Genomic DNA, 56,108 nt, shown 5'->3' with positions numbered 1-56,108 from the left:
TTGGCTCAATGGAAACACCGATGTCATTGAACCAATTATAGAGGTAGAGTTCCCCCCCGATTATCTAAGATACTCACTTGTTTGAGCAGTTGGTGGTAATTCATTTTTAAAGTCCTTCCTTTTAGTGGCTTAACCCTAGCATAATTCTTTACTCAAAATCCTTAAGTTAGGGTTTAATATAGCCCAACTCTAAAAGCGCGTTTGCCATCTCTTTAAGAATGGGGCCGTTTTTGCTCCCCCCCTCGCCATGTTCGACTAAAATGGTGATGGCATATTGGGGGTTTTTGTAGGGCAAAAAGGCGGTGATCCACGCATGTGAGCGGTGGAAATATTCCATTTGACTCTCTTTGATGCGCACTTGGGTATTTTGATCGATCCCCACCACTTGGGCAGTACCCGTTTTGCATGCTAAAGCCACCTTCGTCCCACGCGTGCTTTTATAGGCTGTGCCCCCGGGGGTGCTACAAGCCCCATACATCCCCTCACGCAAGAAGGGGAGTTTGGATTTTTGTAACCCATCTAAAACATCCTGGGGCTTGGGATGTTCTTTAAGGGAAAAATGAGGGATGGGGAGTTTGCCCGAGGCAATTAGTGCAGTGTAGTTAGCCACCTGCATGGGCGTGGCTAGAAAAGAGCCCTGACCAATGGAGGTGATCAGCGTATCCCCCACATTCCACATCGCCCCAAAGCGTTTCATCTTCCAACTCGGATCGGGCAAGATTCCCACAAACTCATTGGGCAAATCCACCCCGGTTTTTTTCCCAAAGCCTAGTTTCCTGAAGGTTTTGGTGAGGTTGTCAATGGATATATCTAAAGAAAATTTATAAAAATAGACATCGACAGATTCTTTGATCGCCTTATAAAGATTGGTTTCGCCATGCCCCCCTGCTTTCCAATCCCTAAACTTGCGTTTCCCCACTTCAATATAACCGGGTGCAAAAACACTTGTTTTTTCCGTGATGGGTAGGTATTCTAAGAAACTCAAGGCTGAACCCATTTTCACCACCGAGCCGGGCGGGTAAAGCCCATTGATGAGGCGGTTTAACAAGGGGTTGTAGATATCATCTTGCAGATTTTTCCAATTAGCCACACTAATACCCCCAATAAATTCGTTCAAGTTATACTCCGGATAACTCCCAGCCACTAAAATCTCCCCAGTATGCACATCCATGACAATAATTGCGCCCCGTTTGTCGATAAACAGCGTGTCTGCCTTGTGTTGCAAGCGTTTATCGAGGCTTAAAATGAGATCATTATTGGTTTGAGGCTCCTTTTTCTCCAACACTTCCAATTCTTGATTGAGCGCATTCACGCTGACTAGCTTATAACCCATCTCACCTTGCAAAAAGTCGTTATATTCTTTTTCTAACCCGGTCTTGCCGATGGTGTGGGTGTATTGACTCTTGGGGTTTTCTTTGAGGTCTTGGGTGTTAGCCGCACTCAAATACCCGATCACATGTGCGGCTAGGGCGTTATTGGGGTAGTAGCGCTTGTTTGCCGCATTGATAATGATATGTGGGTTTTGGGTGAGCTTGGCATAGAGGGGTTGCATTTGGTCATAGGGGATAAAGTCCAAGATAATAATGGCATTGTGGTTGTAGCGGGAATTTTGTTTTTGGTAATCCTCGAGCGCGTCGGTGGGGTTTAAATCGGGGAAGTAGTGTTTTAAATACGCAAGCTGGGCTTGCAGTTGGGCTTTTTTTAAAGAGGGGGGGAGGGCGATGCTAAAACCTAGTTGGTTAATAGCGAGCAATTCGTGGTTGCGATCCATGATCAGTCCCCGGGTGGGCACTAAGATTTCTTTTTTGGTCATGTTGCGCAAAGCGAGTCGCTCAAAGTAGTCGTTGGTCTTGATTGTCAAAATAAAGATTTTGAGCAATAACAATGCCCAAACTAGGAATAAAAACCCTAAGACGAATTTATACCTGAGACTTAACATAAACCCTCCAGAGCACAAACTCAAAAAGGCTATAACCCACTAGATAGCGGAGCATTTCGACACTATTTTGATTCAAGAAAGACAGAATCACAAAGTAAATCGCATAGATTGCAAAAATATGGAGGGCATCACCTAGTGGGTTGTCTGCAAACATGTTCAAAAGCCAATGCACCACGATCTTATCGTACAGGATGAAGAGCAAAATCAAAACCCCCAAGGGTTCTAGGTGGATGGCTTCAATGCAGAGCAGACAAAAAAAGATGTAGAGCATCCACCCGTTTTGTTGGTCCTCTTGGGCACTGAGCATGCGGTAAAAGGCAAATAAAAACCCAATCATGGGGGGTAAAAACAAATAAAGGTCTTTTAAATTGCTATACAAGTAAAAGCCCAGCCCATAGGCGATCCAGCGGGTATAGTGCTTGAATTTAAGTATTTTCATCAGTTTTGATCCCAAAAAGTCCCTCGATGATCGCCATTTGGATCGCATCTAAAGAGCCAAATTTAGCAGAAATGTCAGTTGTTTTTAAGCAAGTGGCTAGGCAGTTGGGGGTTTTGTGCCAAAGGGCGTGTTGTTGGTTGGCATTGAGTTTATCAAATTTGGTGTAAATCCGGCGCACTTGTTGGGTGGGGGCAATTAACTGATCTAAAAAACACGCGACCTCTTGATCGAGGGCAAGGTTGGGGTGCCGTGCATCCACAAGGTGCAAGAAAAGCTTAATGCTACTACGTGTTTTTAACAAATTGCATAAAAAAACCCCCCATTCTTGTTGCAAACTCTTAGAAACTTTGGCATACCCAAAACCGGGTAAGTCGATACAATGAAATTTTAAGACTTGGTGTGTTAATTGCCATCTAGTGTCAAAAAAATTAGCTGTTTGGGTTTTACCCGGGGTGGCCGAGCTCTTGGCAATTTTTTGTTGCAACACCTTGTTAATTAGGGTGCTTTTACCCACATTGCTACGCCCCAGAAACACCACTTCGGGTAGGTGCATCGGCGGACAATGCTCTAGCTTACTGGCCGCACATAAAAATTGACTCTGCAGGACTTTAATGGGGGGCATGGGATTCCTTGGAGTGCTGGGCTTTTTGTTTGGCTTTTTTGGCCTTTTCTTGCTCGTTGGCTTTTTGGATGTCCTCCATATCAAAGATAAATTTAGCCGGCTTGTCTTTGCCCCCCACCACATCTGCATACCCGCTCACATTATTTAAGATGATCTCTTCGCCCTTAATGGAGTTGATCTTGCCCACTTCATTGACCACCGCATTTTGCAAGAGGCGGTATTCACGCTTGATTGCATCATAGATCAAGCGATCGGAGTGCCCCTCCACATGGCGGCCATCTTGGGTTACAATGTGGAATTTGACCGACCCGATCGCCTCGTATTTAATGGGTTTGCGTTTTTGGTTGGTGTAGATCACAACCTTATCAGCCGTGAGGGTGTCCTGCCCTTTTTTGATGAAAACATGCCCTTCAATGATGGTGGTTCTTTTCTTTTCATTGGCTAAAAATTTATCAGCAGTGATCTCCAAAGTCTCCTTGAGGGGCACAGCACCTAAGAGCCCCACTAACACCAGCAAATAGAATAATCTTAAAATGGCAAATCCCCTGTGGGTGATTTTCTTGAGGATTGTTGGGTATTTTCTAGGTTGATAACCGCGTGGATGTGTTTAGCCCGCAAGATTTTGGCCACATGGTTGTAGGTGATGTCATCGCCCTTCACATCTCCCTCTGGCGCACTCAAGTAAAAATACCCGTGCCCATCAAAAGTCTGTTTGCTGTGATCATAAGTGCCTTTTTGACTCCAAAAACTTTCGTTATTGCTGGTTGTGTAAAGAACGCCCTTAGGGAAGGTGTAAAGATCCTTTTTACGCACCACCACTTCTCCTTTAGCGTGCTCTTGGGTGTGGGTTTGGGGGTCAAACTTGCTGAGTGTAAAATCATAGAGCACCTCGTGATCGCTATATTGCAATGCTCTGCTCCCTTCAATCTTAAAATCGGTGCTGGCGGTGCTTGTTTGGAAAGCGTGGAATTTTTGCACCTCAATTTTAGCAAACTCGCCCCCTTTGGTTGAGAGACTAGGCTGGGGTTTTAAAAAAAGCAAAATCAAGCCCACCATCACCACGCTTAAAGAAATAAAAAAAATCCAAATTGAGTTGAGCCGTCCCACAAATTATTCACGCACCAAGATCGTGGGTTGGGACATGTGTTTGGCATAGTCATTTGCCTCTTCTTCGCTCTTAAAGCCGCTGATAAAAACGCGGTAGATGGGCTGGTTGTCTTTGATTCCTTCTACCATGCGGATTTTATGCCCCTTTTTTAATTTGGCTTGCCAATTGCGTTGTGCCTTGAGTGCCCCCTCTTTATTCCTAAAAGCCCCCATTTGCAACGAAAATTCCCCACCGCTGTAGCTTTGTTGGGTGGGACCGACTTTAAATTCTTTTTGGAGGGTGTGGTTTTGGGGGATGTTTAGAGTTTTAGCATATTGCTTGGAGACCACCCCCCCAAACCCTAGCACCTGCAGTTTGACAGGAGCAACCCCCTTGCCCACCATTTCAATATCCCTAGCGGCGATGTTGGAGAGATCGATGATGCGGTTAGGCACAAAGGGACCTCGATCATTGATCCGCACAATGGTGCTTTTGTTGTTATCCTTATTGGTAACCTTGACAATGGTATTCATGGGTAGGGTTTTATGGGCGGCGGTGTGGGCGTACATGTTATAAGTCTCGCCATTACTCGTTTTTCTAGCGTGGAAATTGGGGCCATACCAGCTAGCATACCCATCAAAGGTCTGCCCTACAGCGACTTTTGTTGGGTAGTAGGTCTTTCCACCCACCTTATAAGGGCGCATGGTGGCTCTTTGCATCGCCTCTGAATCAATCATGCCCCCCGTGAGCGATCGGGGTGTAACTTTAGCGGTTGTGGGCGGGAGAGGTGCGCTAGGGGAGGTTTTAGTGATGGGGGGTGTAGAACTGAGCGGAGGTTTGGGGCTGGGGGTGCTAGAGACACTAGGGGTGCTAGGCGTGTTTGGGGGGGTGGTGTGGAAACTGGGTTGGGGCTGGTAGGAGCGGCTAGGGGTTTGGCTAACAGGTGGGCTATAAGGCTCATTGGAGTAAGCAGGCGTGTTAGGGGAGTAAGAAGGGGCGTTGGATCGTGCCCCACCGAAGTTTCTAGCATCTTTATAAGCCCATAGACTTTCATGGGATTTGGCACTGGGGGGTGGTGTGCGGGGGGTGGAGGGGGTTTGTTTGCAACTGGCTAGAAACAACACACACACCAGTCCTAAGAGCCTATTGGATAAATTCATTTTGCGCCACTTTTCGACCACTTTTTTCAGAGGGTTGTTTTTTGAGGATCGGGATGATGAGGTGTTGGTTACGGCTCAAAAACGAGCCTTTTAAGTTGTTTGCCATTTTGAGCATCTCAATACTGATATGGAATTTTTTGGCAATGGAATAGAGGCTTTCTCTGGGCTTGACTTTGTGGCTAATGAAATTGCTGGCAATGTCTTTGCTGGGCGTGTAGTGTTGCCTAAAATAGGCCAAATTCTCATAGGGGATATAAACCATGCTTTTTTGCCCAATGGGGAGGAAATTATATTTAAACTGGTGGTTGTAAGATTTAAGTTCAATCAAAGAGAGTCTAGCTCCTTTGGCCACCTTTGCTAATAAAGTCCCCCCTTGAATTTCCAAACTGGCTAGTGCCACGCGTGATCCGCGATTCAGCAGATATTCTTTGTGTTCCAACGCATCGATATTGCTAAAGGCAACCGCCAAGCTCAAAATGGAACGGATATAGTTGCGAGTCTCTTTGGGCAAGAATTTTTTATCCTCGTCAAGTAAGATATTCAGATCATCGCTCCTAGCCTCTTTGATGGCTTGCAACACCCGACCCGGACCGCAATTATATGCCATCGCTACCAAATACCATTGCCCGGTTTGCTTGTAGAGCATTTGGAAGTAACTAATAGCTGCTTGGGTGCTTTTGATGGGATCACGTCTCTCATCGATATAACGATTAACCTTTAAGCCTAACATTTTGGCGGTTTCGGGAATGAATTGCCAAATCCCCACCGCCTTTTTATCGCTCTTGGCATCTGTAGCAAAATGCGACTCAGCCATCGCCAAAAACAAAAACTCTACGGGGATATTGGCTTGGATGAGCATGCTTTTAATCGTGGGGATAAAAACCCCATTGGCATCGTAATGTTTGATGAGTCCCTTCAAAGTTTGCTGGATATTTTGGTAGGTTTGGGTATTATCCACGCTCGCTAAAAACTCCCCATCGACCCCAAAGGCGTTTAAGGGCTTTAAATTCAATACATTATTAACTAAAGAGTGGGCACTAAGTGGGTTGCCCAGACAGAATGCCAAGAACAGGCTGATCAGGTTTAATTTTTTCATTTAGGACGCTCTTAAGCAACCAAAGAGGTTTTGGGCGTTTCGGGTGGTGATTTGCGCTAGGGTGTTAGGGTCTAGATCCAGCACATGGGCTATTTTTTGGGCAATTAGGGCAATATGCTTGGGTTCGTTGCGTTGTCCTCTAAAAGGATGGGGGGTTAGGTAGGGCGCATCGGTTTCTAGCAACAAGCGATCTAGGGGGATTTTAGGCAAAACCCCCACTAAATCTTTAGCATTTTTAAAAGTCGCCACGCCACCAATGCCAAAATAAAAACAAGAACTTAAATCCAGCAACACTTCATCGGCGTTGTAGCAATGCAAAACCCCCCTAAGATTGGGGTAACTTTTTAAAATGTGGTAGGCATCTAGGCTCGCCTCGCGGATATGCACGATCAAGGGCTTAGAATACTCTAGGGCTAATCCAATTTGTGCCCTAAAAATATCTTGTTGGGCTTGCTTGATGGAATCTGCTTGGCTCTCTTGGCGGTGGTAATCCAGCCCACACTCACCTACCGCCACACATTTAGGGTGCTGGATATGCTCTTTTAAAACACCCAAATCAAAACTTTGTTGATCTAATGGATGGACACCCACCGCAAAATAAAGTCCCGCATGCCTCTCGCTCAAGGCGATGGCGCGTTTTAAATCCTGTGGATCAGCCCCCGGGATAATGGCCACATTGACATGCACCTCCCTAGCACTCTCTAAGACCTCTTGTAAATCAGACTCATAGAGGGCGTGATCCAAATGGCAATGGGTATCAATCAACATATGTCTCCCTTACACAATCAAAAGCTCTATTATATTATAATCTCAAGCGATATAGCCTAAATTTTGCCACAAAAAAGGACACTTTAAGGAGATCACCATGTTTAGCGGGCTCATCTACCAAGTCGCCCAAGTAAAATCTCTTAAAGGCGATCTTTTAGAGATCAAGAGCGATTATATCCCCAAAATTGGGGATAGCATCGCCATTAATGGCGCATGCTTGAGTGTAGTTGCTTTAAACTCTCATGGCTTTAGTTTGCAACTCAGTCAATACACCCAAGAGAGCATCGCCCTAGAAAATTACCAACAAGGTGCGTTGGTGAATTTAGAACCTGCCTTGCTGGCTAATTCTAGACTGGATGGGCATTTAGTGCAAGGGCATGTCGATGGGATTGGGATCATTGAGCAAATTAAGTCTGTGGCTAATCAAATCAGCGTGCAAATCCAAGCCCCCCCCGATATTTTAAAACTCTGTATCCCCAAAGGCTCGATCGCCATTGATGGGGTGAGTCTCACTCTTGCAAGCGTGGGTGCTGAAAGCCTGGAGTTGGTGATCATCCCGCTCACCTTTAACAACACCCTTTTTAAAACCTGCCAAAAGGGGCGGCGGGTGAATATCGAAACCGATATGTTAGTTAGGAGCGTGGCACATCTCTTGGCCAAGCAAGCCCCTATGCCGACATGGCAAGTGCTAGACGCGCTCGCATTGGCTTACTAATGGGCATGCCCAAAGCGGCCGCACTGGCCTATAACATTGGCACAGACAACGCCCCTAAAGTAGTCGCCTCGGGTGTGGGACAGATTGCTAAAGCCATCATCGACAAAGCTAAAGCCTTCGATGTCCCGCTTTTTTGCAACGCTGCGCTGGTGGAATCCTTGTTAGATGTGCGTCTGGATAGCACGATCCCTCCCGAGCTTTACCAAAGTGTTGTAGAAGTCTTTGTTTGGCTACAAAATATTGAAAGCCACGCCCAAATGAGTTCTTAGAGTAGTTGCCAAATTAGCCTAAATAGGCTACAATCCGCACTGGATTTTACTTTGATAAGGACAGGGATGGAAAATAGGGACGATACAATCATCAGGTTCTCTGTGTCTTTACAGCAGAATTTATTAGATGAATTGGACAACCGCATCATCAAAAATGGCTACTCCTCACGCTCCGAACTGGTGCGCGACATGATCCGTGAGAGACTTGTTGAGGATAGTTGGTCTAAAGATGAAATGTTGCCAGAAATGGAAAATGGCTTGACCGTTGCGGTGCTGGTGATTATTTACGATCACCACCAACGCGAGCTCAACCAAAAGATCATTGACATCCAACATGAAAGCCATATCAGCATTTTATGCACCACCCATGTGCATTTAAACCAAAATAATTGTTTGGAAACCATCATCTTAAGGGGACGCCCCTCACAGATCATGCACTTGCACCTAGAGATTGGCGGGCTTAAGGGCGTGAAATTCTCCAAACTCACCAAAGCCTCTAGCTTCAAACAAAATAGCTAGGATTTTTGTGGATATTGCACTCTATGGTGGGAGTTTTGATCCCCCCCATATCGCCCATTTGGAGGTGATTAAACAGGCTTTAGAAAACCTCAAACCCGATAGACTCTTTGTGCTGGTGGCTTACCAAAACCCCTTTAAAACCCACCCTTGTTTTAGCCCCCAACAACGCTTAATGTGGATGCGCCAACTTTTAAAGGACTTAGACAAAGTGCAAGTGAGCGATTTTGAGATTTTACAAAACCGCCCCGTGCCCAGCATTGAAAGCGTGGAACATTTTTACCAAAAATTCCAACCCAACAAACTTTATTTTATCATTGGTGCAGATAATGTTGTTGGACTGGAACGTTGGGAAGGTTATTTGCAATTACAAAAATTGGTAGAATTAGTGGTTGTGCATCGGGAGGGGTACGCCCTACAACTCCCACAAGGCTTTAGGGCACAATCTCTGTTTTTGCCCCGCATCAAACGCCCGATCTCCTCAACCCAGATTAGAATTTGTTTAAAACAACACTGTATTAGCCAAGATATCCCCTATGCCCTGCAACCTTGTGCGATTCGAACTTTTAAGGAAAACTATGCCAAACCCAAGAATTACTAGGATCGTGGAACTCTTAGAGGATAAAAAGGCTACCGATATCGCCCTATTTGACTTGAGCAAGCAAGAATACATCACCGACCATGTGATTATCGCCACCGCCCTAGCAGGTAAACACGCTCTAGCCCTCTTAGATCACCTCAAAAGCACGCTCAAGCCTCTTGGTGAGGAATTTTATGCCATTGATGAGAGTAATGAAGAATGGCTTGTGATTGACTTGGGCGATGTGATGGTGCATCTTTTCACGCAGGCTTATCGCGAACGCTTCAACCTAGAGGGCTTTTTAAAAGATTACCACAACCCACGCGCGTGAATCCTACCCTCATTGCCATCATTGGGGCTAGTGGGAGTGGCAAGAGTGCCCTAGCCCTAGAGCTAGCCCAACGCTTAGATGCTGAGATTGTTTCACTAGACTCCTTGAGCATTTACAAAGAAATCAATATTGCCGCAGCCAAGCCCAGCCCCCAAGACCTGCAATGTGTGAAACATTACGGGATTAATGTTTTAGAAATCCATGAAAAAAACAACGCCCCCCTTTTTAAGCAAGAACTAGAAAAAGCGATCGCCACCACCCCTAAGAAAACCTTACTCATTGTGGGTGGGAGTGGTTTTTATCTTAAAGCTATCTTGGAGGGCTTAAGCCCCATGCCAAATTTAAGCCCTGAGCAACACTTAGAAATTCAAGAAAAAATCACAGCCCTGAATAATCCCCATGCTTTTTTGGCCCAAATCGATCCAGATTACGCCCAAATGTTCAAGCCCCAAGATACCTACCGCATCACTAAAGCCTTAGAAATTTATTTGGCAACTAAGACCCCCCCTACGCTCTATTTCCAAAAACACCCTAAAATCCCCTTTGATAGACCCATTAAACTCTATGCCCTACATGTGCTTAAAGAAAACCTGCACCAAAATATCGCCAAACGCACGGCACAGATGTTAAAATGCGGGATTGTGGAGGAAATTAGGGCACTTGTTGCCCAATATGGGAGCGATCACCAACCCTTTAGGGCAATTGGTCCTAAGGAGTGTTTGCAACACCTACAAGGCAAACTAAGTCTAAAAGAACTCTATGAAGCCATTTATACCCACACTTGCCAACTGGCTAAACGCCAGATGACCTTTAACCGCACGCAGTTTAAAGAGATTAGCTTGGTCGAACCACATGCGCTTTTAACAGATCTTGCGCCCTAATCGCGCACATGGGTCGTGCTTTTGATGATCACACTATTGTAGTCTTTTTGGAGCGGGCGGCGGTTGGGCTTGCTGTGCATGATGCGTTTGAGTTCCTCAAATTGTCTTTGAGAAATGCTGAGTGTTTCTTCGACAATAAACCAAGAGACACCCTCTGTGCAAGGAGGTGTGGTGAGTGAGCCATTAAAGTGGTAGTAATGGATGTCAGGGGGCAACAGAGTCTCTAGGGGTAAAATCTTGGGGGCTGACTTGTTTTTAAAGGAGCTAAATAAAGTGGTAAAAAGGGGATTGGCATCCCCAATATGGAAACCAATCCCCACGACCAACAAATGCCCATCATCATCTTGATGCACCAAGTGCATGCTTGTAGGCTCACGTTTGGAATGGATTGCAAATTCCATAGGAATATGGAAATGCAGGTTAATCAAGTAGTAGGGGTGATCGCGATAGAGAATAGTATTGGAGGGGGGTGCAAACTTAGCCACCAGAGTATGGTGATCGTAGCTAACAGAGGTGGGTCTGCGATCTTCATAGTCAAAAACGAGATTTTCTTTATCGGGTGTGTGGTAGTAGTGCTCGATGTTGATCGGGGATTGATTCTTGCCACTTTTGCAGGTGGCATAATCTTTGTGCAATTTATCCCAATGGTGGGCTCCCGTATGTTTGTCATAACTCCACTCACCAGCATTTAAGACACTAAGAGATAACAGACCGGCTAAAACCAACACATTTTTCATCAACATCCTTTTTGCTAGAAAGATACCTTGTTTATGCATGTATTTTTCTTTGAAAGTGACTTGTTTGTCTTAGTGGTAATCAAATCATGTAGTGAGGTAACAATCTGCCCAATCAAGTGTATTGGATGACACCCCTCTTGCCTCGTCTAAAAGCGCACCTTGAAACCCTTGCCAATGCTCCAAAAACAACACCCGATCAAAACTCTATATTGTCCGAATCAATATCGCTTGTGCCCGCACCCACGCCCTGTTGATAATTGCGCATTTGTTTGAAGACTTGCGCTTTGATGCGCTCAATGGCAGCACCTCTGTCGCGTTGATCCGCACTGAGCTGTTTGGAAAAGATAATTTGGCGTTGGCAATCTTTGATATTGATCTCCAAACCAATGTGGAATTGTCCATTGGCTTGACTCTCAAAGATTTTATTCTCAATGGTGTAAAAACCAGTCTGGTTAGTTTGTTGCACAAAGCGGGCATATTGTCCTGTGATCGCATCGGCAATTTCTTGATCGGAGTGGCTTGCAAAAATGATATTGGCTTTAGGCTTGGGGCTGTTGGCTTTGATAATGTCTTGATAAAACTGCGTGGATTGGGGCGTGCGTCCATAGGCACTCAAAATCTCATGCATAGGCTCCATCTTGTCCAAGAGGGCTTGGATTTGCTGTTTTTCTTTGATAAAAATGCCATGACAACCCGGGGTAGGCTGAAAGGGAGTGAGGGTGTTGTAAAGATTGGTGTAGCGTTTGGCTAAGAGGGACAAGAACATGTTCTTGTTGAGTTTAAGACGGGTATAGCATGTGTGGTGCGTGCATTCTTGTTTGTCTAATTGGACATTGACAAACTTGATGGAATCCACCACAAGTTGGATACGCTGACTCGATCGTTTGTCCAAGGTTTTATTTACCCTAGTGGTGTCGCTGGTGGTTTCAGAAGCCACATGCACCGCAATACTGCTAGCCAAGTCGCTTAAAGCTTTTTGCTTGGCAACTTCTTTACTCGATCCCGATCCGCTCCCATAAAAATAAGCCGGGTTAGTGGGTGTTTTTTCATACCAATGGGGGATGGCATTGAGGGCTAGGGGAGCACAGATAAAGATAAGGTACAATCGTTTTAACATAGCGATCCTTTGAATAAAGTTAGCAGATCATAGCATAAAAAAATGAGCACTACCACAACACTTTAACAATGTTGGTGTATTCAAAGCTCCTAATGTAAAGGATGTTGTGTTTATTGGAGCAGTAGGTATCAGGCAATAAAAGCATGTTGTGGGCGGGGCATTGTTGCAGGCTAAAGCTGTAGATGGGTTGCCCTTCAGATTGGATAGAAACCTGTTCATTAGGGGTATTGAGGATACGGGCGATATAAATTTTGCGTGGGAAAGTTACTGAGTTGCGGATATCCGCAGAGGCACTGGCCATGGCAAACAAAGAGGAGACTAACCCACCCATCACCCCTAAATAGTTATTAGACAGAGCTTCAATCCCTAACTTTAAAATCGTGGAAGTAATGGCCCTTGTGAGGATGTAGGGGAGTTGTTTTTTAAATTCGCTTGCAATGAGCCCATCTACATAGACAAGCTCCTCAAAGTCCTTATTTTGTCTAGGGGTGGTGATACTAAAAGAGTTATGAAAATCTGAGCCATCTAGGAACTGTGGGAGGGCTAGGCTGGCATCATAGACCCCGTTAGGCAGGGGCAGGGGGAGATCAATTTTAAACTCTTGCTTGGTCGCTTGTTTACCATCTTCAATAAAAATCCAAGTGAATTTTTCTTTTGTAGGGTTAGCAAAGAATAAAAGATCCTCGCCTGTGGTGATCGAATGGGTGATCCCATAGGCTTCTTTGATGTAATCCATGCCCTTAGATCGATCGTTGTTGAGGGCATAGAAAAGCCCGGAGAGATAGGATACGGCTGGATTGATCAGATCGCTGTAAGCTTGGAAGTGATCCAAATTGGAATAATCTTGAGCCAAAATGGCATTAACCTGTGCGGCCGAATCTTGTGCGCTGAGTTTAGACGATCCTTTCTCTCGCATCTTGCTAATTGCTTTTTTGATTTCTTTGTGGTAAAACTCCTTGGCCCGCCTTTGGCGATCGTTGGCGCGGTTAAACTCAACCCGCGCACCATTGATGTCTCCTAGAAGCAAATAATCCATAGCTTTGTAATAATTCAAAAACACGCTCTCATAAACACTCCCCGTGTAGGATTTGACATTGTCATTAATCAAGATCGCACCCAAGTCCCCCATAGACTTCCCAAAGAGATTTCTGTGGCGATCAAATCTGGCTTCTGCGGCATTGAAAGCTTGGATGGATTGTTTGTAATGCCCTAACATCAGAGCACTCATGCCATTATCTAAATGCCATAACAGCGCATTCTTATGGTCCTTTTTACCCCTTTTTTTAGAAAAAGCATAGGCATCTTGCATGCCAAGCGGGGAGTAATAGGCGTGATCAAAGCGGGCAAAGGCTGCACGCTCCCCGGTACAACCGTATAGAAATAAAAACAGGAGAGCGATCCAATAGATCGTATAGCTCCTCTTTTGTTTTGATGGCGTTTGTTGGGTTTTCGTTTGCATTATGTCGGTGTCTCCGTCATTTGAATTTGCCTGCATTTTATCAAAGTATAAGCAAGTTTTAACTACAATCGGCTCGCCTTTTCCTAGACCTATGCAATGGGGTGTTAGGATAACGCTTCAGGGTGGAAACACAGCAGAGTAGCTTGATATCTTGTGTGCCTTAGTCATCTGGGGGAAGGTAGTTGATCAAAGAATGGCCGTATGAAAATCCTCTTTATGGGTGCACCCTTGTTTGCTCAAGTAGTCTTAGAACATTTGATCCAGCAAGGTTTTTGTATTTTAGGGCTTGTAACCCAGCCTAGTAAGCCATTTGGGCGATCTAAACAGCTCAAAGATATGCCCACAAAAGCCTTTTTACAACAACACAACCCAGCTATTCCCATTTTTGAGCCCGCCAAAATCGATGCACCCTTCATAGACAAAATACGCACGCTCAAACCCGATGCGATCGTGGTGGTCGCCTATGGCAAGATTTTACCCCAAGCCTTTTTGGACATCGCCCCTTGTCTGAATTTGCATGGCTCGCTCTTGCCCCAATTTAGGGGGGCATCCCCCATGCAAGAGATGATTTTACACGATCTGCCTACCTTTGGCGTGAGCGTGATTGCAATGAGTGCTAAAATGGATGAGGGGGATATCTTAGGCACAGCCTCCTTTAAACCAGAGGGGTATTTAAATTTAGGGGAGTTGGGCGCGCGTTTAGCTCCGATGGGTGCTCAGTTGGTAGGCCATGTGCTCAATAATCTAGCCAACATCACGCCCCAACCCCAAGATCATGCCCAAGCCACCTATTGCAAGAAAATCAGCAAGACCGATGGTTTGGTCGTCTTTGGGTGTGCCAAGTCTCTTTTTTTAAAGTCTTTGGCCTATGATCCATGGCCGGGGGTGTTTTTAAAAAGTGGTTTAAAACTCTTTGGCGTGCAACTCTTGGAGTCTAGCCAAACCCACCAACCTGGGATCATTCTTGGCATGGAGAATCAAAGCGTCATCATTGGTTGCCAAAAAGGAAGTTTGAAAATCTCTGCCTTGCAAGCCCCGGGCAAGCAAAAAGTAGAGGCTAAAGCTTATTTGAGTGGCAAGCGTTTAAAAATCCATGATATTTTAGAGTGATGCGCTTTTGTTATTTTAAAACTCTACCCTCTACCCAGCTTTATTTGCTCCAACAAATCAAAGATGGAACACTGGATTTACCCGTCTGTGTAGTGGCTAGGCACCAAAGTTCTGGGATTGGTAGCCGCCATCAGGTATGGGAGAGTGTAGAAAAGGCCTTGACCTTCTCTTTTGCCTACCCTTTAGGCGATCTAAGCTCTGATGTGCCCCAACAGAGTTGGAGCGTGTATTTTGGGTATTTGTTTAAACAGAGTTTGCAAACACCCTGCGTGTGGCTCAAGTGGCCCAATGACCTTTATAAGGAAAAAGCCAAAATAGGGGGCGTGATGACCCAGATTTGCCACAATGTGGTGGTGTGCGGGATTGGTCTTAATTTGCAAGCCAGCCAGCATGGTGCCCTAGGAGAGGTCGATTCGACAGAGGTTTTAACGCGTTTTTTTGCCATGTTAGAGGCTAAACCCTCGTGGCTAAGTGTCCTAGAGCCCTATAGTTTAGAGTTTAAAACTAACCACTACGATTTGCACTTCAAGCAAGGCGATCAACAAATATTTTTTAAAGAGGCGCACTTGCTAGAAGATGGGGCTTTGCTCATCGCGGGCAAAAAATACTATAGCTACCGCTGATGTTTTAAGCCAAGCTTTGTTAAGATAACCCTTTAATCGTTAAGGAATAGGCATGAATATCTCTATCAATTTGTATTTAATGTTGGTCGTGTTTGTTACTTTTATCGTGCTGATGTGGCTCTTGCATCTATGGGTCTATCAGCCTCTGTTGGCTAACATGGACGGGCGGGAGGGTTCTATGCAAAAAGATCGGCAGTTTATCGACAACACCACCAAAGAGATCGTTGCTAGCAAACAAGAGGCCAAGAATCTACTAAGAGAGGCACGGTTGCAAGCGGATAAAATTTTGCAAGATGCCCTCCAGCAAGCCCGCTCTAACTATGAAGTGGTGTTGGCGCAAAAAGAGGAGGAGCTCAACAAAGACTATAAGCGTTTTGCCACGCAATTAAAGGAAAGTAAAAGTAATTTGAAATTACAATTGTTGCAGGATTTGCCTGCTTTGGAGGCATCGTTGAAATTAAAAATATCTCAAATGTAGGGTTACCTTTGATGGAGCGCGTGTTGGTCGGGGTGTTGGCTTTAGGGGCTTTGTGTTGGGCAAGTGGTGGGGAGGCAATGGACATTTCCCAAACAGATATTGTGGAACGGGTCTTGAATTTCATTTTGTTCATGGGAATTTTGTGGTATGCGATGGGGGGGGCTTTAAAAAAGATGTTGTTACAACGGCGGGCGCGCATCTCTGAGAAACTCAGCAGTTTACAGGAGGAACGCCAAGCCATCAAAGAGGAAAAGGAACAGGCATTGCGCTCTTTAGAGGAAGCCAAGCAAAAGGCCAGCCAAATTCTCTCCAATGCCAAACAAGAAGCCTATCTTTTGACCCAAAAACACGAGCAACTCTCTAAAATCGCCATAGAAAAGCTCATCAAAAACCACCAGAGTTTGATGGACAAAGAGGAAGTCAAGGTCCAACAAGAAGTGATCGATGAGGTGCTTGAAGAACTCTTTAAATCCAAACAAGCCCATTTTAATCTGCCCACTTATATGCACCTCCTCCACCAAAGGGTCATCCCATGATAGAACTGGTCGCTAAAAAATATGCCAAAGCGTTGCAAGATAGCTTTCAGGCTCAAGATCTCGAGCAAGTTGTGCAGACCCTAGAGGGTTTGGTAGCTTTCTATGATCATGCCGAGTTTGTGGAGATCATCCATTCGCCTTATTATCCTAGTTCTTTTAAAGAGGAGCTTTTGACCAGCGTTTTAGAAGAACAAGACAGCAGGGTGCGTAATTTGATCCGCCTTTTGGCAACACACAAGCGCCTAGGTTTGTTGCCCCATATCTACCAAGATTTGCTTAGCTGGATACAAGAAAAGAAAAGTATTTATAGGGGGTTTTTATACACTAACCAAGAGGTGTCTTTGGAACAACTCAAGCACTTGGAACACAAGGTATCCGATCGCTTGGAAGTTGGCCTGAGTTTAAAAGTCTTTGTGGATGAGGAAATGGAGGGGATTAAGCTGGATATTCCGGGTTTAGGGCTTGAGATCGCCTTTTATAGAGACAATTTTTTTGCCCAACTCAAGCACCATATCATGGAAGCGGTCTAAAAATAACAAGGAGATAAAGTGCCAAAGTTAAAAGCAGATGAGATTAGTGCCCTCATTAAGGAGAGAATTGAAAATTTTGAGTTAGATGTCAATATCACGCAGGTAGGGCGGGTAATCGCTTATGCTGATGGCGTGGCTAAGGTTTATGGGCTTAAAGATGTGATGTCTTATGAAGTGGTGGAATTTGACACCGGTGATCGTGGACTGGCTTCCAACCTAGAAGAGGGGAGTATTGGGGTGATCGTTTTGGGGGGTGGGAAGCACATTAAAGAAGGGACTTCTGTTAGACGTACCAAGCAATTAATGAAAGTGCCGGTAGGTGATGCTGTCGTGGGGAGGGTGATTAACACACTGGGCGAACCCTTAGATGGCAAAGGTGCATTGGGGGCAGACACCTTTAAGTTTGTGGAGCAAAAGGCCCCGGGGATTATGGATCGTAAATCCGTGCATGAGCCCTTGCAAACCGGCATTAAAGCAATCGATGCGCTTGTGCCCATTGGGCGCGGGCAAAGAGAGCTCATCATCGGGGACAAGCAAACCGGTAAAACCACCGTGGCAATCGACACAATCATTAACCAAAAAGATCAAAATGTGATCTGCATCTATGTGGCGATTGGGCAAAAAGAATCCACCGTGGCACAGGTGGTGCGCAAATTAGAGGAATATGGGGCAATGGAATATAGTGTTGTGGTCAATGCCCCCGCCTCTGCCTCCCCAGCGATGCAATATTTGGCCCCCTATGCTGGGGTGACTATTGGGGAATATTTCAGAGATCAAGGGCGGCACGCTTTGATTATTTATGATGATCTAAGCAAGCACGCTGTGGCTTATCGCGAAATCTCTTTGATTTTGCGCCGACCCCCCGGGCGCGAAGCCTTCCCCGGCGATGTGTTCTATATCCACTCCAGATTGCTCGAGCGTGCGGCTAAAATGAGTGATGAAAAGGGGGCAGGCTCGCTGACAGCCCTCCCCATCATTGAAACCCAAGCAGGCGATGTGTCGGCTTATATCCCCACGAATGTGATCTCCATCACAGACGGGCAGATTTTCTTAGAAACTGACTTGTTTTACTCCGGTATCCGCCCGGCGATCAATGTTGGCTTATCCGTGTCTCGTGTGGGTGGGGCGGCGCAAATTAAGGGCACCAAACAAGTTGCCGGCACTTTGCGCTTGGATTTAGCCCAGTATAGAGAATTGCAAGCTTTTTCGCAATTTGCTTCTGATTTAGACGAAGTGAGTCGCAAACAATTAGAACGGGGGCAACGCATGGTAGAAGTGCTCAAACAACCCCCCTACTCGCCCCTGCCCATTGAAAAGCAGATTGTGATTATCTATACCGGTGTCAAGGGCTTTTTAGATGGTATCCCGGCTAATAAGGTGGTGCAGTTTGAAGAGAGCCTTTATCCTTTCTTGGAGTCCAAGTATTCTAATATTTTAGAGGATATCCGCACCAAGAAAGCCTTAGACAAGGATTTAGAAGCCATGTTAAAAGTTGCGATTGAAGAATTTAAAATCGGGTTTGTGATTTAGGGGGGCACATGGGTGGGAGTTTAAAAGAAATTAGAAAAAAAATCGCCAGTGTTAAGAATACCCAAAAAACGACCCGTGCCATGAAACTCGTTTCCACTTCTAAGCTTAAAAAAACCGAAGAAGTGGCACGCCGCTCTAAGATTTTTGCCCGCAAGCTCAACGAAGTTTTTGCCGATATTTGTGCCAAGATCAAGACTAGGGGTTTAAAAAGTATTGAAAGCCAGTATTTTTTCCAATTAGAAAAAACCCAAATCCAAAAGATTGATATTATCTTTGTTACAGCTGATAAGGGGCTTTGTGGGGGCTTTAATGTTGCTACCATCAAAGAAGTGGTGCGTTTGATTAACCACTATAAAGAACAAGGGATTAAGGTGCGCTTAAGGGGGATTGGCAAAAAGGGTGTAGCGTATTTTGCTTACAACGGGATTAGCTTACTGGATAAGGCTTTAGATTTGAGCTCCTCACCTGATTATGATCGCGCAAGTGCCTTTATTGATAGGGCGGTGCAAGATTATTTGAATGGTTTGACCGATAGCGTGGTGATTATCCATAATGGGTTTAAAAACATGATCTCCCAGCAGATCAAAATCAAAAAGATACTTCCATTAGAATTTGATAGCACCCAACTAGAAGAAAATAGTCTCCATAGTGGAGAGACACAGGAGGGGATCATGGTCGAACCTGATGATGAAGAGGGTGTGATCTTAGATGCTTTAGCTAAAAAATTCATTGAGTTTAACATGTATTACGCTTTGCTCGATTCCCTAGCAGCCGAGCATAGCGCGCGCATGCAGGCGATGGACACAGCGACCAATAACGCTGCTGATTTGGTGCGTTCGCTCACAATCTCTTATAACAAGGCACGTCAAGAGGCGATCACCACTGAGCTTGTCGAGATTAATGCCGGCGTGGAAGCGATTAGATAGTTTAAGGAGAAGACATGGAAGATCAAAACATGCAAGTTGGCAAGGATAAAAAAGAGGGGCACATCATTCAGGTGATGGGTCCTGTGGTGGATGTGGATTTTGATTCCTATCTCCCCATGATTTATGAAGCCCTAGATGTGGTTTATGATTTTGATGGGGAGAGCAAACACTTGGTCTTAGAGGTGGCGGCACACTTGGGGGATAAACGCGTGCGCACCATTGCGATGGACATGACAGAGGGGCTCACACGGGGGCAAAAGGTAGTCGCAAGGGGCAAGATGATCGAAGTGCCCGTAGGGGAGGCGGTCTTGGGGCGTATCTTTAATGTTGTGGGCGAAGTGATTGATGACAAAGAATCCTTAAAAGAACCCACCCTTTGGCCTATCCACCGCGTCGCCCCTGCCTTTGAACAACAAAGTACCAAAACCGAAATGTTTGAAACCGGGATTAAGGTTGTGGATTTATTGGCCCCTTATTCTAAGGGCGGTAAAGTAGGCTTGTTTGGGGGTGCGGGTGTGGGTAAAACCGTGATCATCATGGAGCTCATCCACAATGTTGCCTATAAGCACAGCGGTTACTCTGTGTTTGCGGGCGTAGGCGAGCGCACTAGAGAGGGCAACGACCTTTACCACGAGATGAAAGAGGGGGGCGTTTTAGATAAAGTCGCGCTGTGCTATGGGCAGATGAATGAACCCCCGGGGGCAAGGAATCGCATTGCTTTTACGGGTTTGACTATGGCAGAATACTTTAGAGATGAAAAGGGCTTGGATATTCTCATGTTTATTGATAATATCTTTAGATACGCCCAATCAGGAGCAGAAATGTCGGCGTTATTGGGACGTATCCCCTCTGCTGTGGGTTACCAACCTACACTAGCCAGCGAAATGGGCAAACTCCAAGAGCGTATCACCTCCACCAAAAAAGGTTCGATAACTTCCGTGCAAGCGGTGTATGTGCCCGCCGATGACTTGACCGACCCCGCCCCAGCCTCTGTATTTGCCCACTTGGATGCCACCACGGTTTTAAACCGCAAAATTGCTGAGAAGGGCATTTATCCGGCTGTCGATCCGCTCGATTCCACTTCGCGCATCTTAGACCCCCAAGTGATCGGGGACTTGCACTATAAAGTCGCTACTGGGATTCAACAGATCTTGCAGAAATATAAAGATTTGCAAGACATCATTGCGATTTTGGGGATGGATGAACTCTCTGAGGAAGATAAGCGAATCGTGGAGCGCGCCCGTAAAGTGGAGAAATTTCTATCCCAGCCCTTTTTTGTAGCAGAGGTCTTTACGGGTAGCCCGGGCAAGTATGTAACCCTCAAAGAAACCCTAGAAGGTTTTGGGGGGATTTTGGAGGGCAAATACGATGATATTCCCGAGAACGCCTTCTACATGGTAGGGAGTATCCAAGAGGTCATCGAAAAACATGAGAAAATGAAAACTGAGGGGCGGGACAAAAAAGAAAAAAGCGCATAAGGCTAGGTGATGGGTGCGATGGACTTAATGGTTAGCATTGTGGTGCCACAAGGTGAGATTTTTGCCGGTCAAGTGGATCGCATCACTCTACCCGGAGCAGAGGGTGAATTTGGCGTGCTCAAAGGGCATAGCAACATGGTTTCTTTGCTCAAAAGTGGGGTGGTTGAAATTGAAAGGGAACAGCAAATTAGTTTGATTGCGATCAACTGGGGGTATGTTGAAGTCAAGCATGCGAGCGTGGATATTTTGGCCGATGGGGCAGTGTTTATCAAGGGTGACGATGAGGTCTATAAGGCTAAAAAGCTCCTAGAAGATGCCACTTCCGATCGCATCGCAATTTCTAGCGTGATCGCCAAAATTGAAGCACATGGTTTAAGGTAGCCGTCGTGATCGCTGACTTTTTTAATGAGAGTGGCTGGGTAACCATTGCGGTGATCGCTTTGCTTTCACTGTATTTTATTTTAACCTTGTGGATATTTTTTTACAAATATATTTCCATTAAAAGCAATATTATGCGTGAGAAGGATTCCCTAGAAGCCATTATTGATGGCCGCCAAGAGATGCCTAACTTCAAGTTATTTAAAGAAATTGGCGCACGGGTATCCCACGAGCTCTTGTCTGTGTGGAAGGGGCAGGTGCTCAAGCAAAATACCACCGGGTTAGTGGTGCTGAGTATCGTGGCTTCCACCGCACCCTTTGTGGGCTTGTTTGGAACAGTGGTGGAGATTTTGAATGCCTTTGGGCATTTGGGCACAGGTGGGCAAGTCTCTTTTGAGATCATCGCCCCGGTCATCTCAAAAGCCCTAGTAGCCACTGCAGCGGGCATTTTAACCGCTATTCCGGCTTATTCCTTCTTTTTGATCTTAAAGCGCAAAGTCTATGATCTGTCCGTGTTCGTGCAAATGCAAATTGATGTTTTGGTAGCCAAAGAGAAGTAATGTCTTATGTAGTAGATGATTGGGACAATGACAAACCAGAACTGAATATCACACCCTTAGTGGATATTATGTTGGTTTTGTTGGCGATCTTGATGATCACCACGCCCACCCTCACTTACCACGAATCGATAGAATTGCCCAAAGGTTCCAAAAACACCAACACCCCTAAGAACAAGATTTTGGAAATCCGCATGGACATTAAGGGCAATATTTACATCAATAAAGACACCTACCAACTTGCCTCCTTCCCCAAAGCATTTTTGCAAATTGCTACCCAATACCCTAAAAACACCCCCGTTTATATCCGAGCCGACAAAGGCTTGATCTACGATCACATCATTTTTTTACTCAAAAATATTAGAGAGGCGGGCTTTCATAAGGTTTCTCTAGTAACCAGTGCGTGATGAAAAACCAAGTTCTCTTTGTGGGATCGGGATTTTTGGCATGCATAACCTATGCGTTTTTATTAAGTCTGCTTTTAATACAAATCCAAACCCCTAAACCTACCCCTACGATTTTGCAAACTATGGATATTGATTTTTTAGTCGAAACTCCTGCTAAGTTGCCTGCACCCAAAGAGACCCCTAAACCCATCCCAACCCCTCCCAAAAACACCCCTCAACCCGACCAAAACCCCTTTAAACAAGACTTGGGCGTGCAAGATGTGTTTTCATCCATTCAGGGGTTTAAACATGCCCCACCCAGCCCTAAAAAAGCCACACCCCCGCCTCAGCCTAGCGTGAGCAAGGAGCAAATCCAGCAAATGCGGCAAGCTCAAGAGTTATTACAAGGGATTCAATTCAACCAACACCAGCAAGCCTTTAAGGATTTGCAGAGCAGTTTAAATAATTTTCAGGAGCATTTGCAGGTCATTAAAAATAAGGACATTGATTTCCAAGTGCCCCAAAAAGAAAACACATCGGATCAAGAATTTAAAGCTTGGGTGCAACAAATTTACAAAATCCTAGACGATCAATGGCATTTGCACTTTTACCAAAAAACCCAAGCAAGTGTGATAATTTACATTTCAGAGGAGGGCAAACTGCAGTTTAGCGTGGTCAAACCCTCTCCTTTTGCCGATTTTAACCAACAAGTGTTCACCTTCTTAAGTGCCCTAAAAAACAAAACCTTCCCCCCCTATCCGGGCAGACGGGCGATCACTCTCCAAGTTAATTTTAAAACAAAGGATTAATGATGCGGATTTTATGGCTTGTGCTGTGCGCCTCGTGCCTCTTTGCTGCCGATGCGGATTTAGATATTATCAAAACCATTCAAAAACTCTCTAAAGTTGAAGTGCGCTACACCAACCCCCAAAGCCCCTATCTCAAAAAAATTTACACCATGCTCTTAGCCGATTTGAAGATCAGTGGGCATTTTAAAGTCATTACGGGCGGGTTGCAACAACCTAACAACCCTAACTACAATGCGCTAGCTTCTCAGGGTGTGCGCCTATTGGTCGAATTAAGCATGGAAGAGCCCACTCAAGTTAATGTCCGTATCCATGATGTCCAAAACAAGAATATTCAGAGCATTAAGGATTATGCCTTTGAGGATAAAACCCTCTACCCCTTCATCGCCCACCATGTGGCAACAGATGCCCATGCTAGTCTAAACTTGCCCTCTGTGGCTTGGATGAATCGCCTAGTGGTCTTTGCGCGCTATATCGAACCCGGGGTTACCAATATTGCGGTGGCAGACTACACGCTGACCTACCAAAAGGACATCATCCAAAACAATTTGTTAAATCTCTTCCCCAAATGGGCCAATACCGAACAAACAGAGATCTATTATACGCAATATCTCCAAGAACCCACCATCGTTAAATACAATATCCAAGATGGCTCTAGTGAGGTCATTGCCCAAAGCGAGGGGATGGCTGCCGTTTCTAGTGTAAGTCCTGATGGAAAAAAATTGCTTTTAACCCTAGCACCCGAGGGGCAATCTGATATTTTTTTATACGACACGGCCAAAAAAACCCAAGAACGCTTGACCCAATACAGCGGGATTGATGTTTCTGGTATTTTTATCAACCATGCCAAGTCCATGGTTTTTGTCTCCGATCGATCTGGTCAGCCAAATATTTATATCAAAAAGCTTAACCCCAATGCTCCCGCCGAGCAGGTGGTCTATTATGCCCAAAATAACGATTCGGTGAGTGCTTTTGGAAATAAAATTGCCTTTGTGAGCCGTGAAGAACGCGATGAGAATGGACAAAGTGCTTTCAATCTCTACATGATCACGCTCAAAAGCAACCATGTCCGCCGTTTGACTGCTAGCGGAGTCAATCAAATGCCCCACTTCTCTGAAGATGGCAAGGCGATCATGTTTGTCAAAAAAGCAGCCCAACAAAGTGCGCTAGGTGTGATCTTGCTAGATTATAACCAAAGCTATCTTTTTCCGCTGAAGGGCATTAACATCCAATCCTTTGATTGGTGATCACTGGTTTTTTAAAGTTTTGTTATATAATCAAGAAAATTAGTTTCAAGGATGGTTATGAATGCAACGATGAAGGGAGTTCTTTTGCTTGGTTTGTTAGTTGTGGGCTGTGCTGGTCGCCATGTGCCCCCGGCAACTTTACCTCCTGAGCAACCCACACCAGCTCCACAGCCCGCCTTTAAGCAGGATCAGACCATGCAAAAAGAGCAGGTGCAACCCCAACCCACACCAGCTCCACAGCCCGCCCCACAGCCACAGCCAGAACCCCAACCCGCTCCAACCCCAGAACCCCCCAAGGCTACTTTCCCTAGTGGCACGATCATTGGAGAAATTTACTTTGACTTTGACAAATACAGCGTGCGCACAGACATGCAAGATGTGATCGATGAGAGTGTGCAAAAGATTAAAGATTCACACATGAAAGTCCTCTTAGAAGGCAATACGGACGAATTTGGCACGGGCGAATATAATTTTGCATTGGGCTTAAAACGTGCCTTGAGCGTCAAGCGGGCTTTGATTGTCAAGGGCATTCCCAAGGAGACGATTAAGATTGTCAGCTATGGAGAGACCAAGCCAGCATGCCAAGAAAAAGTCAAAGAGTGTTACCGCAAGAACAGAAGAGTGAATATTAAAGTGGTGGATTAGGTGGGTGTTGTGGTGTCCCGTTTTGGACTGTATGTAGGGCTTTTGGGGGTTCTTTGTGCCGAGCCCTCTGCTTTTGATTTGCAGAGTGGTGCGACCAAACAAGAGCTCAACACGCTCAAATCCAGTAACCGGAATTTAGAAAATATCCTCACCACTCTACAAAACCAAACCGATGCGCTTTCACAACACCAAGATGGGCTCAATAATCTTTTTAAAGGCCAAGCAGCCAAGTTGCATGACTTCTCCACAACGCTAGAGAGCCACGATCAAGCCCTCAAATCCTTGAAGGCAACCCAAGAGATGCAAGCAGACATGCTCAAAAGCCAAGCCAACTTGTTAGAAACCCTCAAAACCCAAGTGGAGAGCAATAAAAACGCCCTCCAACAACTCGATCAAAAAATTGCCGCTACCAACCAGCTCATCACGCAGATGAATACCGATTTTGCTAGTAAGTTGGCAACTATCCAAAAATCCATTGATGATCAAGCGCAGGCAAATGCCCAAAAACTCCAAGAGCTTGCCCGCATCCAAGAAAAGATAATCCAAGAAAAAACCACCCCCCCCCCAAGTCCCTACCCCACCATCCCAAGCTCCAGCTCCAGCAACTACCCCCTCCCCCCAAACCCCGCCCGTGATCGTCCCCACCTCCTCCTCCCCCTCCAAAGAGTCCGCTCCCCAAGTCCCGCAGTCCTTTATCAAAGATTATGGCAAGCGCAAAGAGATTTTTCAAGAGGCTTTGAAACTTTTCCGCCACAAGCAACACGAGCAAGCGGGCGCACGGTTTGAGTGGTTGGGCGAAATCAAGTACCGACCTGCCTATAGCTATTACATGGCTGGAGAATGCGCCTATGAACAAAAGCACTACACCCAAGCGATTAGCTTTTACAAGCATAGTGCCCTCATCAAGGATAAAACCACCTACATGCCCATTTTGCTTTGGCACACCGCTTGGTCTTTTGGGTTTTTGAAGGATCAGGCTAATTTTGAACGATTCATGCGCTCTTTAAGCCAACTCTACCCCCAAAGCGAGCAGGGCAAAAAAGCCACTGAGATTTTGCAAAAAAGGCAGAAAACAGAGTCCAAACACTAGGTTTATGCTACAATAGCCCACCTAAAAAGAAAGGACATCTAATGCAAGAACAAGCACAAGTTGCCATCATTGAATACCAAGTACGCGATCAAGCCACCCAAGAAATTTTAGATTCCAATGTGGGGCAAAAGCCCCTAGAGTTTTTGATGGGTGCTGGACAGGTGATTGTAGGGATTGAAAAGGCAGTTTTGCATGCCAAAGTGGGCGAGAGCTTTAGTGTTGCCATCCCCCCCCATGAAGCCTATGGCGAATACCGCACCGATTATCTCCAAGAAGTCCCCAGAGATCAGTTTGAGGGGATTGAGTTAGAGCGGGGCATGACCCTCTTTGGACAGGGCGAAAATAACCAGAGCGTGCAGGTGAGTGTGAAAGATTTTAGCGATAAAATGGTGATGTTGGATTATAACCACCCCTTAGCAGGCAAGGAACTGGTTTTTGATCTCAAGGTACTAGGCTTTAGAGAGGCCTCTGAACAAGAGATTTTGCGCGGGCATGGCGGGGGTACTAAAAAATGTTGCGGGGGTGGGTGTGGGTGCTCACACTAGAGTGCACCTAGTTTTTCTAGCAAGCTAGCCTCATCTAGGATTTCAATTCCTAGCTTACGCGCCTTTTCTAGCTTGTTCCCGGGGTTTTCTCCGCAAATTAAATAATCTGTCGTTTGGCTCACCCCTGTTTGGACATGCGCGCCGAGTTGCTCTAGGCGACTAACCACTTGTGCCCTAGGCTGGCTTAAAGTGCCCGTGATCACCACATTTTTACCCGCCAGAAAAGAAAAAGATGGTTGGGATTTTGGGGGGGTCCGTGGCTGGATGCGCTCTAAAAGTTCTTGGATCAAAGAAATATTTTGGTGGGCAAAATCCACAAAACAGTTCGCCATTTGACTCCCAAAACCCTCGATCGCTTGGATTTGCTCCACACTCTGCAAAAAAACCTCCAACCCGAAAGTTTGGGCTAATTTTTGACTGGCTGCTTTGCCGATATGCTCGATTCCTAGCGCATTGATAAAACGCCACAGCGGGGCGTGCTTGGTGTTGGCAATGCTCTCTATGAGATTTTGAGCCTTTTTGTGTTTCCAGCCAGGCAGAGCTAGCAAATCTTCTAATTTGAGATCGTAAAGACTGGCAATATTGGAAAGTAAGCCCCTTTGATAGAGTTGATCGACGCTTTTTTGCGCCAAGCCCTCTATCTCTAAGCCTTCTTTAGAGGCAAAATAAACGAGACTTTTTTTGATCCGTGCTGGGCAAGTGGTGTGCGTGCAGATCAAAAAAGGTTCTTGGCTAGCCAACTCGCTTTGGCACTCCGGGCAATGCGTGGGGGGGGTGATGGGGGTTTGTGTACCATCACGCAAGTGGGTTAAGGGCTTAATAATCTTGGGGATCACATCCCCGCTCCTAATCACCACTACGACATCATTTAGGCAAATATCTTTTTTTTGCACTTCGGTGTAATTGTGCAGAGTAGCCCTAGAAATAGTCGCACCCTCCAATTCTATAGGCTCTAAAAGCGCTACAGGTGTTACCACCCCGCTACGCCCCACTTGTGGCAATACCCCTAATAAGCGGGTGTGTTTCTCTAGGGCAGGGAATTTGTAAGCAATCGCAAAACGCGGGGCTTTGATCGTCCAACCCAATTCTTCTTGTAAGCCCCAATCATCAATCACAATCACCATCCCGTCCATTTCAAAGGGGGCTTGGGCACGCTTGGCTAATAACTGACTATAGGCTTGTTGGATTTGTCCAGCGTTTTGGCAGGCGATAAACTCTAGGTTCAAAAAACCCCAGCTAATCACTTGATCCATCATCGCCTTAAAACTTGGGTTACTAGAATCGATATGCCCTAATCCCCAAGGTAAAAAGCTGAGTTTACGTTTGGCAGCGATGCTGGAGTCTAATTGGCGTAAGCTCCCCACAGCAGCGTTCCTAGCGTTAGCAAATAAGGGTTCTTGTCGTTCTAGGCGTTGCTTGTTGAGGGTAAAAAAATCATTCTTTTTGAGCACTACCTCCCCGCGAATCTCGATAGGCTTTGTGTAGGGGATGTTGAGCGGGATAGATTGAATCGTTTTGGCATTATGGGTTACAAGCTCGCCCTCTGTGCCATTGCCGCGCATGGTAGCACTCTGCAATTGCCCGCCTTCATAGTAGAGATTGAGTGATGCGCCATCAAGTTTGGGCGAACAAGTGAAGGTGGCATTGGGATAGTCTTTGAAAACGCGGCTAAGCCATGTTTGCAACTCGGTGCCATTAAAGACATTGTCCAAGCTCCACATACGCACCAAATGCACTTTTTTTGGCAAGTGATCCAAAATAACCCCGCCCACACGCTGGGTGGGCGAGTGGGGCAAAATCTCTTGGGGGTGCTTGGCTTCATACTCTAGGGCTTGGCGGTAACACGCATCATACTGGGCATCGCTGACCAAAGGATCGGCCAAGACATAATAATGATGTGCCCACTTGACCAACTGGGAAACCAAGAGCTGGTAGCCCTTAAAAGTTTGTATCATTTGCTAGCTCTTGCTATAATGGCGTTAATTTAGGGTAAATTTTATCTCTTTTTAGGTTAAAATAGCTTGAGCGACTATATCGCCTAAAGGATAGTTTTGATTAGCGACATTGATAGCACCATTTCTTTACACCTCAATAACGAAGCGCAATTCTTGTGTTTCACGCTAACGAGCGATGGAAACAACGATGCCGAATTGTATGGCATTAATATTTTTAAGATCCGCGAGATCATCCATTATGATGGTGATGTAACTGAAACGGTGGGGGGCAATGAGGGCATGATGTTGGGTTTTTTGACTATTCGGGGTGAATCTGTGCCCTTAATTGATGTGGGGCGTTGGCTCTACTACGATGCGCGCATGCCCAATCGGGATTTGAGCACTTCTTCTGTGCAGAGTGATAAAAACTTGGTCATTGTGTGCGAGTTTTCGGGGTATGTGGTGGGTTTGAAGATTTTTGCAATCAAGCGGATTGTGCATAAGAGTTGGGGGGAGATCAGCGTGGGGGACAAGCAGGGTTTTGATGCGGGGGGGAAGGTGAGTGCAATCACGCGTTTTGAGCAAGAGCGGGTGATTCAGATTTTAGATGTCGAAAAGATGTTAGTAGAGACTTTCCCGGCGATCCAAGAATTAGACTTCCTCAAAACCCAGTTTGTTGAAGCGGTGCAGAGCGATAAAACGATCTTTATTGCTGAAGATTCGCAAGTGGCGATGAAAAATTTAGAAAAGATCGTGGAGAGTTTGCATTTAAAATACGAAACCTTTCCTAATGGGGATGAGCTCTTGAAACGGCTTTTTTCAGACAACATGATCGATGAGGTCGGGGCGGTGATCACGGATTTAGAAATGCCGGTTGTATCGGGCTTTGAGGTGCTCAAGCGCATTAAAGCCGACGCGCGCACCAAGCATTTACCCGTCATCGTCAATTCTTCCATGAGTAGCGAATCTAATAAACAACTTGCCGACTCGTTACACGCTGATGGGTTTGTGATCAAGTCCCATCCTCATGAGATCCAAGAACTCTTACAAGGATATTTAAAAAAATAATAAAGGCAACGCATGCTGAGGACGCAATTATGTGCAGAGGTGGGGGTAGAACATATCCAAAAAAAGGTGGAGTTATGTGGGTGGTGCAATAACTACCGCGACCATGGGGGTGTGGTTTTTATCGATCTGCGTGATAAAAGCGGGTTGGTGCAACTGGTCTGCGATCCTAGTTCGCCCGCCTACGAGCAAGCTAGCTTGGTTAGGCATGAAGACGTGTTGGTTATAGAAGGTGTAGTGCGCCCTAGGGGAGAGGGCTTAGAAAATCCCAAGCTCAAAACGGGCAAAATCGAGGTGGTGTTAGAATCTCTGCGACTTGAAAATAAAAGCCTAACCCCACCCATTGCCATAGGCGATCCAAGTGTGAATGAGGATCTGCGTCTGCAATACCGCTTTTTGGATTTGCGCGCCCCTAGGGCTTATGAGATTTTTAGAATGCGTAGCAAGGTGGCTAAAGCCGTGAGGGATTGTCTGGATCGCCTAGACTTCTTGGAGATTGAAACTCCCATGCTCTCTAAAACCACCCCCGAAGGGGCGCGCGACTTTTTAATTCCTAGCCGTGTGCATGACGGGGCATTTTTTGCCCTGCCCCAAAGCCCCCAACTCTTCAAGCAAATTTTAATGGTAGCGGGCATGGATCGCTATTACCAAATTGCCAAATGTTTTAGAGATGAAGACTTGCGCGCTGATCGCCAACCCGAGTTTACCCAAATTGATGTGGAGATGAGTTTTTGCACTCAAGAAGATGTCATTGGAGTTGCCGAAACGCTTTTAAAAGAAGTCTTTGCCAATGTGGGCATAGAGGTCAAACCCCCCTTTAAACGCCTAGATTACCATGAAGCGATGGAAACCTATGGGAGCGATAAGCCCGATTTGCGTTTTGGGTTGCCCTTAGTGGAGGTGGGCGATCTGTTTTTGGATTCTAGCAATGAGATTTTTAAAACAATCGCCAGCGATCCCAAAACTAACCGCTTTAAGGCTTTGAAAGTTCCCGGTGGCGATGGTCTGCTCACCCGCAAGGATTTAGGTCAAGCGGAGGAATTTGTGCGCCAGTTTGGGGCTAAGGGGCTAGCCTATATCCAAATCAAGCCCGAAGGGGCTAAGGGACCCTTGGTCAAATTTATGCCACCCCACTCTTTGCAAACGCTTTTGGATCGCTTGCAAGCTAAGAATGGGGATATTATTTTCTTTGGCGCAGGCGAGAAAAAGATCGTATTAGATTACATGGGGCGTTTGCGCTTGAAATTGGGTGGCGATCTCAACCTGATTGATTTAGATGCCTTTAATCTGCTTTGGGTCGTGGATTTTCCCATGTTTGAGCGCAACGAAGGGAAGTTAAGTGCCGCCCACCACCCCTTTAGCCTACCTAAAGACATTGACAACCCCAACCCTGAGGAAGTCCAGTCGGTAGCCTATGACATCGTGTTAAATGGCGTGGAACTGGGCGGGGGGAGCATGCGTATCCACAAAGAAGAAATCCAAAAAAAGGTCTTTGAAATCTTGGGCATTGGCGCGCAAGAGGCGCAAGAAAAATTTGGCTTTTTGCTGGATGCCCTGCGTTATGGCGCACCCCCCCATGGGGGCTTTGCGATTGGTTTTGATCGTTTAATCATGCTCTTAGCCAAGGTGCCCAGTATCCGTGATGTGATCGCCTTCCCCAAGACTCAAAAGGCAACTTGTCTATTAAGCCAAGCCCCTAGCCCCGCTAGCGAGGAACAATTAAGAGAATTGCATATCCGTTTAAGAAACCCCAAAAAAACCTAAAGGAGATCAATGAAATCTTTATTTTTAATCATCGGAGCCCCGGGTAGCGGGAAAACCACAGATGCACAACTAATCATGGAGCGCAATCCAGACACCATGGTGCATTATTCTACAGGTGATCTGTTGCGTGCTGAGATTGCTAGTCAAAGTGAGCGGGGGCAACACATCGCTCAATTTACCAGCAAGGGCGAATTAGTGCCCCTAGAAATTGTCGTGGATACCATTATCCATGCCATTAAAGGGGCTAACAAAGATGTGATCATCATCGATGGCTATCCGCGTAGTGTAGAGCAAATGCACGCTTTGGATCGCGTACTTAAAGCCCAAGAAGAAGTGAAATTAAAAGGCGTGTTTGAGGTCAAGGTCAGCGAAGCAGTGGCCAGAGAGCGTGTTTTAGGGCGTGCGCGGGGCGATGATGATAAAATTGAGGTTTTCAACAACCGCATGCAAGTTTATTTGAAACCCCTAGAACATTTGGTGGAGTTTTACAAAGTGCAGGAAGTGCATCAAGTTATCAATGGTGAGCGCGCCATTGAAGAAATTGTAGGCGATTTGCAAGCGCGTATCCAAGAAAACATTTAAGGAAAAACATGGACATCTCAAAAATCCCCACTGGGAACAACCCCAATAAAGTTAATGCGGTGATTGAAATCCCCTACAACTCCAATATCAAATATGAGGTCGATAAAGAGAGTGGTGCGGTTTTGGTGGATCGAATCATGTATGCCTCTATGGTCTATCCAGCCAATTATGGCTTTGTGCCCCACACCTTGAGTCTCGATGGCGATCCAGCCGATATTTTGGTGCTAGGTGAAGACCCTCTGCAAGCCGGGAGCGTGATCCCTTGTCGTTTGATTGGCGTGTTGGTGATGGAAGATGAAAGCGGGATGGATGAAAAACTCTTGGCTGTGCCCCTAGAAAAGATCGACCCGCGTTATGCCAAAATCCAAGATTTAGAGGATTTGCCCCCCATTGTGCTCCAAAAAATCAAACATTTTTTTGAAACCTACAAGGATTTAGAGCCCGAAAAATGGGTCAAGGTCAAGGACTTTGGCAATAAGAGTAAAGCCCAAGAAATTTTGCAAAAGGCGATTGAGAATTACCAAAAATAGGCTTTAGTTATGTAAAATCCGTGCAAGTCTTTTAGAAGGATTTGTCGTGGGCTTGCGCATTTTGGCGTGCTTTTTGGCTACTTTTGTAGCAAATGGCTTGGCGCGTTTTGGGTATGTGGTGTTGATCCCTTTGCTCATCCTCTCTGGGAAACTAAGCGAAAACCAAAGTATCCAGCTGGGCATTGCGGTGATGGTTGGTTACATCTTTGGAAGTGTGACTTTAAGTTTCTTGCAAAAGTATCTCTCTTTAGAAAGTATCGCTAAAATTAGTTTTTTAGTAATTGCCCTCAGCTTTTTTGCTTGCTTTTTTGATTATTTACCCTTTGCTTGGAGCTGGGCCTGGCGTTTTTTAGCTGGCGTGGCTTCATCGTGTTTGATCGTCTTATCCGCTCCTCTGTGTTTGCCCTTTGTGCCCGAATACAAGCGATCCATGGTCAGTGGGCTTGTTTTTAGCGGGATTGGGGTCGGGGCTGTCTTTAGTGGCTTCATTTTGCCCCATTTTGCCCATGCGATCCACTTTGCATGGATTTTCTTAGGTGCAATTAGTCTATTTGCCTTTGGTCTGGCTTGTTTTTCACTAAGGACCCTGCACCCTGCTAAAACGGCTACCAAACACGATCACCCTTTTAAAATCTCCTATTTTTTTGCTCTCTTGCTGGTTTCAGTCGTGTTAAACGCCATTGGTTACTTACCCCACACGCTTTTTTGGGTGGATTATTTGGTGCGTTTTTTGCACTTTAGCAAGGAGAGTGCGGGGACTTCGTGGGCATTTTTTGGCTTTGGCGCGGCTTTGGGGACAATATTAAGTGCCTGGCTAGCCCAACGGGTGGGCTTAAAAAACGCCTCCAGCATTATTTTAACCCTTAAAACCCTCTCTTGTGTCTTGGCAGCCTTTTCAACCAATCTCTACTGGCTCAATCTCTCCATTTTTCTCATGGGATTGGGCACAACGGGGAATTTGACCTTGACTAGCACCATGGCTTTTCACATCATGGGCAAAGAACATTTTGTCCAAGCCTCTAGCGTGATCACCTTGAGTTTTGCCATCTTCCAAGCCCTTTTTTCTTTTATCTTCACTTGGGCACTCGGGTCGGTGAGCTTTTTTGCTATGTTTGTGGTGTGTGGGCTTTGTTTGCTAGCCAGTCTGCTCGTGCTCTTGCCCCTCCCCCAACATTTATTTAAGTCTTAATCCATGACCATCATTTTTGCCAGCAACAACGCCAAAAAACTCCAAGAACTGCGCGCGATTTTGTCCGAATTTGAAGTCCAGAGTTACCGCGTCTTTTTGGAGCCTCTAGAGGTGGTTGAAACAGGGGCTAGTTTTAGTGAGAATGCCCACCTCAAGGCACGCGCCATTTATGATCGCCTCCCCCATAAAAACGATCTGTGTGTCTTGGCTGATGATAGCGGTTTATGTGTGGATGCTCTCAATGGAATGCCCGGAATTTTTAGCGCACGCTTTGCAAACATTTCTGAAAATGCCCACCAAATCGCCCAAGGGCATTTTGCGACCCCACAAAAAGACTCGGAGGATACAAGCAATAATCTCAAACTCCTGGCTTGTTTAAAAGAGTTGGGGATTAGCCAGTCTAAAGCTTCTTTTGTGTGTGTCATGGCGTTGTGTATGCGTGTGGGTGGGGTGTTGCAAGAAAAAAGTTTTAGGGGGGAGTGCAAGGGCAAAATTTGCCAAGCCCCCCTAAACCCAAAAGCCTTTGGCTACGATCCACTCTTTATCCCTAAGGGGCACACCCTAACTATGGATCAAATTCCAGAAAAAAACACCCTCTCGCATCGCTTTTTGGCTTTGCAACAATGCAAGGAGTTTTTAAAGCTCTATTCTTAACCCTTACTTGCACCAACGGCTTGAGTTTTTATTCTCCCCACGCCCAGCACAAAGAGTAAAAGTAGCAAGAGTAGGGCATATTGGCACAAAAGCCCGCCAAAATGCCCCAAAGAGAGCAAGAGATTGATTTTAGGATAGCTAGTGATCCAGTTAGAATAACGATCCCAACTGAGTGCCAACAAACCCGCCCCAATGATATTGCCCACTCCCACTAGCATAAAATGAATCTGCCCCTCCATGGCCCTAAAAAGCCATCCACATTCACATCCACCGGCTAGCACAATGCCAAAACCAAAGAACAAACCCCCAATCAAAATCCCCGGGGAAGCCCACATGATTTTTGCCGGAACGCCCAGTTGGATATAGCCAAACACCCCGATACTAGCGATCATCATGCCCACAACCAACGCGCAAGCCGGACCTGTCTTGCCCCACACAAATAAATTTCTAAAAGCACAAGTGAAGCAAAATTGTGCCCGGGCAATCACAAAGCCAAAAAACCAGCCAAAGCCTATCGCCCATGCCAGCGTGGCTAAGGGAGCGCGCCAAGCTAGAGCAATCACACCGACAAACACTCCTAAACCCAAGATGACCCCAACTTTAAGGGGCAAAACAACCCCTAGAGATTTGGGGCAACTTACAGGACGCACAATTTTAAGCCCCAAATAGATACCCGCTAAGCTAGCCCCCGTAAAAAACCACGCATGCAAGCTAAATTGGGGAATACCCGTCATAAAACTTGCCAAATTACAGCCCATCCCCAGTCTAGCCCCAAAGCCTGCTAAAACACCCCCCAGCAAGGCACGCATAAAATGTGGTGCATATCTGAGGCGCACACCCCCACGCCATAGAGCCGCACAAAAAGCCCCCCCAAACATCCCTAAAACCATCATCCCATCCACGCGTTCCAAAACACCACCCGATAAGCCAATGATTTTAAAATAGCCCAAGTGGGCTGTATCCACGCCCAACAAGTCTAAAATATGAGCACTCCAACGGGTCAATTCTCCCGTAAGTGCCCAGTAGGTACCGGTTAGACCAAAGTAAAAGACAGAAGCCACGCAGAGAGTCAAGGCACAAGGTAAAAACGCCCATTTCTGTGTGAAAAAACGCACGCAAAACCCTAAAATGAGAATACGCCCTAAAAGCGTGTCAGCCAAACTGGCCCATTAAGAAGAAAGCTATTCTAACAAAAATAGTTGAATATTGGGGTTAGCCAAGGGGCTTCTAAGTGAGTTAAAGAGTTATTGATCTTGCTCACCTATGTTCTTGAGCATACAACAAGCGCAAATCATTCAGGGGGGTTAGTTGCCCTTTGTGTTTTGTGTAAAAATAGTCCCAACCATTGTGGTTGATTTTGTTGAGAATCTTGGCACTCATTTTGTGGATGGAGAGCACCACCCCGCTACTATCTTGCACATGTCCGCTAGGCAAAACTTGGCATTGCTCCACCCCACTTGGGGAATATAAAGCCTGCCCCACTTGCAAATACCCTGAATTGACTAAGGTTTTCATCGCCACTTTGGGGGGCTTGCTCTCATGCTCTAAAGCACTGAAAGAGTCCATAGATACAGGTATTTTGGCTATCCGCTCTAAAGCAGCTTGGATGTAAATAGGGTCTTTTTCAATGCCCAAGAAGTTACGCCCCAATCTTTTAGCCACCGCCCCTGTGGTGCCCGTACCAAAAAAGGGGTCTAGGATTAAGTCCCCTGGTTTTGTTGCCATTAAAAGCAACTTTTCTAAGAGCTTTTCGGGCTTTTGGGTGGGGTGGAGCTTACACCCCTTGGTGTCTTTGAGTCTTTCAGCCCCCACACATAGGGGGATTTCCCAAATGGATTTTTCTTGCTTGCCCCCATTGAGGGCTTTTAAGGTTTTGTAATTAAAAGTGAAGGGGGTTTTTTTATCCCTAGCACACCAAAGCAAGCTCTCATGGGCATTGCATAGGCGATTGCCATTAAAATTGGGCACGGGATTAGATTTTGCCCAAATGATGTCATTAATCACCCAAAAGCCTAAATTTTGCATCAAAGCCCCTAAGCGATAGATGTTTTGGAACGAGCCAATGACACAAATACTCCCCCTTAAAACCCGTTTGCACTCTGTTAGCCATGCCCCACAAAAGCTATCATAGTGGGCAAAGTCTTTAAATTTGTCCCACTCTGCAACCACGCCACTAAACTTCGCCCCACCCACTCTTAAAAGCTCCCCTGAAGTTTGCATAAAATAGGGCGGGTCGGCAAAGATAAAATCCACACTGCTACTGGGCAAAGTCTTTAAAAGGGCGACACAATTACCCTTTAAAATGATATTGGTTTGCAAGGAGCTTTAGCGTTCGATCACTTCGTACTTGAGACCTTGTTTGGCGAGTTCTTCTAAGAAAGGATCGGGGTTGAGCTGTTCTAAATTAAAAACCCCCTTGGAGTTTTCCCCACCCCAAATATCTTTGCAAATCATCATCGCCCCCACTACAGCGGGCACGCCTGTGGTGTAGCTGATCGCTTGCGAGCCGACTTCTTCATAACATTTTTGGTGATCGCACACATTGTAAATATAGATCCGTTTTTCTTGCTTGTTTTTATTGCCATGGATATAGCAACCAATATTGGTCTTACCCGTGGTCTTGCCCGCCAAGCTTACTGGATCGGGCAAGAGTTGTTTTAAAACCTGAATGGGCACGATCTCAGCTTGCCCCCCATTTGTGGTAGGCACTTGCACGGGCGCAATATTGAGCATCCCCACATTGGCCAAACAACGCATGTGGTTAAGATAATTTTGCGAGAAAGTCATGAAAAAGCGGATGCGTTTTAAGCCTTTGATGTGTTTGACTAGAGATTCCAACTCTTCATGGTAGAGCAAATAAGAATCACGCTCTCCAATCTCGGGGTAAGCCCAAGTTTGCTTGATCTCTAAGGGCTTAGTTTCTATCCATGTCCCATTTTCATAGTAACGCCCGGGTGCGCTCACCTCTCTTAAGTTGATTTCAGGGTTAAAATTGGTCGCAAAGGGGTAGGGGTGGTTGCCTGCATTGCAGTCCAAAATATCAATGTTATAGATATCATCAAAATAATGTTTTTGGGCATAGGCGCAAAAGACATTGGTTACCCCCGGATCAAACCCACACCCTAGTAGGGCAAAAATCTGTGCATCCCTATAAGCTTGATCAAAAGCCCACTGTTCCTTGTATTCAAACTTGGCAACACTGGGGTGTTCATAATTAGCAGTGTCCAAGTAATTGGTTTTAGTTTGCAAACAAGCTTGCATGATGCTCAAATCTTGATAGGGCAAGGCGATATTGAGCACCACTTTAGGCTGGTATTTTTCAATTAAAGCCACCACTTCCTCTACGCTGTCGGCATCTACTTGCTCACAGACGATCTCTCCCAAACCTTTGGCTTTGACACTGGCGGCAATTTGTTCGCATTTAGAAAGGGTGCGGCTAGCCAACACCACCCTCTCAAACAAATGGCGGTTTTGGCAGAGCTTGTGGGCTACCACTCTCCCCACTCCCCCCGCTCCAATTTGCAAGACTGTGAGCATTCTATCCCTTTATCCAATAATAGGTCTTTGAGTGTGCTATTATATACGAAATATTTTACCCTTTAATTAAATGGAGGTCTTGATGCAGACAATCTCGCTAGATGTTTATGGAACCTTAGTCTGTATGGTGGGCGTGTTGTTATTGGGGCGTTACATCATCTCCAAGGTCAAATTCTTACGCGATTATGACATTCCTGAACCTGTAGTGGGCGGTGTATTGGTGGCATTTGGCATTATGGTTGCCCACCATTTTTATAACTTTAAGCTGGTTTTAGACTCCAGTCTAAAGGAACCCCTAATGCTCACCTTTTTTATCACCATTGGCTTGAGTGCCGATTTTGCCTCTTTAAAGAAAGGGGGCAAAATGCTAGGCATTTTCCTAGTGGCAGTTGCTATGTTTGTGGTGTTACAAAACATGGTAGGGATTGGGATTGCGCGTTTAATCGGAGTCGATCCGCTCATGGGCTTGCTAGGGGGCTCAATTTCCTTGGTGGGCGGGCATGGCACCAGTGCGGCGTGGTCTGAAGTGCTCTCCAAAGCCCCCTTTAATTTTTCCCAAAGCCTAGAGGTGTCGATTGTGTGCGCCACATTTGGGTTAGTCAGTGGCGGGATTATTGGCGGACCTGTGGCGCATTATTTAATTAAAAAGCACCGCCTAGAACCCAGTGTCCAAGAGAGAAAAGAGCGCACAGAAGGTCCTATGATGGCTTTTGAAACCCCCAAACAAGAACGCCTGATCACGGCCAATAGTTTCGTGCAGAGTTTGGCTTTGGTGAGTATTGCCCTCTTGTTGGGGACTTTTATTGCCAAGCACACCAAAGCCCTCACTTTAGGCTCGATGACCTTGCCCACTTTGCCTACTTTTGTATGGTGTTTGTTTGTGGGGGTGTTACTGCGTAATCTTTTATCTTATTCTAAAATCCATAATGTTTTTGATCGGGAGGTGAGTGTAATTGGGAATGTGAGTTTGAGTTTATTTCTAGCCTTTGCCTTGATGAGCATTAATTTAATGGAATTGGTGAATTTAGCCCTCCCCATGGCGGCGATCCTCACCTGCCAAGTGGTGTTGATGATTCTATATAGCATTTTTGTAACCTTCCGCATGTGTGGGAAAAATTATGATGCAGCGGTGCTGAGTGCTGGGCATTGTGGTTTTGGGTTGGGTGCGACCCCAACAGCGATGGTGAATATGCAAACGGTTACCAATCACTACGGAGCTAGTCACATGGCGTTCATTGTCGTGCCCTTGGTGGGGGCATTTTTTGTGGATATTATCAATGCTCTGGCTATCCAAGGCTCTTTGAGCATGATTTTGCAACTCTTCCACTAATGTTAGAGATTAACCAACTTTGTATGCGCGCCTGTGTGGCTCGGGCTTGGGAGGTCCAAACACTAGCCTTGCCTAATCCTAGCGTGGCGTGCATGGTGCTAAGTGGTAGTCATGAAGTATTAGCCTTGCAAGCCCACCAAAAGGCAAATACCCCCCATGCCGAAGTCTTAGCCCTAGCCCAAGCCTTTAATACACTCAGTCCCACACCCATGCCGACTAGCATAGACCCATTAGATTGTGAGGCGACCTACCATTTTTTAGCCCAAAACCACAGCGGGCTTTTCAAAGACTGCACTCTATTTGTTACTCTAGAGCCTTGCGGGCATTTTGGCAAAACCCCCCCTTGTGCGGAGCTACTCGCCACAATCCAGCCTAAGTGCGTGGTGATTGGGGCTTTAGAGGAGAGCCAAAAGGCTAGGGGCGGGGTGGTTTGTTTAGAGGGTGCGGGCATTGAGGTGATTCAAGGCGTGCTTAAAGCCGAGTGTGAGAACCTCTTAATCCCCTTCAAATGCTTACAATCTAAAGGTTTTTTCAATCTCTTTAAGATCGCTATGCGCCTTGATGGCTCTTATGAGGGCAAGATTTCAGGGACTCAAAGCCAAACTTTCACCCACAACCAACGTGGGGTAGCTAACACGCTCATTATTTCGGGTCAAAGTGTCCGCACCGATCGCCCCTTGCTTGATCACCGCTTGGCTGACCCGCTTTATCAAAATAGACTCTGTGATGTGGCGATTTTAACTAGAGATTTAGCCCCCTTAGATCAAAGTATCCCTCTTTTTGGCGTGTCGGGACGTTGTGCTTGGGTGTGCCACCACTTAGAGGACTTGCCCCTTGATCGTGGCTTTAATCTCATTGAGGGCGGACTAGGGCTTTTAGAGGTTCTGCACGATCAAATCGACATGCTTTTAATCCACACCAACACCGCCCTAAGCCCCACAAACACCCCCATCCAGCACACTATTAACAAAAATTTTACCCCCCGTTTCACCCAAATTTGGGATCACGATGTGTTACTATGGCTATCTTGAGGTTTTACCAGCCCCTGCATGGTTATGCCTACAATAGTGCTAGCCTCTTTCTCGCCCATTTTGCTAAGGACTTCATCAAAAAGGGAGACACCCTTTTAGAAGTGGGGGCGGGCTGTGGGATTGTGGGGCTACTTTGTGCTAGGGAATTTGCTAACCCCCTAGATTTGATCGAGATTGACTCTAATCTAGCCTTTTTTGCCACGCTCAATAGCCAAAAACACCCTAAAGCCCGTGTGATCTGTGCGGATTTTTTAGATCACCCCTTTAACAACCACTACCATGCCATTATTTCTAACCCCCCCTACTACTATAAAAACAGCTTAGAGAGTGCCAACACCCAAAAGGCGCGCGCCACCAACCAACGCTTCTTGCCCTTGCAAGCCCTTTGCCAAAAAGCTTTTAAATTACTAAGACATAGAGGGTATTTGATTATGTGCTACCATGCCAATTTGACCGACATGCTCTTAAATACCTTGCAACAAGTAGGCTTTAAGGCGTTGTGTCTGCGTTTTGTGCATCCCTTTAAGGATAAAAAGGCGGCTTTGGTGCTTTGCTGTGCGCGCAAAAACTCCAAGAGTTTATTAGAGATTCTCCCCCCCCTCATCACCCACAACTCTAAAGCCCAGCAAGACAACACCCCCGAAGTGGCGCGCATTTACCAACACTTCAAAACCCATAGTATCAAGGCTGCCCTTGAGTGAAATTTTATGCGCCCATTGCCACCTACCATGCCCGCCTAAGGGGGCGATCAAACTAGAACAACCCCAACCCCTTTATTTTTGTTGCCATGGTTGCCAACAAGTCTTTTTGTTATTGCACTCCCTAAACTTGCAAACCTTTTATGACAAACTAGACAAGGGCACTTTAAGCCCGGTTACACCTGCACCTAATTATGATGAGGCGCGTTACACCTCCAAGCCCTTTTTGCAAACCTTCACCACGCATCTAGAAAATGGGGATTTAGAAGTCGCTCTTTTATTAGAAAATATCCATTGCAGCGCGTGTATTTGGCTCATTGAGCGGGTATTATTAAAACAAGAGGGGATTCAATCCGTGCAGATCAACTACACCACGCACCGCGCGTATGTCATTTTTGATCCCAATGCCACCCATATCCCCCATATCCTCAACACCATTGCCTCGATTGGCTACCATGCCAGCATTTACGATCCCAACACCCAAGACAAACGCGCTAAAAAAGAGCATGAGAGCCACTATATCGCCCTTGTGGTGGGGATTTTCTCCACCATGAATGTCATGTGGATTGCCATCGCCTCCTATGCGGGCTATTTTTCGGGCATGGACTCTAGCATGGCTTTTAAGCTCCATATCGCCTCGTGGATTTTAAGTAGCCTGACCCTCTTTATCACGGGGGCGGGCTTTTTTAGAGGGGCTTTTTATGGCTTAAAACATGGCTTTTTGGGCATGGATTTGGGCGTGAGTTTGGGCGCGCTAGGGACTTATCTTTACTCCATCTATGCGCTATTTAAGGGGCTAGAACCTTATTTTGAATCGGTGAGCATGATCATCACCTTTGTTTTTATCTCTAAATTTTTAGAACTCAAGGCTAAGATACGGGCTAATAGCGTGCTGGATGGTTTGCAAAGTAGCTTACCTGTGCAGGTGCTTTTGCTTAAAGAAATAGAGGGGCAGATTCAAAGGGTGCTTGTGAGCCCTGAAGAGGTGGAGGTGGGCGCGCACATAGAGGTTTTGGCTGGGGAGAGTGTGGCTTTAGATGGCGTGCTAGAGAGCGAGAGCGCACAGGTGAGCACCCAAGCGATCAATGGCGAAAATACGCCCACCACCCTCCAAAAAGGCGATCATATTTTGGCGGGCTACACCAACCATGCTAACACCTTCATTTACCAAACCACCATGCCTTTTAAACGCTCGTTGTTAAGCCAAATGGTGCAATTAGTGCAAAAAAGCTTTATGAGCAAGCCCGCAATCCAAGAGGATACCAATAAGCTAGTGCGTTATTTTGGCGTGGTGGTTTTAGCCATTGCGTTCTTAAGTTTTTTGGCATGGTGGTTTTTTGCAGGGGCACAAAGGGGCTTGGTCGTGGCGATTAGCGTGGTGGTGGTGGCATGCCCTTGTGCTTTTGCCCTAGCCACCCCCATTGCCCTGATCTTAGGCACTAACCGCGCTTTTTTACAAGGCGTGCTCATCAAACAAGCCTCTAGCTTAGAAACTCTAGCCAAAGCCACCCAGGTTTTTTTAGATAAAACCGGCACACTTACAGATTCTCTAAGTGTGCGGGCCCAGCACACCCACGCTCCCTATGATCCTAATTTGCTCCTAGCCTTGATCTGGCACAACAACCACCCCATCTCCCTTGCTCTCAGCACCTTTTTACAAGCCCAGCATGCACGCGCGGGGCTAGCCCTAGAGTCCATCACCCAAGAGATAGGGGGCTTAGAGGGAATCTATCAAGGGCATATCTTGCATGGGGGGAGTTTGGCTTATTTGCAAAGCAAGGGCGTAGAACTTGGGAATGCAGAGGGGGATTTTTTTTATAGTTTGGATCACCAACTCTTGGCTAGCTTTAGCTTGCATGCCCCCCTTAAACCCGATGCCCCAGAATTGGTCAGCCAACTTAAAAAAATGGGTTTGGGGGTGGAGATTTTAAGCGGGGATGCCTCTAAAGAGGTCTTTAACATCGCCCAAAATTTGGGCATTGCTTGCCAAGCCCCCTTGAGCCCGCCAGAAAAATTAGCCATTGTAAATCAAGCCATTGGCAACCAACAAATAGTCGTCATGGTGGGCGATGGGATGAATGATGCGCCTAGCCTGGCACAAAGTCAAGTTTCTATCTGCATGCACGCGGGCAATGACTTGAGTTTGATTTATAGTGATGTGGTTGTGTTGAATAATCGCTTAAGCAGTGTCTTAAAAACATTTCAGATCGCTAGGCATGCTTATAAAATTGCCAAGCAAAACCTCATCATTAGTCTCGCTTATAATGCGCTTTTGATTCCGTGTGCGGTGTGTGGGCTCATCAATCCCCCCCTAGCAGCCCTGAGCATGAGCCTAAGCTCGCTCCTAGTGGTGGGGAATAGTTTTAGATTGCGTGGTTAAAGTTAAGGGTTAGCCGATCTCCACATGAAGCCATTTAAATTCGCCGTAAGTCCCACGAATCTTGTTTTCTAGGCAACTAAAATCCCAACATTCATTTTTAAAATTGCCCAGTAAGCATCCTACGCTGAATTTATGGCAATTTAGTTCAGAATTATCAATAGCAATCCACGCGTATTCTTTGCCTCTTGCTCTACTCCCTGCGCTTTCAACAGCTGTTCTAGCTCTTTGGGCTACTTTTTCTAAGCCAAGCGAATTACCATCTTTGCCACAGGCAATATAAATTTTCCCGCCCTCTTTAAGCTTGCCCGCTCTTTCATCCTCTAGGCGCGTTAAAAAGTGGCGGGGGTGGGCATATCTGATGTAAGCCTTGCCATCCTTGTCGGTTACTTCTGCGATGAGATTATCCCCAAGATAAATACCCGAATGTGCAACCCAAAAGCGTATATCACAATACAAAACGCTTCCGGGTTTAGCATACCCTTCTAAGCTTGTAATTTTTGCCATGAAAACTCCTTTTGCATATTTTTTATCCTCGATTGTTTCATTTTTTTTAAAACCTCCCCAAAATGTCCAGCAAGGTTCGGGCTGTGTGCTGGGCTAGGGCTAGGCTCATTTTTTGGTGGCAGGGCAAAGAAATTTGGGCCTTGTAGAAATTTTCAGCCTTTGGGAGGGTGGGCGTGCCTAAATTTTGGTAGAGCTTAAAGGTGTGGATGGGTTTATAATGCACCTGCACGCCAATTTGTGCCTTTAGCAGGGCTTGTAAAATGGCTTCTTTGTGCGCCCATAAAAAGGGCTTGAGCAAAATGGAATATAGGTGATTGGTGCTTTGGATATAAGCGGGCAAACTGGTATGTACACAACTAAAATAGGGATTGCCCCTAAAGAAATCATCATAAAAACAAGCGATCTTCTCACGCACAGCCAAGAAAGCATCGATCTTTTTAAGCTGGCTTAAACCCAAAGCAGCTTGTAATTCGTTCATACGGAAGTTATACCCCAAACTAGAAACTTCCACATCAAACCCGTTTTTTTGCACGCCATGGTTAGCCAAAAGCTGGAGTTTCTCATAAAGCATGCGATCATTGGTGGCGATCGCTCCTCCTTCTGCGGTGGTGATGGGCTTGATGGCATGCAAGCTAAAAATGCTCACATCAGCTAGCACCCCGATCTTTTGGTGATGGTAACTCCCCCCAAGCGCATGCGAGCTATCCGAGATAAAAAATAGATCATAAGCCCGACAAAAATCCGCAATCGCTCTAGCCTCCACACTCTTACCCCCAAAATCCACACTCACCACCGCCTTAATACGCTCCTTATGGGGGCAAGCCTGATAACAGCTCTCTAGCAAGTTTTCATCCATATTGCCGTCTTCTTTAATGTCGCAAAAAAATGGGGTGGCGTGGTTGGCAAGTAACATGTTGCTTGTCGCCACAAAGCTAATGGGTGTGGTGATGACTAGATGTTGGCTTAAGTCCAAAGCTTGGTAGGTTAAAAAAAGCGCACTGGTGGCATTGGGGCAGACTAAAACATACTTGACTCCCAGATAATCCGCCAAAGCGTGCTCAAATTGCCCCACCAAGGGACCTTGCGTGAGATAATCACTCTTTAAAGCCTGCACCACCGCTAAAATGTCCTCTTGATCGATGGATTGGGTGCTATAGGGGTTCATGTGTGTAGTAAATCCTGCACTTTTTGTGCCTTGAGTGCTTGGGGGTTGTGCGCCTTGTCTAGTCCTTTGAGCTGATCAGGATCGAGGGTGCTAAAATCCTCCTTTGGATTAGGGGGGGTCATTTTTTTGAGTGCATCGCTTAAGGCTATCTTTTGCTCTTCTAGGGTTTTGACAAATGCCTTAGAGGTGCTCGGATCGCCAACTAGCAAGCGATCGGGTTTGATGGATTTAAACTGTAAGTTTGGATTTTCATAGCTCTTTGTGAAGACATTTTCCCCTTGATAGAGGGCTTGATCGTAGATTTTTTGGATTTGCTCTTTCAGGGTGTTGCCTTGCGTATTCTTTGGGGTAGCAAGGTTAGCCAAATCTTGGGCTAAGGGTTGCATTTGATCGATGCTTTTTAAAGCCACTTGCAATGCCCCGATGGTGTGGTTGGTGTTTTTGGTGGCGGTGGCTAGTTGGTTGGTCTTAATTTCTACTTCTGTGGTGGTTGGCTTAAGCGGTGTGCTGGGTTTGGGCGGGACGGGCGTGATTTTGGGTGCGGACAAGGGGGCATGCTTAATTGATGATACACCTGCCATGAAAGTCCTTTTTTAATCTGATCAAGCATAAGTTGTTCCTATTGTGTTAAAATAGAGTCTGATGACACTCTAAAGGCAAGCCTTGATTAGTATCCAAGAAAACGCCCCCTATATTGCCCACCCGTTGGCTTTTTATGCGCCCCTATGCCAGCCAGATACGCTTTTATTAGAAAGCGCGCAGGCAGAAAACAAGCACCACACCCAATCATTGATCCTAACCCAAGCATGCGCTAAGATTGTTTGCCATCACGATCGTGTCAGCATGCATGCCTTAAATGCCAATGGGTTAGCCTTGTTGCAAGATTTGGCGGTTTGGTTAAATACACCCCTTATTGGGCAAAGCCTTCACTTGCATTACCCCAAAGATCACACCTATGCCGATGAATTTGCTAAATTGCAAAGACCCAGCCCCCTAGATGCTTTGAGGGCTATTTTTGCACCTTTTAAAAACCAGCATGATCACCCCTTTGCCCTCTTTTGTGCCGGGTTATTTTCCTTTGATTTTATCGCCTATTTTGAAAATCTGCCCCTTTTGGGCGTGCAGGATAACAGCGCGCCTGATTTTCTCTTCTATGTGGCACAAAATCTAGTCGTGATCAACCACCAAAGCAAGAGCACACAGATTTTAGGGACATGCTTTGATTCCCAGTTTCAAGCCCAAATCCAAACAGAGGTCGCGCATTTAAAATACCTAGCCACCCACGCTCCCACAGATTTTAACCCCCCCATACACGCGCCTAATAAAAGTGTCAGCACCGATTGTAACGATGGACTCTTTGGGCAAAGGGTGCTCAGACTCAAAGAGGAACTTAAAAGGGGCGAGATTTTCCAAGCCGTGATCGCGCGCAGTTTTTACTTAGAATGCGCCAATAGCCTCAATGCCTACCACCACCTCAAAGTGCAAAATCCAAGCCCCTATATGTTTTACATGCGCACACCTGAGTGGGTGCTCTTTGGGGCTAGCCCTGAGAGCGCGCTCAAATACGACTCACCCACCAACACCGCCCAAATTTACCCCATCGCCGGGACACGCCCTAGGGGCAAAAAGCCTGATGGATCGCTCGATTTGGATTTGGATAACCGCCTAGAGCTAGACTTGCAAAGCGATTCTAAAGAGCGCGCCGAGCATATTATGCTTTTGGATTTGGCGCGCAATGACATCGCAAGGGTGGCTAAACCCAATACCCGCTTTGTGAGCAAACTTTTAAAGGTAGAAAAATACGCCCATGTGATGCATTTATGCTCGGCGGTACAAGGGGAGCTTAAAAGTGGGCTAGACGCCCTACACGCCTACAGAAGTTTTATGAATGCGGGTACGCTCAGTGGTGCGCCCAAGATTGCCGCGCTCAAGCTCATCGCCACTTTGGAGGGCAAACGGCGTGGGTCTTATGGGGGCTCGATGGGGTATTTAGCTTTAGATGGTTCGATGGATACCTGTATTGTGATCCGATCGGCATTTGTGCAAGAGGGGCGCGCCATTGTCCAAGCGGGGGCGGGTATTGTGCTAGAAAGCGATATTCAAGCTGAGATCGCCGAGAGTTGGGCTAAGGCGCAATCGGTGATTGAGGCGATCCAAAGAAGTTAGCATGAAAATTTACTTGATTGATAATTTTGACTCTTTCACTTATAATTTGGTCTATGAACTGGAGAGCTTGGGGCATAGCGTGGTGGTTTATCGTAACGATTTGGCTGAGGGCTTGCTTTTTGAACGCATGGTAAAAGAAAAGCAAAAACCTTTGCTTTTGATCTCACCGGGTCCGGGTGATCCAGCACACTCGGGGCGACTCTTGCCCTTGATTGCCCAAGTGCGGGGGCACTTTGGCATTTTGGGCGTGTGTTTGGGTCTGCAAGCCCTAGCCCAAAGTTATGGTGCGGACATTGTCCAAAGCCCAGAGATCATGCATGGCAAGAGTGTGCGCATACTCTTAGAACCCTTTGAACCCTTTGAGGGCTTGGGGGAGAGCTTGCAAGTGGGGCGTTACCATTCTTTGGTGGCGAGCAACTTGCCCCCTTGCCTGAAGGTGATTGCGCATTATGAGGGCATGGTGATGGGGCTTTATTGCGCTAAGGATAATGCCCTAGCCTACCAGTTCCACCCAGAGAGCATTATGAGCACGCAGGGCACACGGCTTTTAAAACAAAGCTTGGAATTTTTGCAAAAAAATAGCCATGACTGAGATTTTAGCTACCCTCTGCCAGCACCAAGACTTAAGCCCCAAACAAATGCAAAGCTTCTTATCTGCCATTTTTGAGGGCAACATAAGTCCTGCCATGTTAGGTGCGATTTTGATCGCCTTGAAGATGAAACCAGAAAGCATTGAGGAGATCGCCAGTGCAACTCTTTTTTTAAAAACCAACTTGCCAGAGGTGGCGGGTGCTTTTGTGGATAATTGCGGGACGGGCGGGGATGGTGCTTCTAGTATTAATATCAGTACGATCAGCGCGTTATTGTGTGCGTCCATGGGCGTGAAAATGGCCAAACATGGCAATAAAAGCTCTTCGGGACGGGGGAGTGCGGATTTATTGGAGGTTTTGGGCGTGAATATCCAAATGCACCCCACACAGCTCAAAAACTGCCTAGAAAAAACCAACTTTGCTTTTTTATTTGCCCCCCTTTACTACCCTAGTTTTGCCCAAATTGCCCCCATCCGTAAAGAACTCAAAGTGCGCACCTTGTTTAATCTGCTAGGTCCTCTTCTTAATCCCCTACCTTTAAGCGCGCAACTCTTGGGGGTTTATGACAAGAGCCTATGCCTGCCCCTAGCTAGCGTGCTCCAAAAATTGGGCGTGCCTAGGGCGATGGTGGTGCATACGGCGGGTGTGGATGAAATTGCCTTGCATGGAGAAATCCATGTCTGTGAGTTACAAGGGAGTAAAATTTTAGAATACACCCTAAGCCCCCAAGATTTTGGGTTACAAGCCTATGCCTTGGAACAGATGATAAGCCCTAGTTTAGAATACAGCGCGCAGGTGTGTTTAGAGGTCTTGCAAGGCAGAGGGCAGGAGGCACACCGCGCAATCATTGCAGCTAATAGCGCGGCGTTGTTGGTTTTAAGCGGGTTGGCGCGCGATCTCAAAGAGGGCGCAGCTTTAAGCCTAGAGCAAATGCATAGCCAAAAAGCCTACCAGCATTTACAAAAGATCGTTACAATTAGCCATGCCTAATCACCTCCAACAAATTTTAGAACGCAAAAGGGATGAAATCCAAGCCCTCAAAATGCGCTTTTCTATCCCCACGACCCTAAAGCCCAGCATACGGGATTTTCATAAGGCACTACAAGAGCCACGCACCAGTTTTATTTTGGAGTGTAAAAAGGCCTCTCCCTCTAAGGGCTTGATTTGCAAGGACTTTAATCTGCCCAAAATTGTCAAAATTTATGACAAATTTGCCACTTGTCTGTCTATCCTCACCGATAAGGCGCATTTTCAAGGCTCTTATGAGAATCTAAGGCTCGCCTCTAAATTCACCACCAAGCCCCTTTTATGCAAGGATTTTATCTTGGAGCCCTTCCAAGTCTTGCTAGCCCGCCACATGGGAGCAGATGCGATCTTGTTAATGTTAAGCGTGCTGGAGGATTCTACTTACACCCAGCTAGCCAAACTAGCTAAATCGCTCAACATGGCGATCTTAACTGAAGTTAGTGATGAATCCCAAGTCAAGCGGGCTTTAAACCTAGGCGCGCCTATCATTGGGATTAACAACCGGGATTTAGCCACCTTGCAGGTGGATTTAAACACGACTTTAAGGTTACAACCCTTGATCCCCAAGGGCATAATAATCATTAGCGAATCGGGGATCAACACCCATAGCGATATTAAAAAGCTATGTTCGCATGTGCATGGGTTTTTGGTGGGGAGTTCTTTAATGGCACAAGCCAACTTAAAGAGGGCTTGCCAAAAACTCATCTTGGGGGAAAATAAAATCTGTGGACTTAGGCGGATCAAAGATGCCAAAAGGGCATACAGCTGTGGCTTTATTTATGGTGGACTCATCTTTGATCCCCACTCCCCACGCTACATTAGCCCCAAAAGAGCTAGAAAGCTGGTTAAAAAAGTGCCTAAACTGGACTTTGTGGGGGTATTTGTGCATGCTAACATCAAAACCATCATCAAAAGAGCCTACCAGCTCCATTTAAAAGCCGTGCAGTTGCATGGGGATTACAACGCCGAACAAATTGCACTGTTAAAACAAGCCTTAGAATGCCTGGTGTGGCAGGTGGTGCGCGTTAGTCCCAAAGCAAACGCGCTAGATGTGCCAAACTTAGGGGCGGATCTGATCTTGTATGATAGTCAGGGTGTGCGTGCAGGGGGGAATGGTGTTGCTTTTAGCTGGGAGATTTTAGCGCATGCCCCTAGTCCCTTTATGCTAGCCGGGGGTTTGCGCTTGGATAATCTCAAAGAAGCCCTGCGTGTGGGGGCTGTGGGGCTAGATATTAATTCGGGAGCAGAGAGCGCACCGGGTAAAAAAAGCCCCTCTAAAATCAAGCAACTAGCCCAAATCTTGCGGGAGTATTGATGGTCAAACAAAATAAAGAAGCGTATTTTGGTGCTTTTGGCGGACTCTTTGTGCCTGAAATTTTAATCCCCCCCTTAGCCCAGCTAGAGGAGGGATTTAAGGCGTGCTTAAATGATCGGGATTTTCAAGTGGAGTTTAGCACTCTTTTAGCTCACTTTCTAGGCCGTCCCACGCCTCTAACACGGGTTAAAAACCTCATCACAAACCCCAAAGTCAGGCTTTATCTCAAACGTGAGGATTTATTGCACGGGGGGGCACACAAGAGTAACCAAGCTCTGGGGCAAGCCCTCTTGGCTAAGAAAATGGGTAAAAAGCGCATCATTGCTGAAACGGGAGCGGGCCAGCACGGGGTTGCCACCGCTCTTGCTTGTGCACTTTTGAATCTAGAATGCGTGATCTATATGGGCACTAAGGATATAGAACGCCAAGCCCCTAACGTCTTCCGCATGGAATTAATGGGCGCACGGGTGATCCCGGTGAGCACCGGATCGGCTAGCCTCAAGGATGCGATCAATGAGGCCCTAAGGGATTGGGCAAGCTCTTACCCTTCGACCCATTATCTTTTGGGCACAGCCGCCGGTCCCCACCCTTATCCTAAAATGGTCAAACATTTCCAAAGTATGATCGGTACAGAGGCCAGAGCGCAAATCTTAGAGCAAGAAGGGTGTTTGCCTAATGTGGTGATCGCATGCGTGGGTGGAGGGAGCAATGCGATTGGGATGTTTTCTGCCTTTTTAGAGGATCACACGGTGCAGTTAGTGGGGGTTGAGCCTGCCGGATTGGGGCTAGAGACCAACAAACACGGCGCGGTGCTGTGTCAGGGCAGTGTGGGGATTTTGCATGGGAGCAAGACCTATATTTTACAAGATGAGGAGGGGCAAATACAAGAGAGTCATAGCATTTCAGCCGGGCTAGATTATCCGGGCGTGGGTCCGGAACATAGCTATTTGAAACAAAGTGGGCGGGCTAGTTATGTGGGCATTAGCGACCAAGAGGCATTAGAGGCGTTTGTGGCTTTAAGCAAACATGAGGGCATTATCCCCGCTTTGGAGAGCGCGCATGCTCTAGCCTATGCCTTAAATCTGGCTAAAGAGGATCAAGAACGCGTGATCTTAGTGAATTTGAGCGGGCGGGGGGATAAAGATTTGCAAAGCGTGCAAGATGCCCTAAAGGCTAGGTTATGAGATATGCCCAAACTTTCCAAGCCCTTAAAACCACCCACAAACCCGCGTTTGTGCCCTTTGTAACTCTGGGCGATCCTAGCTATGATCGGAGCTTTGAGATTCTCAAAACCCTCATTGATGCGGGCGTGAGCGCGCTTGAGTTGGGTTTTGCCTTTTCTGACCCAATAGCCGATGGACCTGTGATCCAAGAGGGCAATTTGAGGGCGTTGCGCTGTGCTAGCATGGAGGGCAACTTTAAACTCTTGGCACAGGTGCGCAGGCTTGCGCCCGATATCCCGATAGGCTTGTTAGTCTATGCTAATTTGATCATGCGCTTTGGGGTGGATCGCTTTTATGCCGCATGTGCTCAAAGTGGGGTGGATAGCGTTCTGGTTGCGGATGTGCCCTTGTGTGAGAGTGCAGAATTTGTCAAAGTAGCACACCAAAACGCCGTCGCCCCGGTTTTTTTGGCTACCCCCAATGCCAGCCCAAAGCATTTAGAGCACATCGCCAAGAATTGCCCTGCCTTTATTTATGTCCTTGCCCGTGCGGGGGTAACAGGCACACAAGAGCACCTAGCCACCACCCCCCAGCACATTTTACACACGCTTAAAAAGATCAGCCCCACCCCTTGTTTATTGGGCTTTGGGATTTCGCAACCATCCCATGTAAAAAGTGCTTTAAGCATGGGGGCTGATGGGGTGATCTGTGGTTCAGCCATTGTGCAGATCATCGCGCAAAATTTGGACCACCCCCCTAGCATGCTGGCACGCCTAAGCGAGTTTGTAGCGCAGATGATGGGGGAGAGTTAGTTTTAGTTTCTTGCCAAAGGATCGACATGCAAACCACAATCGGGCAATACCTCTTAGATCGTCTGAAAAGTTATGGAGTCCAACATCTCTTTGGAGTCCCCGGGGATTATAATTTGGCGTTTTTGGACTTGGTAGAAGATGACCCCCATTTGCAGTGGGTGGGGAATTGTAACGAGCTCAATGCCTCCTATGCTGCCGATGGCTATGCGCGTCTAAAATCAATGGGGGCATTGCTCACAACCTTTGGGGTGGGGGAACTCAGTGCCATTAATGGCATTGCGGGTTCTTATGCTGAAAGCGTGCCGGTGGTGAAAATCGTGGGGATGCCCTCTAGGGGGGTTGTCCATAGCCGTAAGCTGGTGCACCACACTTTGGGCGATGGGGAGTTTTTGAAGTTCTATAATATGTATGCAGAGGTGAGCGTTGCCCAAACAATTTTAAACAAGCAAAATGCCCAAAGTGAGATCGATCGGGTTTTGGGAGAGTGCTTTTTGCACAAAAAACCCGTTTATATTGGTCTACCTGTAGATGTGACACATATCCCCATTGAAACCTACACCTCCTCTCCCCTTGTTACGAGGAGCGATCCTAAGATTTTAAACGCCTTTTTAGAGGACGCTCAAGAATTATTGCGCAAATCCAAATCCCAAGTTGTGATGGCCGATTATGAGGTCAATCGCTACCACCTCAACCAAGAACTCAAACACTTTATCGAGGCGGTGAATTTGCCCCTCGTTTCATTGGCGATGGGTAAGGGGGTCTTTGATGAAACCCACCCTAATTTTATTGGTGTTTATAATGGCATTCTAAGCGATGCTAGGGTCTGTTCTTTGATGAGACATGCAGATTGCGCTCTTTTGATTGGGGTCAAGCTGACCGACTCGCTCACAGCGGGCTTTCATTATATCCGTGAGCACCACCTTTCTATCCAAATCCACCCCTTTTATAGCCAAATTGGGGAAAAAACCTACGATGATATTTTAATGCAAGATGTCCTCAAAGCCCTAGCCCGGCTCAAGTTCCAAGCCAGTTTCCCTAAAGAGACACACCCCAAGACTCCCCATTTAAATGGCAAGCTCACCCAAGATAAGTTTTTTAAAATCATTCAAGAATACTTACGCCCCCATGATGTGTTGATTGCCGAACAAGGGACTTCATTTTTTGGCGCAATCTCTATGGTTTTGCCCAGTGGGGTGAGTTTTATTGGCCAGCCTCTGTGGGGATCGATTGGCTATACTTTTGGGGCGTTGCTGGGCACTGCTTTAGCCAGCCCTGATCGGCGGCATATCTTGCTCATTGGCGATGGGTCCTTCCAGCTGGTCGCTCAAGAACTCTCCACCATGCTCAGAGAGAATATCACGCCCACTATTATTGTGATCAATAATGATGGCTACACGGTGGAGCGTTGTATCCATGGACCCACACGCCAATACAACCACATCAACATGTGGCATTATTCCAAGCTGGCAAGTTTTTTTGATGTCCATTTGGCTAGAGAGGTGGTGAGCTTTCAGGTTTCCAGTGTGGCTGGGCTAAGAGAGGCACTCTGTGTTGCCCAGCAGAGTTCTAAGCTCGCCCTGATTGAAGCATGCATGGACAAGGATGATGCACCCATTTTGCTAAAAAAATTGGGGGCGTTGTTTGGAGCCCAGATATAGTTTTGATTAAGAAAATATTAAGTAAAAAGTTGCGATTTTTTAGGCGACCGCCAGCAAAGAACTTGAGTCAAGTCATTAGCAATCTTAAAAATGAGATTGAGTCTTCAAAGGAACATCAAAAAACGCTAGGGAGTTGGATGGCGCATGGCAAGACCATAGAATCATGATGGGTATTGCCTTGGATTGGTCTCTAGCAGACACTAGATAGGGGGGATTTATATTTGATTTTTTGTGTTATAATTCTCTTTTTAAATCCATAGGGAGTTTTCCTTGCCTTTCATTAAACTTATCACCCCCCCCCCCCCCAATAAGTTAAGTTCTCACCCTAAGTTTCATTTTTCTATTGTTTTAGCCTCTGTGGGGTGCCTATGACTTGGCTCATCCTTGCAGGAATCGCCCTCGTTTGTGTTGTTGTAATCCAACGCTTCAAAGCACCACCCCATACCCCTAGCCCAACTCTCCAAAAACCACCCCCTAAACAACCCAGCGCGCCCAACCCCGCACCAAGTGATTTACACTTGTTTGAAAGAGAGAACCCCCATGGATTTTTTGATCAAAACACTAAAAAGGTGGATGAGAACATGAAAAAGGGTCAGGAATACGAAAATTTTATCGCCCAAAAATATGCCCAACAAGGCTATGAGCTTATTTTTCATCGCGATCTAGGCAAACAAGATCAAAAAATTGATCTCATCTTAGAGAGGGATAATGCGGTGATTTTTATCCAGTGTAAAAACTGGAATGAAAAAACGGGTCATCGTGTTGGTTTGGACGGTGTCAAAGCATTTTTGCACAGTTGCGATGCTAAGGAAAAAACAGAATATGCGGGCAAAAACTGCCAAAGACTTCTCATACTCTCTAGCCCTGTGCTGGAAAAAGAGGCGTGGCAATTTATCAAGGAACACACCCAAGACCTGCGGGTGGATTTTAAAATCATAGAACACAAAGAAGGAGTTAGTATGGATTACGCCAAAAAATACAGGGATTTGGTCGCCGGGCATTATGCAGCTCAAGGTTTTAATGTCAAACGATACGATGAGAGCAAAAGCCATCCAGAGAAACATTTAGCATTCACCCGCATCGATTTGATTTTGCGCAAAGACAAACAAATTATCTTTGCACAGTGTAGAAACTGGAATCCAGAGGGAGAACACAAGATGGATGCCAAGTATTTAGAGAAGTTCTTGGAGGATTGCCATGGATACCAAAGCCATTTATACCGCGATGATTTTGAGCATTACAAACAATGTTTCTTTAAAAATATCGTGGTGATCAATAGCCCTAAGTTGCTTGCCCCCGATGCCTTTGAGTTCATTAAGAGCCAAAGGGATAAAAAAGAGCATGAGCGGGTGTTTTATGAGGTGCTAGAACCCTCAGCCAACATGGACAAGGTGAGTAAGTGTGAGATCAGGAGGAAAAATGATTTTTAGATTGACTAGGGGTAACAAATTAATACGGATTGGTTTTATTGCGTTTGCAATGATGGGTTTTATGGCTACTAGCTTTTATGGTTGTAAAAGTAGTAAATCTGAAAGTCTTGATGATGCATTGAAGTTGTGCGAAGGGTATGCAACTGGCAGTGGATCGCTCAAGCAATCCCCTGAAAAAGCCATCAACTATTGCCAAAAGGCTATCCGTATGGGGAACATACAGGGAGCTAGTGATGAGAGCAAAAAGGTATTGCATGCCGAAAAAATCCTCGTTACTCTGTATGAGTATGAAAAACGGTCTTTGGATCAAAAAATCTCTCAGATATTACGCAGTGCTGTTTTAGATTTAAGCAAGCAAACAGGAGAAATTAACCTCGAAGCTATTATGCCAAAAGATTATCCTAGCCACGGATGGGTGCATGGTGCATTAGGCGATGCCCTATTACAACTAGGTTGTTTTTATGAAAGCTCATGGAGTTGTATGGTGGGTTCAAGAACAGAGTTAGATCCACAAAGGGCAAAGGCCTTTTTTAAAAAAGCCGCAGAATTGGGCAATAAAACAGCCCAAGAAAAGCTAAAAGAACTTGGGGTCTGGTTGCACCAAACCCCAAAAAAACTAAATCTCAAATCTAAATCTTGCAAGGAGCAAAAATGTTAGTTGTGTTGAAAAAGCGTGTGTGGCAAGTGGTCTTGTTATTGGCAATGGCTTTAGGGGTTTGTTATGCCAATAGTCAGGCAGAGGAGTATTACAAAATGGCAAAGTCTTACGATGAGAATAAAGACTACTCTAAAGCCCTACAATACTACCAAAAAGCGGCAGAAATGGGGAGTGCTAATGCTTATACCGACTTGGGATTGATGTATGCAAAAGGTGAAGGGGTTGCAAAAGACTACTCTAAAGCCCTACAATACTACCAAAAAGCGGCAGAAATGGGGAGTGCTGATGCTTATAACAAGTTGGGATTAATGTATGACATGGGCGAAGGGGTTGAGCAAGACTACTC

At 46.2% G+C, this 56,108-nt stretch carries 61 protein-coding genes and 1 other RNA gene; 44 read left to right on the top strand and 18 right to left on the bottom strand.

All coding sequences use genetic code 11. The features are described 5' to 3' along the window. Positions 1–166: 166 nt before the first annotated feature. The 8 genes from mrdA to EAO36_RS01680 are packed head-to-tail and all read right to left on the bottom strand — an operon-like array spanning position 167 to position 7,111. Positions 167–1,939 carry a penicillin-binding protein 2 gene (gene mrdA / locus EAO36_RS01715; RefSeq protein WP_120955621.1) on the bottom strand — a complete coding sequence of 591 codons (1,773 nt, stop codon included), beginning with the start codon at positions 1,937–1,939 and terminating at the stop codon, positions 167–169. Next, positions 1,920–2,378 (bottom strand): hypothetical protein, encoded by a 459-nt coding sequence (locus EAO36_RS01710; RefSeq protein WP_235852230.1) that lies wholly within the window; start codon positions 2,376–2,378, stop codon positions 1,920–1,922. Before EAO36_RS01710 ends, mrdA begins: the two co-directional genes overlap by 20 nt. Beyond that, positions 2,365–3,000 (bottom strand): ribosome biogenesis GTP-binding protein YihA/YsxC, encoded by a 636-nt coding sequence (gene yihA, locus EAO36_RS01705; protein ID WP_120948089.1) that lies wholly within the window; start codon positions 2,998–3,000, stop codon positions 2,365–2,367. Before yihA ends, EAO36_RS01710 begins: the two co-directional genes overlap by 14 nt. Next, positions 2,987–3,517 carry a lipopolysaccharide transport periplasmic protein LptA gene (gene lptA / locus EAO36_RS01700; protein WP_120948088.1) on the bottom strand — a complete coding sequence of 177 codons (531 nt, stop codon included), beginning with the start codon at positions 3,515–3,517 and terminating at the stop codon, positions 2,987–2,989. Before lptA ends, yihA begins: the two co-directional genes overlap by 14 nt. Positions 3,518–3,528: 11 nt before the next feature. After that, positions 3,529–4,107, bottom strand: a complete 579-nt coding sequence (locus EAO36_RS01695; RefSeq protein WP_235852229.1) for a hypothetical protein — start codon at positions 4,105–4,107, stop codon at positions 3,529–3,531. A 3-nt stretch (positions 4,108–4,110) separates the two neighbouring features. Next, a complete protein-coding gene (locus EAO36_RS08965; RefSeq protein ID WP_328588032.1) occupies positions 4,111–5,247 on the bottom strand; it encodes a septal ring lytic transglycosylase RlpA family protein in 1,137 nt (378 codons plus the stop codon). Beyond that, complete coding sequence (locus tag EAO36_RS01685; protein ID WP_120955620.1) at positions 5,231–6,343, bottom strand: lytic transglycosylase domain-containing protein; 1,113 nt, start codon at positions 6,341–6,343, stop codon at positions 5,231–5,233. The genes EAO36_RS08965 and EAO36_RS01685 overlap by 17 nt, the downstream gene beginning before the upstream one ends. Then, entirely contained in the window at positions 6,344–7,111 is a 768-nt protein-coding gene (locus EAO36_RS01680) for a TatD family hydrolase (RefSeq protein WP_120948085.1), read from the bottom strand. A 97-nt stretch (positions 7,112–7,208) separates the two neighbouring features. Between EAO36_RS01680 and ribE the strand changes: the two genes are divergently transcribed. The 6 genes from ribE to miaA all read left to right on the top strand — a co-directional run bounded on the left by ribE (position 7,209) and on the right by miaA (position 10,403). Beyond that, the gene (gene ribE, locus EAO36_RS01675) at positions 7,209–7,826 is read left to right on the top strand and encodes a riboflavin synthase (RefSeq protein WP_120955619.1); all 618 of its coding nucleotides are present in this window, start codon (positions 7,209–7,211) and stop codon (positions 7,824–7,826) included. After that, the gene (locus EAO36_RS01670) at positions 7,826–8,095 is read left to right on the top strand and encodes an EscU/YscU/HrcU family type III secretion system export apparatus switch protein (RefSeq protein WP_120955618.1); all 270 of its coding nucleotides are present in this window, start codon (positions 7,826–7,828) and stop codon (positions 8,093–8,095) included. Before ribE ends, EAO36_RS01670 begins: the two co-directional genes overlap by 1 nt. A 66-nt stretch (positions 8,096–8,161) precedes the next feature. Continuing rightward, complete coding sequence (nikR, locus tag EAO36_RS01665; protein WP_006016853.1) at positions 8,162–8,614, top strand: nickel-responsive transcriptional regulator NikR; 453 nt, start codon at positions 8,162–8,164, stop codon at positions 8,612–8,614. A gap of 7 nt (positions 8,615–8,621) precedes the next feature. Then, positions 8,622–9,212 (top strand): nicotinate (nicotinamide) nucleotide adenylyltransferase, encoded by a 591-nt coding sequence (nadD, locus tag EAO36_RS01660; protein WP_120955617.1) that lies wholly within the window; start codon positions 8,622–8,624, stop codon positions 9,210–9,212. Beyond that, entirely contained in the window at positions 9,190–9,522 is a 333-nt protein-coding gene (gene rsfS, locus EAO36_RS01655) for a ribosome silencing factor (protein ID WP_120948081.1), read from the top strand. Before nadD ends, rsfS begins: the two co-directional genes overlap by 23 nt. Next, entirely contained in the window at positions 9,519–10,403 is an 885-nt protein-coding gene (miaA, locus tag EAO36_RS01650; RefSeq protein ID WP_120948080.1) for a tRNA (adenosine(37)-N6)-dimethylallyltransferase MiaA, read from the top strand. Before rsfS ends, miaA begins: the two co-directional genes overlap by 4 nt. Here miaA and EAO36_RS01645 read toward each other — a convergent pair. From EAO36_RS01645 to EAO36_RS01635, 3 genes are all read right to left on the bottom strand, one after another. Next, positions 10,400–11,140, bottom strand: coding sequence for a carbonic anhydrase family protein (locus EAO36_RS01645; protein WP_120948079.1), 741 nt, complete (start codon positions 11,138–11,140; stop codon positions 10,400–10,402). The genes miaA and EAO36_RS01645 overlap by 4 nt on opposite strands. Positions 11,141–11,336: 196 nt before the next feature. Further along, positions 11,337–12,257, bottom strand: coding sequence for an LPP20 family lipoprotein (locus EAO36_RS01640; protein ID WP_185962944.1), 921 nt, complete (start codon positions 12,255–12,257; stop codon positions 11,337–11,339). Between the two features lie 49 nt (positions 12,258–12,306). Further along, the gene (locus EAO36_RS01635; protein ID WP_205586154.1) at positions 12,307–13,716 is read right to left on the bottom strand and encodes a COG3014 family protein; all 1,410 of its coding nucleotides are present in this window, start codon (positions 13,714–13,716) and stop codon (positions 12,307–12,309) included. 80 nt (positions 13,717–13,796) lie between these two features. On the opposite strand from EAO36_RS01635, the gene ffs reads away from it, so the two are divergent. From ffs to EAO36_RS01545, 18 genes are all read left to right on the top strand, one after another. Continuing rightward, an RNA gene (gene ffs / locus EAO36_RS01630) (signal recognition particle sRNA small type) lies at positions 13,797–13,894 on the top strand. Positions 13,895–13,917: 23 nt separating this feature from the next. Beyond that, a complete protein-coding gene (gene fmt / locus EAO36_RS01625) occupies positions 13,918–14,826 on the top strand; it encodes a methionyl-tRNA formyltransferase (RefSeq protein WP_120948077.1) in 909 nt (302 codons plus the stop codon). Further along, positions 14,826–15,449: a biotin--[acetyl-CoA-carboxylase] ligase gene (locus EAO36_RS01620; RefSeq protein ID WP_120948076.1), complete on the top strand. Its 624-nt coding sequence runs from the start codon at positions 14,826–14,828 to the stop codon at positions 15,447–15,449. The genes fmt and EAO36_RS01620 overlap by 1 nt, the downstream gene beginning before the upstream one ends. 52 nt (positions 15,450–15,501) lie before the next feature. Next, entirely contained in the window at positions 15,502–15,927 is a 426-nt protein-coding gene (locus EAO36_RS01615; protein ID WP_120948075.1) for a F0F1 ATP synthase subunit B family protein, read from the top strand. Between the two features lie 11 nt (positions 15,928–15,938). Beyond that, complete coding sequence (locus EAO36_RS01610) at positions 15,939–16,463, top strand: F0F1 ATP synthase subunit B family protein (RefSeq protein ID WP_235852227.1); 525 nt, start codon at positions 15,939–15,941, stop codon at positions 16,461–16,463. Further along, positions 16,460–16,993, top strand: coding sequence for a F0F1 ATP synthase subunit delta (locus EAO36_RS01605; RefSeq protein WP_120948073.1), 534 nt, complete (start codon positions 16,460–16,462; stop codon positions 16,991–16,993). The genes EAO36_RS01610 and EAO36_RS01605 overlap by 4 nt, the downstream gene beginning before the upstream one ends. 18 nt (positions 16,994–17,011) lie before the next feature. Further along, on the top strand, positions 17,012–18,523 hold the full coding sequence (atpA, locus tag EAO36_RS01600; RefSeq protein WP_120948072.1) for a F0F1 ATP synthase subunit alpha: 1,512 nt from the start codon (positions 17,012–17,014) through the stop codon (positions 18,521–18,523). A gap of 8 nt (positions 18,524–18,531) precedes the next feature. After that, entirely contained in the window at positions 18,532–19,449 is a 918-nt protein-coding gene (gene atpG / locus EAO36_RS01595; protein WP_120948071.1) for an ATP synthase F1 subunit gamma, read from the top strand. 14 nt (positions 19,450–19,463) lie between these two features. Then, positions 19,464–20,927, top strand: a complete 1,464-nt coding sequence (gene atpD, locus EAO36_RS01590; RefSeq protein ID WP_185962941.1) for a F0F1 ATP synthase subunit beta — start codon at positions 19,464–19,466, stop codon at positions 20,925–20,927. An 18-nt stretch (positions 20,928–20,945) separates the two neighbouring features. Then, on the top strand, positions 20,946–21,308 hold the full coding sequence (gene atpC / locus EAO36_RS01585; protein WP_162983070.1) for an ATP synthase F1 subunit epsilon: 363 nt from the start codon (positions 20,946–20,948) through the stop codon (positions 21,306–21,308). A gap of 5 nt (positions 21,309–21,313) precedes the next feature. After that, positions 21,314–21,865 (top strand): MotA/TolQ/ExbB proton channel family protein, encoded by a 552-nt coding sequence (locus tag EAO36_RS01580; RefSeq protein WP_120955616.1) that lies wholly within the window; start codon positions 21,314–21,316, stop codon positions 21,863–21,865. Then, positions 21,865–22,269 (top strand): ExbD/TolR family protein, encoded by a 405-nt coding sequence (locus EAO36_RS01575; protein WP_120948068.1) that lies wholly within the window; start codon positions 21,865–21,867, stop codon positions 22,267–22,269. Before EAO36_RS01580 ends, EAO36_RS01575 begins: the two co-directional genes overlap by 1 nt. Further along, a complete protein-coding gene (locus tag EAO36_RS01570) occupies positions 22,269–23,057 on the top strand; it encodes a TonB C-terminal domain-containing protein (protein ID WP_120948067.1) in 789 nt (262 codons plus the stop codon). Before EAO36_RS01575 ends, EAO36_RS01570 begins: the two co-directional genes overlap by 1 nt. Before the next feature lie 2 nt (positions 23,058–23,059). Next, positions 23,060–24,301: a Tol-Pal system protein TolB gene (tolB, locus tag EAO36_RS01565; RefSeq protein WP_120948066.1), complete on the top strand. Its 1,242-nt coding sequence runs from the start codon at positions 23,060–23,062 to the stop codon at positions 24,299–24,301. Positions 24,302–24,358: 57 nt separating this feature from the next. After that, complete coding sequence (locus EAO36_RS01560; protein WP_120948065.1) at positions 24,359–24,946, top strand: OmpA family protein; 588 nt, start codon at positions 24,359–24,361, stop codon at positions 24,944–24,946. Continuing rightward, positions 24,947–25,732 carry a hypothetical protein gene (locus EAO36_RS01555; protein WP_120955615.1) on the top strand — a complete coding sequence of 262 codons (786 nt, stop codon included), beginning with the start codon at positions 24,947–24,949 and terminating at the stop codon, positions 25,730–25,732. Further along, positions 25,683–26,036 (top strand): tetratricopeptide repeat protein, encoded by a 354-nt coding sequence (locus tag EAO36_RS01550; protein WP_235852336.1) that lies wholly within the window; start codon positions 25,683–25,685, stop codon positions 26,034–26,036. The genes EAO36_RS01555 and EAO36_RS01550 overlap by 50 nt, the downstream gene beginning before the upstream one ends. A 41-nt stretch (positions 26,037–26,077) precedes the next feature. After that, entirely contained in the window at positions 26,078–26,581 is a 504-nt protein-coding gene (locus tag EAO36_RS01545) for an FKBP-type peptidyl-prolyl cis-trans isomerase (RefSeq protein ID WP_120955614.1), read from the top strand. On the opposite strand, the gene ligA is transcribed toward EAO36_RS01545, so the two are convergent. Continuing rightward, on the bottom strand, positions 26,578–28,536 hold the full coding sequence (ligA, locus tag EAO36_RS01540; protein WP_120948215.1) for an NAD-dependent DNA ligase LigA: 1,959 nt from the start codon (positions 28,534–28,536) through the stop codon (positions 26,578–26,580). The genes EAO36_RS01545 and ligA overlap by 4 nt on opposite strands. Positions 28,537–28,632: 96 nt before the next feature. Between ligA and EAO36_RS01535 the strand changes: the two genes are divergently transcribed. Genes EAO36_RS01535 through EAO36_RS01510 form a run of 6 tightly spaced genes read left to right on the top strand, consistent with a single transcriptional unit; the run spans position 28,633 to position 34,299 of the window. Further along, positions 28,633–29,583, top strand: a complete 951-nt coding sequence (locus EAO36_RS01535; protein ID WP_120948214.1) for a chemotaxis protein — start codon at positions 28,633–28,635, stop codon at positions 29,581–29,583. Between the two features lie 12 nt (positions 29,584–29,595). Next, positions 29,596–31,344, top strand: coding sequence for an aspartate--tRNA ligase (aspS, locus tag EAO36_RS01530; RefSeq protein ID WP_120948213.1), 1,749 nt, complete (start codon positions 29,596–29,598; stop codon positions 31,342–31,344). A gap of 9 nt (positions 31,345–31,353) precedes the next feature. After that, entirely contained in the window at positions 31,354–31,926 is a 573-nt protein-coding gene (locus EAO36_RS01525) for an adenylate kinase (RefSeq protein ID WP_120948212.1), read from the top strand. Between the two features lie 8 nt (positions 31,927–31,934). After that, on the top strand, positions 31,935–32,456 hold the full coding sequence (gene ppa, locus EAO36_RS01520) for an inorganic diphosphatase (RefSeq protein WP_120948211.1): 522 nt from the start codon (positions 31,935–31,937) through the stop codon (positions 32,454–32,456). A 52-nt stretch (positions 32,457–32,508) separates the two neighbouring features. After that, positions 32,509–33,645, top strand: coding sequence for a YbfB/YjiJ family MFS transporter (locus tag EAO36_RS01515; RefSeq protein WP_205585517.1), 1,137 nt, complete (start codon positions 32,509–32,511; stop codon positions 33,643–33,645). Between the two features lie 3 nt (positions 33,646–33,648). Continuing rightward, entirely contained in the window at positions 33,649–34,299 is a 651-nt protein-coding gene (locus tag EAO36_RS01510; RefSeq protein WP_120948209.1) for a non-canonical purine NTP pyrophosphatase, read from the top strand. On the opposite strand, the gene yedE is transcribed toward EAO36_RS01510, so the two are convergent. From yedE to EAO36_RS01495, 3 genes are all read right to left on the bottom strand, one after another. Then, positions 34,296–35,459 carry a selenium metabolism membrane protein YedE/FdhT gene (gene yedE, locus EAO36_RS01505; RefSeq protein ID WP_185962940.1) on the bottom strand — a complete coding sequence of 388 codons (1,164 nt, stop codon included), beginning with the start codon at positions 35,457–35,459 and terminating at the stop codon, positions 34,296–34,298. The two genes, EAO36_RS01510 and yedE, sit on opposite strands and share 4 nt — an antisense overlap. 97 nt (positions 35,460–35,556) lie before the next feature. Next, positions 35,557–36,618 (bottom strand): DNA-methyltransferase, encoded by a 1,062-nt coding sequence (locus EAO36_RS01500; protein WP_120948208.1) that lies wholly within the window; start codon positions 36,616–36,618, stop codon positions 35,557–35,559. 6 nt (positions 36,619–36,624) lie between these two features. Continuing rightward, positions 36,625–37,836 (bottom strand): saccharopine dehydrogenase family protein, encoded by a 1,212-nt coding sequence (locus tag EAO36_RS01495; protein WP_120948207.1) that lies wholly within the window; start codon positions 37,834–37,836, stop codon positions 36,625–36,627. An 82-nt stretch (positions 37,837–37,918) separates the two neighbouring features. On the opposite strand from EAO36_RS01495, the gene gltS reads away from it, so the two are divergent. The 4 genes from gltS to EAO36_RS01475 are packed head-to-tail and all read left to right on the top strand — an operon-like array spanning position 37,919 to position 43,275. Continuing rightward, entirely contained in the window at positions 37,919–39,166 is a 1,248-nt protein-coding gene (gene gltS, locus EAO36_RS01490; RefSeq protein ID WP_120948206.1) for a sodium/glutamate symporter, read from the top strand. Next, the gene (gene ribD, locus EAO36_RS01485) at positions 39,166–40,197 is read left to right on the top strand and encodes a bifunctional diaminohydroxyphosphoribosylaminopyrimidine deaminase/5-amino-6-(5-phosphoribosylamino)uracil reductase RibD (protein ID WP_120955613.1); all 1,032 of its coding nucleotides are present in this window, start codon (positions 39,166–39,168) and stop codon (positions 40,195–40,197) included. Before gltS ends, ribD begins: the two co-directional genes overlap by 1 nt. Beyond that, positions 40,185–40,898, top strand: a complete 714-nt coding sequence (locus EAO36_RS01480; protein WP_235852245.1) for a tRNA1(Val) (adenine(37)-N6)-methyltransferase — start codon at positions 40,185–40,187, stop codon at positions 40,896–40,898. The genes ribD and EAO36_RS01480 overlap by 13 nt, the downstream gene beginning before the upstream one ends. Next, a complete protein-coding gene (locus tag EAO36_RS01475; RefSeq protein ID WP_120955612.1) occupies positions 40,891–43,275 on the top strand; it encodes a heavy metal translocating P-type ATPase in 2,385 nt (794 codons plus the stop codon). Before EAO36_RS01480 ends, EAO36_RS01475 begins: the two co-directional genes overlap by 8 nt. A gap of 9 nt (positions 43,276–43,284) precedes the next feature. Here the strand turns inward: EAO36_RS01475 and EAO36_RS01470 are convergent, their stop codons facing one another. From EAO36_RS01470 to EAO36_RS01460, 3 genes are read right to left on the bottom strand one after another with little or no spacing between them, the layout of a single operon-like run. Then, entirely contained in the window at positions 43,285–43,779 is a 495-nt protein-coding gene (locus EAO36_RS01470; RefSeq protein WP_120948203.1) for a hypothetical protein, read from the bottom strand. Positions 43,780–43,825: 46 nt separating this feature from the next. After that, positions 43,826–44,944: a UDP-4-amino-4,6-dideoxy-N-acetyl-beta-L-altrosamine transaminase gene (pseC, locus tag EAO36_RS01465; protein WP_120955611.1), complete on the bottom strand. Its 1,119-nt coding sequence runs from the start codon at positions 44,942–44,944 to the stop codon at positions 43,826–43,828. Continuing rightward, a complete protein-coding gene (locus EAO36_RS01460; RefSeq protein ID WP_120948201.1) occupies positions 44,941–45,525 on the bottom strand; it encodes a hypothetical protein in 585 nt (194 codons plus the stop codon). The genes pseC and EAO36_RS01460 overlap by 4 nt, the downstream gene beginning before the upstream one ends. A gap of 82 nt (positions 45,526–45,607) precedes the next feature. Here EAO36_RS01460 and trpE point away from each other — a divergent pair, with 82 nt between their 5' ends. The 10 genes from trpE to EAO36_RS01410 form a co-directional block, all read left to right on the top strand. Next, complete coding sequence (trpE, locus tag EAO36_RS01455) at positions 45,608–47,110, top strand: anthranilate synthase component I (RefSeq protein ID WP_120955610.1); 1,503 nt, start codon at positions 45,608–45,610, stop codon at positions 47,108–47,110. 1 nt (position 47,111) lies between these two features. Further along, positions 47,112–47,702, top strand: coding sequence for an aminodeoxychorismate/anthranilate synthase component II (locus EAO36_RS01450; protein ID WP_120948199.1), 591 nt, complete (start codon positions 47,112–47,114; stop codon positions 47,700–47,702). After that, positions 47,695–48,690 (top strand): anthranilate phosphoribosyltransferase, encoded by a 996-nt coding sequence (gene trpD / locus EAO36_RS01445; protein ID WP_120948198.1) that lies wholly within the window; start codon positions 47,695–47,697, stop codon positions 48,688–48,690. Before EAO36_RS01450 ends, trpD begins: the two co-directional genes overlap by 8 nt. Continuing rightward, positions 48,683–50,041: a bifunctional indole-3-glycerol-phosphate synthase TrpC/phosphoribosylanthranilate isomerase TrpF gene (gene trpCF / locus EAO36_RS01440; RefSeq protein ID WP_120955609.1), complete on the top strand. Its 1,359-nt coding sequence runs from the start codon at positions 48,683–48,685 to the stop codon at positions 50,039–50,041. The genes trpD and trpCF overlap by 8 nt, the downstream gene beginning before the upstream one ends. Further along, positions 50,041–51,225 carry a tryptophan synthase subunit beta gene (gene trpB / locus EAO36_RS01435; RefSeq protein ID WP_120948196.1) on the top strand — a complete coding sequence of 395 codons (1,185 nt, stop codon included), beginning with the start codon at positions 50,041–50,043 and terminating at the stop codon, positions 51,223–51,225. Before trpCF ends, trpB begins: the two co-directional genes overlap by 1 nt. Further along, the gene (gene trpA, locus EAO36_RS01430; protein WP_120948195.1) at positions 51,222–52,016 is read left to right on the top strand and encodes a tryptophan synthase subunit alpha; all 795 of its coding nucleotides are present in this window, start codon (positions 51,222–51,224) and stop codon (positions 52,014–52,016) included. The genes trpB and trpA overlap by 4 nt, the downstream gene beginning before the upstream one ends. Before the next feature lie 26 nt (positions 52,017–52,042). Next, entirely contained in the window at positions 52,043–53,674 is a 1,632-nt protein-coding gene (locus EAO36_RS01425; RefSeq protein ID WP_120948194.1) for an alpha-keto acid decarboxylase family protein, read from the top strand. Positions 53,675–54,042: 368 nt separating this feature from the next. Continuing rightward, positions 54,043–55,104 carry a restriction endonuclease gene (locus tag EAO36_RS01420; protein ID WP_120948193.1) on the top strand — a complete coding sequence of 354 codons (1,062 nt, stop codon included), beginning with the start codon at positions 54,043–54,045 and terminating at the stop codon, positions 55,102–55,104. Positions 55,105–55,165: 61 nt separating this feature from the next. Then, entirely contained in the window at positions 55,166–55,762 is a 597-nt protein-coding gene (locus EAO36_RS01415; RefSeq protein WP_162983077.1) for an SEL1-like repeat protein, read from the top strand. Continuing rightward, on the top strand, positions 55,756–56,108 hold a 353-nt coding region (locus EAO36_RS01410), incomplete at its 3' end, for a tetratricopeptide repeat protein (RefSeq protein ID WP_162983240.1). The genes EAO36_RS01415 and EAO36_RS01410, both read left to right, overlap by 7 nt.

Source organism: Helicobacter mehlei, from assembly GCF_003660265.1.
Classification (GTDB): domain Bacteria; phylum Campylobacterota; class Campylobacteria; order Campylobacterales; family Helicobacteraceae; genus Helicobacter; species Helicobacter mehlei.
The sequence above is the reverse complement of the archived record's forward strand: the minus strand, read 5'-3'. Positions and strand labels throughout refer to the sequence as shown.

Coding starts and splice junctions, on each gene's coding strand:
- trpB (WP_120948196.1), top strand. CDS start 50,041: ATGGTCAAACAAAATAAAGAAGCGTATTTTGGTGCTTTTGGCGGACTC.
- pseC (WP_120955611.1), bottom strand. CDS start 44,944: ATGAACCCCTATAGCACCCAATCCATCGATCAAGAGGACATTTTAGCG.
- EAO36_RS01645 (WP_120948079.1), bottom strand. CDS start 11,140: ATGAAAAATGTGTTGGTTTTAGCCGGTCTGTTATCTCTTAGTGTCTTA.
- EAO36_RS01575 (WP_120948068.1), top strand. CDS start 21,865: ATGTCTTATGTAGTAGATGATTGGGACAATGACAAACCAGAACTGAAT.
- trpD (WP_120948198.1), top strand. CDS start 47,695: ATGACTGAGATTTTAGCTACCCTCTGCCAGCACCAAGACTTAAGCCCC.
- EAO36_RS01415 (WP_162983077.1), top strand. CDS start 55,166: ATGGCTACTAGCTTTTATGGTTGTAAAAGTAGTAAATCTGAAAGTCTT.
- gltS (WP_120948206.1), top strand. CDS start 37,919: ATGCAGACAATCTCGCTAGATGTTTATGGAACCTTAGTCTGTATGGTG.
- EAO36_RS01685 (WP_120955620.1), bottom strand. CDS start 6,343: ATGAAAAAATTAAACCTGATCAGCCTGTTCTTGGCATTCTGTCTGGGC.
- EAO36_RS01470 (WP_120948203.1), bottom strand. CDS start 43,779: ATGGCAAAAATTACAAGCTTAGAAGGGTATGCTAAACCCGGAAGCGTT.
- EAO36_RS01710 (WP_235852230.1), bottom strand. CDS start 2,378: ATGAAAATACTTAAATTCAAGCACTATACCCGCTGGATCGCCTATGGG.
- EAO36_RS01640 (WP_185962944.1), bottom strand. CDS start 12,257: ATGTTAAAACGATTGTACCTTATCTTTATCTGTGCTCCCCTAGCCCTC.
- ligA (WP_120948215.1), bottom strand. CDS start 28,536: ATGATACAAACTTTTAAGGGCTACCAGCTCTTGGTTTCCCAGTTGGTC.
- EAO36_RS01425 (WP_120948194.1), top strand. CDS start 52,043: ATGCAAACCACAATCGGGCAATACCTCTTAGATCGTCTGAAAAGTTAT.
- EAO36_RS01460 (WP_120948201.1), bottom strand. CDS start 45,525: ATGGCAGGTGTATCATCAATTAAGCATGCCCCCTTGTCCGCACCCAAA.
- mrdA (WP_120955621.1), bottom strand. CDS start 1,939: ATGTTAAGTCTCAGGTATAAATTCGTCTTAGGGTTTTTATTCCTAGTT.
- EAO36_RS01545 (WP_120955614.1), top strand. CDS start 26,078: ATGCAAGAACAAGCACAAGTTGCCATCATTGAATACCAAGTACGCGAT.
- EAO36_RS01420 (WP_120948193.1), top strand. CDS start 54,043: ATGACTTGGCTCATCCTTGCAGGAATCGCCCTCGTTTGTGTTGTTGTA.
- ribE (WP_120955619.1), top strand. CDS start 7,209: ATGTTTAGCGGGCTCATCTACCAAGTCGCCCAAGTAAAATCTCTTAAA.
- EAO36_RS01570 (WP_120948067.1), top strand. CDS start 22,269: ATGAAAAACCAAGTTCTCTTTGTGGGATCGGGATTTTTGGCATGCATA.
- EAO36_RS01680 (WP_120948085.1), bottom strand. CDS start 7,111: ATGTTGATTGATACCCATTGCCATTTGGATCACGCCCTCTATGAGTCT.
- EAO36_RS01495 (WP_120948207.1), bottom strand. CDS start 37,836: ATGCTCACAGTCTTGCAAATTGGAGCGGGGGGAGTGGGGAGAGTGGTA.
- EAO36_RS01620 (WP_120948076.1), top strand. CDS start 14,826: ATGCGCTTTTGTTATTTTAAAACTCTACCCTCTACCCAGCTTTATTTG.
- EAO36_RS01510 (WP_120948209.1), top strand. CDS start 33,649: ATGACCATCATTTTTGCCAGCAACAACGCCAAAAAACTCCAAGAACTG.
- EAO36_RS01560 (WP_120948065.1), top strand. CDS start 24,359: ATGAATGCAACGATGAAGGGAGTTCTTTTGCTTGGTTTGTTAGTTGTG.
- rsfS (WP_120948081.1), top strand. CDS start 9,190: ATGCCAAACCCAAGAATTACTAGGATCGTGGAACTCTTAGAGGATAAA.
- yihA (WP_120948089.1), bottom strand. CDS start 3,000: ATGCCCCCCATTAAAGTCCTGCAGAGTCAATTTTTATGTGCGGCCAGT.
- aspS (WP_120948213.1), top strand. CDS start 29,596: ATGCTGAGGACGCAATTATGTGCAGAGGTGGGGGTAGAACATATCCAA.
- EAO36_RS01610 (WP_235852227.1), top strand. CDS start 15,939: ATGGAGCGCGTGTTGGTCGGGGTGTTGGCTTTAGGGGCTTTGTGTTGG.
- EAO36_RS01480 (WP_235852245.1), top strand. CDS start 40,185: ATGGCTATCTTGAGGTTTTACCAGCCCCTGCATGGTTATGCCTACAAT.
- EAO36_RS01605 (WP_120948073.1), top strand. CDS start 16,460: ATGATAGAACTGGTCGCTAAAAAATATGCCAAAGCGTTGCAAGATAGC.
- fmt (WP_120948077.1), top strand. CDS start 13,918: ATGAAAATCCTCTTTATGGGTGCACCCTTGTTTGCTCAAGTAGTCTTA.
- EAO36_RS01525 (WP_120948212.1), top strand. CDS start 31,354: ATGAAATCTTTATTTTTAATCATCGGAGCCCCGGGTAGCGGGAAAACC.
- tolB (WP_120948066.1), top strand. CDS start 23,060: ATGCGGATTTTATGGCTTGTGCTGTGCGCCTCGTGCCTCTTTGCTGCC.
- atpG (WP_120948071.1), top strand. CDS start 18,532: ATGGGTGGGAGTTTAAAAGAAATTAGAAAAAAAATCGCCAGTGTTAAG.
- ribD (WP_120955613.1), top strand. CDS start 39,166: ATGTTAGAGATTAACCAACTTTGTATGCGCGCCTGTGTGGCTCGGGCT.
- EAO36_RS01615 (WP_120948075.1), top strand. CDS start 15,502: ATGAATATCTCTATCAATTTGTATTTAATGTTGGTCGTGTTTGTTACT.
- ppa (WP_120948211.1), top strand. CDS start 31,935: ATGGACATCTCAAAAATCCCCACTGGGAACAACCCCAATAAAGTTAAT.
- EAO36_RS01670 (WP_120955618.1), top strand. CDS start 7,826: ATGGGCATGCCCAAAGCGGCCGCACTGGCCTATAACATTGGCACAGAC.
- atpC (WP_162983070.1), top strand. CDS start 20,946: ATGGACTTAATGGTTAGCATTGTGGTGCCACAAGGTGAGATTTTTGCC.
- EAO36_RS01450 (WP_120948199.1), top strand. CDS start 47,112: ATGAAAATTTACTTGATTGATAATTTTGACTCTTTCACTTATAATTTG.
- EAO36_RS08965 (WP_328588032.1), bottom strand. CDS start 5,247: ATGAATTTATCCAATAGGCTCTTAGGACTGGTGTGTGTGTTGTTTCTA.
- trpA (WP_120948195.1), top strand. CDS start 51,222: ATGAGATATGCCCAAACTTTCCAAGCCCTTAAAACCACCCACAAACCC.
- atpD (WP_185962941.1), top strand. CDS start 19,464: ATGGAAGATCAAAACATGCAAGTTGGCAAGGATAAAAAAGAGGGGCAC.
- trpCF (WP_120955609.1), top strand. CDS start 48,683: ATGCCTAATCACCTCCAACAAATTTTAGAACGCAAAAGGGATGAAATC.
- EAO36_RS01635 (WP_205586154.1), bottom strand. CDS start 13,716: ATGCAAACGAAAACCCAACAAACGCCATCAAAACAAAAGAGGAGCTAT.
- nikR (WP_006016853.1), top strand. CDS start 8,162: ATGGAAAATAGGGACGATACAATCATCAGGTTCTCTGTGTCTTTACAG.